The 55,851-nt window shown below is 72.9% G+C and carries 55 protein-coding genes (2 of these 55 running past the window's edge); 25 read left to right on the top strand and 30 right to left on the bottom strand.

Features of this window, described 5'->3' with window-relative positions; translation table 11 throughout:
* Positions 1-52: the final stretch of an LLM class flavin-dependent oxidoreductase gene (locus F6W97_RS26630; protein ID WP_155373253.1), read on the top strand. It extends 956 nt beyond the left edge of the window; the window shows 52 of its 1,008 coding nt (coding positions 957-1,008); its start codon lies off the left edge, out of view; its stop codon occupies positions 50-52.
* A 156-nt stretch (positions 53-208) separates the two neighbouring features.
* A complete protein-coding gene (locus tag F6W97_RS40935) occupies positions 209-1,882 on the top strand; it encodes an extracellular catalytic domain type 1 short-chain-length polyhydroxyalkanoate depolymerase (protein ID WP_230687009.1) in 1,674 nt (557 codons plus the stop codon).
* A gap of 123 nt (positions 1,883-2,005) precedes the next feature.
* Here F6W97_RS40935 and F6W97_RS26615 read toward each other — a convergent pair whose 3' ends face one another.
* The 6 genes from F6W97_RS26615 to lpdA form a co-directional block, all read right to left on the bottom strand.
* Complete coding sequence (locus F6W97_RS26615; protein ID WP_155373252.1) at positions 2,006-2,896, bottom strand: TIGR01777 family oxidoreductase; 891 nt, start codon at positions 2,894-2,896, stop codon at positions 2,006-2,008.
* A gap of 30 nt (positions 2,897-2,926) precedes the next feature.
* Positions 2,927-4,192: a M48 family metallopeptidase gene (locus tag F6W97_RS26610; protein WP_155373251.1), complete on the bottom strand. Its 1,266-nt coding sequence runs from the start codon at positions 4,190-4,192 to the stop codon at positions 2,927-2,929.
* A gap of 122 nt (positions 4,193-4,314) precedes the next feature.
* On the bottom strand, positions 4,315-5,901 hold the full coding sequence (locus F6W97_RS26605; protein ID WP_155373250.1) for a DUF6297 family protein: 1,587 nt from the start codon (positions 5,899-5,901) through the stop codon (positions 4,315-4,317).
* Complete coding sequence (locus F6W97_RS26600; RefSeq protein WP_230687008.1) at positions 5,898-6,530, bottom strand: ABC transporter ATP-binding protein; 633 nt, start codon at positions 6,528-6,530, stop codon at positions 5,898-5,900. Before F6W97_RS26600 ends, F6W97_RS26605 begins: the two co-directional genes overlap by 4 nt.
* A gap of 86 nt (positions 6,531-6,616) precedes the next feature.
* The gene (gene sucB, locus F6W97_RS26595; protein WP_155373248.1) at positions 6,617-8,386 is read right to left on the bottom strand and encodes a 2-oxoglutarate dehydrogenase, E2 component, dihydrolipoamide succinyltransferase; all 1,770 of its coding nucleotides are present in this window, start codon (positions 8,384-8,386) and stop codon (positions 6,617-6,619) included.
* A gap of 64 nt (positions 8,387-8,450) precedes the next feature.
* On the bottom strand, positions 8,451-9,827 hold the full coding sequence (gene lpdA, locus F6W97_RS26590; protein WP_155373247.1) for a dihydrolipoyl dehydrogenase: 1,377 nt from the start codon (positions 9,825-9,827) through the stop codon (positions 8,451-8,453).
* Between the two features lie 184 nt (positions 9,828-10,011).
* Here lpdA and F6W97_RS26585 point away from each other — a divergent pair, with 184 nt between their 5' ends.
* Positions 10,012-10,329, top strand: a complete 318-nt coding sequence (locus tag F6W97_RS26585; protein ID WP_155373246.1) for a hypothetical protein — start codon at positions 10,012-10,014, stop codon at positions 10,327-10,329.
* Positions 10,330-10,431: 102 nt separating this feature from the next.
* Here F6W97_RS26585 and F6W97_RS26580 read toward each other — a convergent pair whose 3' ends face one another.
* Entirely contained in the window at positions 10,432-12,000 is a 1,569-nt protein-coding gene (locus F6W97_RS26580; RefSeq protein WP_155373245.1) for a leucyl aminopeptidase, read from the bottom strand.
* Positions 12,001-12,072: 72 nt separating this feature from the next.
* Here F6W97_RS26580 and gcvT point away from each other — a divergent pair, with 72 nt between their 5' ends.
* The 3 genes from gcvT (at position 12,073) to F6W97_RS26565 (ending at position 14,408) form a co-directional block, all read left to right on the top strand.
* Positions 12,073-13,194, top strand: coding sequence for a glycine cleavage system aminomethyltransferase GcvT (gene gcvT, locus F6W97_RS26575; protein WP_155373244.1), 1,122 nt, complete (start codon positions 12,073-12,075; stop codon positions 13,192-13,194).
* Positions 13,195-13,313: 119 nt separating this feature from the next.
* Positions 13,314-14,039 (top strand): ArsR/SmtB family transcription factor, encoded by a 726-nt coding sequence (locus tag F6W97_RS26570; RefSeq protein ID WP_155373243.1) that lies wholly within the window; start codon positions 13,314-13,316, stop codon positions 14,037-14,039.
* Positions 14,040-14,057: 18 nt separating this feature from the next.
* Positions 14,058-14,408, top strand: a complete 351-nt coding sequence (locus F6W97_RS26565; protein WP_155373242.1) for an MmcQ/YjbR family DNA-binding protein — start codon at positions 14,058-14,060, stop codon at positions 14,406-14,408.
* Here the strand turns inward: F6W97_RS26565 and F6W97_RS26560 are convergent.
* From F6W97_RS26560 to F6W97_RS26550, 3 genes are read right to left on the bottom strand one after another with little or no spacing between them, the layout of a single operon-like run.
* Entirely contained in the window at positions 14,399-15,469 is a 1,071-nt protein-coding gene (locus F6W97_RS26560; protein ID WP_155373241.1) for a hypothetical protein, read from the bottom strand. The two genes, F6W97_RS26565 and F6W97_RS26560, sit on opposite strands and share 10 nt — an antisense overlap.
* Positions 15,470-15,493: 24 nt before the next feature.
* Positions 15,494-16,294, bottom strand: a complete 801-nt coding sequence (cobS, locus tag F6W97_RS26555) for an adenosylcobinamide-GDP ribazoletransferase (protein ID WP_155373240.1) — start codon at positions 16,292-16,294, stop codon at positions 15,494-15,496.
* Complete coding sequence (locus tag F6W97_RS26550) at positions 16,272-18,182, bottom strand: bifunctional adenosylcobinamide kinase/adenosylcobinamide-phosphate guanylyltransferase (protein WP_155373239.1); 1,911 nt, start codon at positions 18,180-18,182, stop codon at positions 16,272-16,274. Before F6W97_RS26550 ends, cobS begins: the two co-directional genes overlap by 23 nt.
* 90 nt (positions 18,183-18,272) lie before the next feature.
* On the opposite strand from F6W97_RS26550, the gene F6W97_RS26545 reads away from it, so the two are divergent.
* The gene (locus tag F6W97_RS26545) at positions 18,273-18,467 is read left to right on the top strand and encodes a hypothetical protein (RefSeq protein ID WP_120316212.1); all 195 of its coding nucleotides are present in this window, start codon (positions 18,273-18,275) and stop codon (positions 18,465-18,467) included.
* Positions 18,468-18,517: 50 nt separating this feature from the next.
* Here the strand turns inward: F6W97_RS26545 and F6W97_RS26540 are convergent, their stop codons facing one another.
* Positions 18,518-19,516 (bottom strand): aldo/keto reductase family protein, encoded by a 999-nt coding sequence (locus F6W97_RS26540; RefSeq protein WP_155373238.1) that lies wholly within the window; start codon positions 19,514-19,516, stop codon positions 18,518-18,520.
* A gap of 50 nt (positions 19,517-19,566) precedes the next feature.
* The gene (locus tag F6W97_RS40930) at positions 19,567-22,359 is read right to left on the bottom strand and encodes a WG repeat-containing protein (protein WP_230687007.1); all 2,793 of its coding nucleotides are present in this window, start codon (positions 22,357-22,359) and stop codon (positions 19,567-19,569) included.
* Positions 22,360-22,601: 242 nt separating this feature from the next.
* On the opposite strand from F6W97_RS40930, the gene F6W97_RS26530 reads away from it, so the two are divergent.
* The 6 genes from F6W97_RS26530 (at position 22,602) to F6W97_RS26505 (ending at position 28,287) form a co-directional block, all read left to right on the top strand.
* Positions 22,602-23,342 carry an ABC transporter permease gene (locus F6W97_RS26530; RefSeq protein ID WP_230687006.1) on the top strand — a complete coding sequence of 247 codons (741 nt, stop codon included), beginning with the start codon at positions 22,602-22,604 and terminating at the stop codon, positions 23,340-23,342.
* Entirely contained in the window at positions 23,335-24,144 is an 810-nt protein-coding gene (locus F6W97_RS26525) for an ABC transporter permease (RefSeq protein ID WP_155373237.1), read from the top strand. The genes F6W97_RS26530 and F6W97_RS26525 overlap by 8 nt, the downstream gene beginning before the upstream one ends.
* 22 nt (positions 24,145-24,166) lie before the next feature.
* Positions 24,167-25,135 carry an ABC transporter ATP-binding protein gene (locus tag F6W97_RS26520; RefSeq protein ID WP_155373236.1) on the top strand — a complete coding sequence of 323 codons (969 nt, stop codon included), beginning with the start codon at positions 24,167-24,169 and terminating at the stop codon, positions 25,133-25,135.
* Positions 25,136-25,311: 176 nt separating this feature from the next.
* On the top strand, positions 25,312-26,763 hold the full coding sequence (locus F6W97_RS26515; RefSeq protein WP_155373235.1) for an MFS transporter: 1,452 nt from the start codon (positions 25,312-25,314) through the stop codon (positions 26,761-26,763).
* Between the two features lie 292 nt (positions 26,764-27,055).
* The gene (locus F6W97_RS26510; RefSeq protein WP_155373234.1) at positions 27,056-27,976 is read left to right on the top strand and encodes an AzlC family ABC transporter permease; all 921 of its coding nucleotides are present in this window, start codon (positions 27,056-27,058) and stop codon (positions 27,974-27,976) included.
* A 2-nt stretch (positions 27,977-27,978) separates the two neighbouring features.
* Positions 27,979-28,287 (top strand): AzlD domain-containing protein, encoded by a 309-nt coding sequence (locus F6W97_RS26505; RefSeq protein WP_155373518.1) that lies wholly within the window; start codon positions 27,979-27,981, stop codon positions 28,285-28,287.
* A gap of 105 nt (positions 28,288-28,392) precedes the next feature.
* On the opposite strand, the gene F6W97_RS26500 is transcribed toward F6W97_RS26505, so the two are convergent.
* The 7 genes from F6W97_RS26500 to nadA form a co-directional block, all read right to left on the bottom strand.
* A complete protein-coding gene (locus F6W97_RS26500) occupies positions 28,393-28,998 on the bottom strand; it encodes a response regulator transcription factor (protein ID WP_155373233.1) in 606 nt (201 codons plus the stop codon).
* Between the two features lie 73 nt (positions 28,999-29,071).
* Entirely contained in the window at positions 29,072-30,289 is a 1,218-nt protein-coding gene (locus tag F6W97_RS26495; RefSeq protein WP_155373232.1) for a sensor histidine kinase, read from the bottom strand.
* On the bottom strand, positions 30,256-30,987 hold the full coding sequence (locus tag F6W97_RS26490; RefSeq protein ID WP_155373231.1) for an ABC transporter permease: 732 nt from the start codon (positions 30,985-30,987) through the stop codon (positions 30,256-30,258). The genes F6W97_RS26495 and F6W97_RS26490 overlap by 34 nt, the downstream gene beginning before the upstream one ends.
* Before the next feature lie 2 nt (positions 30,988-30,989).
* Positions 30,990-31,883 carry an ABC transporter ATP-binding protein gene (locus F6W97_RS26485; protein WP_155373230.1) on the bottom strand — a complete coding sequence of 298 codons (894 nt, stop codon included), beginning with the start codon at positions 31,881-31,883 and terminating at the stop codon, positions 30,990-30,992.
* A gap of 71 nt (positions 31,884-31,954) precedes the next feature.
* Positions 31,955-32,581: a DUF3043 domain-containing protein gene (locus F6W97_RS26480; protein WP_155373229.1), complete on the bottom strand. Its 627-nt coding sequence runs from the start codon at positions 32,579-32,581 to the stop codon at positions 31,955-31,957.
* 291 nt (positions 32,582-32,872) lie between these two features.
* Positions 32,873-34,201 carry a UDP-N-acetylglucosamine 1-carboxyvinyltransferase gene (gene murA, locus F6W97_RS26475; RefSeq protein ID WP_155373228.1) on the bottom strand — a complete coding sequence of 443 codons (1,329 nt, stop codon included), beginning with the start codon at positions 34,199-34,201 and terminating at the stop codon, positions 32,873-32,875.
* 142 nt (positions 34,202-34,343) lie between these two features.
* Positions 34,344-35,495, bottom strand: coding sequence for a quinolinate synthase NadA (gene nadA, locus F6W97_RS26470; RefSeq protein ID WP_155373227.1), 1,152 nt, complete (start codon positions 35,493-35,495; stop codon positions 34,344-34,346).
* A gap of 124 nt (positions 35,496-35,619) precedes the next feature.
* Here nadA and F6W97_RS26465 point away from each other — a divergent pair, with 124 nt between their 5' ends.
* On the top strand, positions 35,620-36,846 hold the full coding sequence (locus tag F6W97_RS26465) for a glycerate kinase family protein (protein ID WP_155373226.1): 1,227 nt from the start codon (positions 35,620-35,622) through the stop codon (positions 36,844-36,846).
* A gap of 65 nt (positions 36,847-36,911) precedes the next feature.
* Here F6W97_RS26465 and F6W97_RS26460 read toward each other — a convergent pair whose 3' ends face one another.
* Both F6W97_RS26460 and F6W97_RS26455 read right to left on the bottom strand, forming a co-directional pair.
* Positions 36,912-37,823, bottom strand: a complete 912-nt coding sequence (locus F6W97_RS26460; RefSeq protein WP_155373225.1) for a zinc-binding dehydrogenase — start codon at positions 37,821-37,823, stop codon at positions 36,912-36,914.
* Between the two features lie 30 nt (positions 37,824-37,853).
* The gene (locus tag F6W97_RS26455; protein ID WP_155373224.1) at positions 37,854-39,329 is read right to left on the bottom strand and encodes an MFS transporter; all 1,476 of its coding nucleotides are present in this window, start codon (positions 39,327-39,329) and stop codon (positions 37,854-37,856) included.
* Positions 39,330-39,414: 85 nt separating this feature from the next.
* Here F6W97_RS26455 and F6W97_RS26450 point away from each other — a divergent pair, with 85 nt between their 5' ends.
* The 3 genes from F6W97_RS26450 (at position 39,415) to F6W97_RS26440 (ending at position 41,409) form a co-directional block, all read left to right on the top strand.
* A complete protein-coding gene (locus F6W97_RS26450; protein WP_155373223.1) occupies positions 39,415-39,789 on the top strand; it encodes a MarR family winged helix-turn-helix transcriptional regulator in 375 nt (124 codons plus the stop codon).
* Positions 39,790-39,890: 101 nt separating this feature from the next.
* Entirely contained in the window at positions 39,891-40,247 is a 357-nt protein-coding gene (locus tag F6W97_RS26445; protein ID WP_155373517.1) for a HesB/IscA family protein, read from the top strand.
* Positions 40,248-40,434: 187 nt separating this feature from the next.
* On the top strand, positions 40,435-41,409 hold the full coding sequence (locus F6W97_RS26440) for a carbohydrate kinase family protein (RefSeq protein WP_155373222.1): 975 nt from the start codon (positions 40,435-40,437) through the stop codon (positions 41,407-41,409).
* Positions 41,410-41,564: 155 nt separating this feature from the next.
* On the opposite strand, the gene F6W97_RS26435 is transcribed toward F6W97_RS26440, so the two are convergent.
* Together F6W97_RS26435 and F6W97_RS26430 are read right to left on the bottom strand one after the other, a co-directional pair.
* Entirely contained in the window at positions 41,565-41,804 is a 240-nt protein-coding gene (locus F6W97_RS26435) for a sulfurtransferase TusA family protein (RefSeq protein WP_155373221.1), read from the bottom strand.
* Positions 41,801-42,982: a cysteine desulfurase family protein gene (locus F6W97_RS26430; RefSeq protein ID WP_230687005.1), complete on the bottom strand. Its 1,182-nt coding sequence runs from the start codon at positions 42,980-42,982 to the stop codon at positions 41,801-41,803. Before F6W97_RS26430 ends, F6W97_RS26435 begins: the two co-directional genes overlap by 4 nt.
* A 230-nt stretch (positions 42,983-43,212) precedes the next feature.
* Here F6W97_RS26430 and ctaC point away from each other — a divergent pair, with 230 nt between their 5' ends.
* Both ctaC and F6W97_RS26420 read left to right on the top strand, forming a co-directional pair.
* Positions 43,213-44,046, top strand: a complete 834-nt coding sequence (gene ctaC, locus F6W97_RS26425) for an aa3-type cytochrome oxidase subunit II (protein WP_155373515.1) — start codon at positions 43,213-43,215, stop codon at positions 44,044-44,046.
* 10 nt (positions 44,047-44,056) lie between these two features.
* Positions 44,057-44,482, top strand: coding sequence for a cytochrome c oxidase subunit 4 (locus F6W97_RS26420; protein WP_155373220.1), 426 nt, complete (start codon positions 44,057-44,059; stop codon positions 44,480-44,482).
* A 69-nt stretch (positions 44,483-44,551) separates the two neighbouring features.
* Here the strand turns inward: F6W97_RS26420 and trpD are convergent, their stop codons facing one another.
* The 3 genes from trpD to F6W97_RS26405 are packed head-to-tail and all read right to left on the bottom strand — an operon-like array spanning position 44,552 to position 47,098.
* The gene (gene trpD / locus F6W97_RS26415) at positions 44,552-45,649 is read right to left on the bottom strand and encodes an anthranilate phosphoribosyltransferase (RefSeq protein ID WP_155373219.1); all 1,098 of its coding nucleotides are present in this window, start codon (positions 45,647-45,649) and stop codon (positions 44,552-44,554) included.
* Positions 45,650-45,689: 40 nt separating this feature from the next.
* On the bottom strand, positions 45,690-46,085 hold the full coding sequence (locus F6W97_RS26410; protein WP_155373218.1) for a response regulator: 396 nt from the start codon (positions 46,083-46,085) through the stop codon (positions 45,690-45,692).
* Complete coding sequence (locus F6W97_RS26405; RefSeq protein ID WP_155373217.1) at positions 46,082-47,098, bottom strand: cytochrome c oxidase assembly protein; 1,017 nt, start codon at positions 47,096-47,098, stop codon at positions 46,082-46,084. Before F6W97_RS26405 ends, F6W97_RS26410 begins: the two co-directional genes overlap by 4 nt.
* Before the next feature lie 108 nt (positions 47,099-47,206).
* Between F6W97_RS26405 and ctaE the strand changes: the two genes are divergently transcribed.
* The 6 genes from ctaE (at position 47,207) to F6W97_RS26375 (ending at position 52,937) form a co-directional block, all read left to right on the top strand.
* Positions 47,207-47,812 (top strand): aa3-type cytochrome oxidase subunit III, encoded by a 606-nt coding sequence (ctaE, locus tag F6W97_RS26400; protein ID WP_155373216.1) that lies wholly within the window; start codon positions 47,207-47,209, stop codon positions 47,810-47,812.
* 8 nt (positions 47,813-47,820) lie between these two features.
* A complete protein-coding gene (gene qcrC / locus F6W97_RS26395; RefSeq protein ID WP_155373215.1) occupies positions 47,821-48,633 on the top strand; it encodes a cytochrome bc1 complex diheme cytochrome c subunit in 813 nt (270 codons plus the stop codon).
* Positions 48,630-49,706 (top strand): cytochrome bc1 complex Rieske iron-sulfur subunit, encoded by a 1,077-nt coding sequence (qcrA, locus tag F6W97_RS26390; RefSeq protein ID WP_155373214.1) that lies wholly within the window; start codon positions 48,630-48,632, stop codon positions 49,704-49,706. Before qcrC ends, qcrA begins: the two co-directional genes overlap by 4 nt.
* A 2-nt stretch (positions 49,707-49,708) precedes the next feature.
* Entirely contained in the window at positions 49,709-51,295 is a 1,587-nt protein-coding gene (gene qcrB, locus F6W97_RS26385) for a cytochrome bc1 complex cytochrome b subunit (protein WP_155373213.1), read from the top strand.
* A 168-nt stretch (positions 51,296-51,463) separates the two neighbouring features.
* A complete protein-coding gene (locus tag F6W97_RS26380; protein ID WP_155373212.1) occupies positions 51,464-51,643 on the top strand; it encodes a hypothetical protein in 180 nt (59 codons plus the stop codon).
* 91 nt (positions 51,644-51,734) lie between these two features.
* Entirely contained in the window at positions 51,735-52,937 is a 1,203-nt protein-coding gene (locus F6W97_RS26375; RefSeq protein ID WP_230687004.1) for a cytochrome P450, read from the top strand.
* 291 nt (positions 52,938-53,228) lie between these two features.
* Here F6W97_RS26375 and F6W97_RS26370 read toward each other — a convergent pair whose 3' ends face one another.
* The 4 genes from F6W97_RS26370 to F6W97_RS26355 form a co-directional block, all read right to left on the bottom strand.
* Positions 53,229-54,062: an alpha/beta hydrolase family protein gene (locus tag F6W97_RS26370; RefSeq protein ID WP_155373211.1), complete on the bottom strand. Its 834-nt coding sequence runs from the start codon at positions 54,060-54,062 to the stop codon at positions 53,229-53,231.
* An 84-nt stretch (positions 54,063-54,146) separates the two neighbouring features.
* The gene (locus tag F6W97_RS26365; RefSeq protein WP_144121539.1) at positions 54,147-54,422 is read right to left on the bottom strand and encodes an Lrp/AsnC family transcriptional regulator; all 276 of its coding nucleotides are present in this window, start codon (positions 54,420-54,422) and stop codon (positions 54,147-54,149) included.
* 108 nt (positions 54,423-54,530) lie between these two features.
* Complete coding sequence (locus F6W97_RS26360) at positions 54,531-55,358, bottom strand: nucleotidyltransferase family protein (protein WP_155373210.1); 828 nt, start codon at positions 55,356-55,358, stop codon at positions 54,531-54,533.
* Positions 55,355-55,851, bottom strand: partial view of an NUDIX hydrolase gene (locus F6W97_RS26355; RefSeq protein ID WP_155373209.1) — the 3' portion only. 49 nt of this gene lie beyond the right edge of the window; only the last 497 of its 546 coding nucleotides appear in the window; the start codon falls outside the window, past its right edge; the stop codon is at positions 55,355-55,357. The genes F6W97_RS26360 and F6W97_RS26355 overlap by 4 nt, the downstream gene beginning before the upstream one ends.

Raw genomic sequence — 55,851 nt, 5'->3', positions numbered from 1 at the left:
GTGGCGACGCGACCAGGCGCGCGACCGCGTCCCGGGTCTGGCGGTCGCCTGATCTGGAGTTCGGCGATCCTGCGGGCGGGCCGGTCCACAGTGACGCCATAGCGGGGCGCGGCAATGTGTGTTTCGTGGACATGTCGGGAGTGTTGCCGCAGACCGTAGCGTGCGGCTCCACAGGGGAGTGACACGGATCACTATCAAGGAGCCCGCCATGCCCAGACCCTCCGCCCCGCGGCTGCTCCGCGCGGCGCTCGCCGTCCTGACCGGACTCGCCGGGGTGGCCGTCGCCGCCGCCCCGGCCCAGGCCGCGACGCTGACCCAGGTCAGCTCGTTCGGCAGCAACCCCGGCAACCTCACCATGTACAGCTACCGCCCGGACAGCCTGCCCGCCGGGCGGCCGGTCGTGGTGCTGCTGCACGGCTGCACCCAGAACGGCACCGGCTACTTCACCAACTCCGGCTGGCGCAAATACGCCGACCTGTGGGGCTTCAGCCTGATCGTGGCCGAGCAGAAGTCCGCGAACAACTCGCTGAGCTGCTTCAACTGGTTCCAGGCCGCGGACATCGCGCGCGGGCAGGGCGAAGCGCTGTCGGTGCGGCAGATGGTCTCGCACGCGGTCGCGAACCTGGGCGCGGACGCCCACCGTGTCTACGTCTCCGGCCTGTCCGCGGGCGGCGCGATGAGCGCGGTGATGCTGGCGACCTACCCGGACGTGTTCAAGGCCGGCTCGGTCGTGGCGGGACTGCCGTACAACTGCGGCACCGTCTGCCAGGGCGCGGCCCAGAGCAAGACCCCGCAGCAGTGGGGCGACCTGGTCCGCAACGCCTACCCCGGCTACGGCGGCCCGTGGCCGAAGGTGGCGATCTGGCACGGCCAGTCCGACACCACCGTGGTGCCCGCCAACGGCACCGAACTGGTGGCCCAGTGGACCGACGTACGCGGCGCCACGCAGACCCCCACCGGCACGACCGGCCTGCCCGGCGGCACGACGCTGGAGACGTACGGCAGCGACGTGCGGCTGTACAAGGTCGCGGGTATGGGCCACGGCACCCCGGTCGACCCGGGCAGCGGCGTCGACCAGTGCGGCACCGCGACGTCGTACTTCCTGGACACCATCTGCTCGGCCTACCGCGATGCGGTGTACTTCGGCCTGGACGACACCGCCACCACGCCGCCGGGCGCGCCCACCGGCCTGGCCGTCACCGGGGTCACCAACGTCAGCGTCAGCCTGTCCTGGGCCGCGGTCTCCGGCGCGACCGGCTATAACGTCTACCGCGGCGGGACCAGGGTGACGGCGTCGCCGGTCACCGGCACGTCCTACACCGACGGCGGGCTGAGCGCGTCGACGACGTACAGCTACACCGTCCGCGCGGTCAACGCGGCCGGCGAGGGGGCCGCGTCCGGTGCGGTGTCGGCGACCACGTCGGCGACCCCGCCGCCCGGCCCCGCCGCGCCGACGGGGCTGACCGTCACGGCGGTCACCGAGAGCAGCGTGTCGCTGTCCTGGTCGGTGGTCTCCGGCGCGACCGGCTACCACGTGTACCGCGGCGGGGTGAAGGTCACCGCGTCACCGGTCACGGCCACGTCGTACACCAACACCGGCCTGGCCGCGTCCACGACCTACAGCTACACGGTCAGCGCGGTGAACTCGTCCGGCGTCGAGGGCGCACAGTCGGGCTCCGTCCCGGCCACCACGGCCGCGACCGCGGCCTGCTTCACGGCCAGCAACTACGCCCAGGTGGCGGCGGGACGCGCGTACCAGTCGCTCGGGTACACGTACGCCAACGGCTCGAACCAGAACATGGGTCTCTACAACACCTTCTACACCCACACCCTGAAGCAGACCGCCCCCAACTACTACGTCATAGCCGACGGCCAGTGCTGACGATCTGAAGGCCCCGCCGAAGGCCGCCCCGACACCGCCCACCATAGACGTTGGCCTATCTGATCGAGAATTTGTAGATCGAACTCGATCGGATAGGCCAACGTCGATTGAAAACGGGGCCCGCTAGGCGGGGATGGGGTCGGTGAGGGCGGCGTGGAGGGCCTGGGTGACGGTGCGGTGGCGGAAGGGGAAGCCGGCCGCGGTCAGGGCGCCGGGCATGACGCGCAGGCTGCGGTACGCCTCGTTGCCGAACTCGCCGTAGAGGATCTTGAGGGCGGCCTTGGGGATCGGCATCACCGTGGGACGGTGCAGCTCCGCGCCGAAGGCCTTGGTGAACTGGGCATTGGTGACCGGAGCCGGGCCGACCATGTTCACCGGACCCTCGACCTGGTCGCTGTCCAGGATGAACTGCGTCGCGGCCAGCCAGTCGAACAGCGAGATCCACGGCACCCACTGCCGCCCGTTGCCCAGCCGGCCGCCGATGCCCATCTTGAACGGCACCAGCTGCGCCTTGAGGAAGCCGCCGTCGCGGTGCAGCGGGTAGCCGGTGCGCAGCAGCGACACCCGCGCCCCCGCGGCCGCGGCGGGCGAGGTCGCCTGCTCCCAGTGCCGGGAGATCCCGGCCAGGAAGTCGTCGCCGGCCGGGGACAGCTCGGTCACCTCGCGGTCACCGGTGTCGCCGTAGTAACCCACCCCGGAGGCGTTGACCAGGATCGGGATGCGCTGCGCGGCGACCGCGCGGGACAGCGTCGCGGTCGGCACCACCCGGCTGGACAGGATCAGCGCCTGGTACTCCTCCGTCCACCGGCGGTCGCTCACGCCGACCCCGCACAGGTTCACCACCGCGTCGGTGCCGTCGGGCAACCGGATCGGCTCGGCGGGGTCCCACTGCCGCTCCGAGGCGTCCGCCGCGGGACGGCGTACCAGCTGGACGACCTCGTGACCCGAGGAGCGCAGGGTGGACACCAGGGGTTGGCCCAGGAAGCCCGAGGCTCCGGCCACGACGATCCGCATACGACAATCATGCCCGATCACGGCGCGAGCTCAGCGCGCCGACACCGCCTGGCGCAATTCCTCGAAGCGGCTCGCCAGCTCCGCGTCGATGCGGGCGTTCTGCTCCGCGGTCAGCTCGACCAGCGCGGCCCGGGGCGGGTCGGCCCGGTGCGATTCCAGCATCCGCGCCCGCAGACCGCTCGGCGGGTGCGAGGCGAACAGGGAGGCCTCCTCGCGCACCGACAGCTGGCGCAGCCGGTTGCGTCGCGGGGCGGCCTGCTCCCGCACGTGCTCGGCGCTCGACAGCCACACCGCCGGTCCGGCGCCCATCCGGGCCGACCGGCCCAGCGGCTCGAGCACCTCGCTCAGCACCACCATGCCGTCAGCCAGATCCTGCGCCGCCGTGTCGCCCGCCACCCGGGCGGCGATCCGGTCGGCGAGGTACTCCGCCTGGTGCCCGCCGCGGGCCGCGGCGACGTGCATGGCGAACTCCAGCAGCGACACCAGCCAGCTGGTCGCGCCGGTGCACGCCCGGATGATCAGGCCGCCGGGACCGGCCAGGGCCATCGACGCGTACGACGGCCGCAGCACCTCGATCAGCCGGGCCACCAGCGTCATCGCCGGGGCCACCAGGTACGCCCGCCGCTGGTCGCCGTTGACGAAGTGGCCCATCTCGTGGCCGAGCAGCGCCACCCGCTGCTGCGCCGGCAGTACCGCCCACAGCGGCAGGCCGAGCAGCATCACCCGGCGACGGCGGAACAGGCCGATCTCGGCCGTGCCCGCGTTCATGTCGTAGGTCAGCGCGATGACGTCCGGCGGCGCGGTGCCCACCGCCGCGGAGACCCGGTCGACCAGCTCGTGCAGCGCCGGGAGACGCTCGCGGGTGGCCACCGGCAGCTCGTCGTCGAGGTGGCCGAAGCGTGGGCGCAGCCCGTACGCCAGCACCAGGCACAGCACGCCGATCATCAGCCAACCGTCGACCTCGGTCAGCACCAGCCGGATGCCGGTGAACAGCAGCAGCGCCCAGCCCGCCAGCAGGACGGCCGACACCGCCTGCAATGCCAGCCAGGTCGTACGGCGCGGGCGATGCACGCCCGCACGCGCCCAGAGCGCGAAGTCGCGTGTCGACCTGCGCAGCGCCCAGCCGAAGGTGAGCCGGTCGATCCAGCGCCAACCCGGTGCGCGGCTGCGCCGGTCGAAAGCGTCGAGGTTCCACTCGCACGACTCGCACCACGGCAGGGCGTCGCGCTCGGACACCAGCGGCTGCCCGCACGCCCCGCAGGCCGCGCCCGGCATCACATTCGATCTTCTCGGCACCGGCGCATTCTGCCCTGCGCGACGGCGATCGCGCAGCCCTCGGTCACCGCCCGGGTCCGGCCGCGGTGACGCGAACCCGCCGACGGGAGGGTCGGGCACGTCCTCGGATCGCGGGCGCGGCTTCAGACCTGCCTGTGCCGCCGCCACAGGTACCCGGCGAGTACGAGTGCCGACAGCGCTGCCTGCGCGGCCACCGCCGGTCCGGGCGCGGCTGTTGCGCAGGCCAGGGCCAGCAGCAGCGGAAGCAGGCCCGGCACTGCCACGTCGAGCCCGGACAGGCTCCAGGTCAGCCAGCCGAGCGGGATCCGCGAACCGACCATCGGCATCACCACGGGAACGGACGCGTGGTCGATGTGACCGCGCCGGGCCATCCGCAGCGCGGCGACGGCGGGCACGCCGCACGCGGCCGGGCCCAGCCACGCCCAGCCGTCACCGGGCAGCGCCCCGGCCAGCTCCAGCAGGCCCAGCGCGGCGGTGAGCCAGCCCGCGGCCAGCAGCGCGGGCAGCACCAGCCGGGCCGCGTCGGCGGGCAGGGCGGCGACGCCGAACAGGCGGTGCAGGGCAGGGCTGTCGGTCTCCCGGCGTACGCCGCCCGCACCGGCGCTCGCCGCCGCCAGGCCGAGCCCGAACACCGCCGCGGTGAACAGCAGCGGGCGGTCCGGCCACACCGTCGCCAGCAGGACGGGCACCAGCGTGCTGAGGGCGAGCCCGGCGAACCGGGCCGGGCGGCGGCGCAGCCCGCGCCAGTCCAGCCAGGCCAGCACCAGCGGGCCCGGCCAGGCGGGCCACGGGCGCGACGGCGGCCGGCGCTCGCGCCAGTACGCGTTCTCGGCCACGCGGGACAGGAACGACGGCTCCAGTGCGACGACCGCGTCGCCCGCGGCGCTGAGCCGGGTCGCGGCGTCCAGCACCGGCCGGGCGGGGAAGGTCGCGAGGCTCCGCCCCACCGCCACAGCGACCACCAGGGCGCAGAGCACACCCGCACCGGCCGCGCCCAGCGCCGCGGGCAGCGGGACGGCCGGTAGCGGGCCTACCGCCGCACCGGCCGCGGCGACGATCGCGCCGGTGAGCAGCGCGAGCAGCGCCACGCCGCCCGTGATGCGGCGCAGCGGCGGCCCGGCCCGCTCCGACCGCTGTGCCAGTGCGGCCAGTCCCACGCCGGTCAGCGCGGACGAGACACCGCACCCGATTGCGGCGGCCAGCCGCAGCGCGCCGTGATCGGGTACGCCCAGCAGCGACAGCGTCACGCCGCCGAGCAGCGCACCGGCGACCACCGCCACCACGGCGGCGCGCAGCACCGCGGGCGTGAGCACGGCACGCCGGTCCAGCGGCGACAGCAGCAGCCAGCGGGCATCGGCGGGGGTGAGCAGCACCGGACCTGCGACCGAGGCGATCCGGACCAGCCCGGCCAGAGCCGCCACCGCGAGCGCGAGACCCACCAGGGCGGTCACCGGCGGGGCGGGCGGGACCGGCCGGGACAGGTCGCCGAGCAGGCCCTGGAACGGGCCGAGCAGCAGCGCGCCGCCGACGCCGACACCCGCGACGGGCAGGTAGCGGTCCGACCAGTGCGTGTCGGCGGCCCGCCGGCCGGGGGAGCGGGTCGCCGCCCGCGCCGCGCGGGCCGTGGCACGGGCGGTCCGCGGCGTGGCGGCGCGCGCGATGTCGCCTGCGGTGGGCGGTGCGGCGGGGGAGGCGGTGTGGTCGGTCATGCGGGCCGGGCGGGGCTTCCGTCGCGCAGGTGCAGGCTGGTCGCGTCCAGGGCGGCGACCAGGGCCGCGTCGTGGGTGGCCAGCAGGACCGTGCCGCCGGTGCCGGCGTACGCCCGCAGCATCGCCGCCAGGCGGTCGCGGAACGCGGCGTCGAGTTTCTGCTCGGGCTCGTCGAGCAGGAGCAGGCGGCTGGGCCGGGCCATCGTCGCGGCGAGCGCCAGCCGCTGCCGCTGCCCGGAGGAGAGGGCCAGCGGGCTCACGTCGGCGCGGGCGGCCAGCTCGAAGTCGTCCAGCGTCCGGTCCACCGGAACGGTCGCGCCGTGGGTCAGCGCGACCAGTGCGAGGTGTTCGCGCACGCTCAGGCCGGGATACCAGGCGGGCTCCTCGGCCAGCAGCCCGACGTCCCGCCAGAAGGCAGGGTAGGCGGACGGGGCCGCGCCGAGCACCTCGACCTCGCCGGAGCCGGGCCGCAGCAGGCCGCTCAGGCAGCGCAGCAGGGTGGACTTGCCGCAGCCGTTGACGCCCTGCACGGCCACGATCTCCCCGGGCTCGGCGGTGAGGCCGACCCGGTCCAGCACGGTGCGGCCACCGAGTTCCACGGACAGGTCACGGGTGACGACGACAGGCACCCCGACACAGTAACGACCGCGTCCAGCGTGCCCGCGCAAAGCGAAAGGGTGGCCGGCGTGCGCCGGCCACCCTTGTCAGCTTCGGCTCACAGACCCAGTTCGCCCTCGAAGGCGCCCGTCTCCAGGCGCTCCTTGACGGTGCCCAGGAAACGCGCGGCGTCGGAGCCGTCGACCAGGCGGTGGTCGTAGGACAGGGCCAGGTAGACCATGTACCGCGGCACGATCAGCTCGCCCAGGCTCGGGTCGTCGACGACCACGGCCCGCTTGACGACCGCGCCGGTGCCGAGGATGGCGACCTGCGGCTGGTTGATGATCGGCGTGTCGAACAGGGCGCCCCGGCTGCCGGTGTTGGTCAGCGTGAAGGTGCCGCCCGACAGCTCGTCCGGCAGGATCTTGTTGGAGCGGGTGCGCTCGGCCACGTCGGCGATCCGGCGGGCCAGGCCCGCCAGGTTGAGGTCGCCGGCGCTGCGGATCACCGGGACGATGAGGCCCTTGTCGGTGTCCACGGCCATGCCCAGGTGCTCGGCGTCGTGGTAGGTGACCGTGCCGGCCTCCAGGTCCATCGACGCGTTCACGTTCGGGTGCACGCGCAGCGCCTCGACCGCCGCCAGCGCGAAGAACGGCAGGAAGGACAGCTTCACGCCGTTCTTGGCGAGGAAGTCGGCCTTGGCCTGCGTACGCAGCTTCGCGATCTTGGTGACGTCGACCTCGACCACGGTGGTGAGCTGCGCCGACACCTGCAGCGACTCGACCATGCGCTTGGCGATGGTGGTACGCAGCCGGGACAGCTTCTCGGTGCGGCCGCGCAGCGGGCTCGGCGCGGCCTTGGCGGCCGGAGCCGGGGCGGCGGCGGGCGCGGCGGCCGCGGGAGCGGCAGCCGGCGCCTTGGCCTTCTCGGCCGCGTCCAGCACGTCCTGCTTGCGGATGCGACCGCCGACGCCGGTGCCGCTGACCTTGCCCAGGTCGACGCCGTGCTCGGCGGCGAGCTTGCGCACCAGCGGGGTGACGTAACCGTCCGAGCCGTTGACCGCCTCGGCGGCCGGGGCTGCGGCCTGCGCCGGGGCCGCGGCCTGCGCCGGAGCTGCGGCCTGCGCCGGAGCGGGAGCGGCCGGAGCCTGCGCCGGAGCGGGAGCAGTGGCGGCGGGAGCCGGCGCGGCGGGGGCCGGAGTCGCCGGGGCAGCGGGAGCCGGGGCAGCCGGAGCCGGGGCCGGGGCGGCCGGAGCGGCACCCGCCGCGCCGATCAGCGCGAGCTGCGCGCCGACGGCGGCGGTCTCGTCCTCGGGGACCGTGATCTCCAGCAGGGTGCCGGCGACCGGGGACGGGATCTCCGTGTCGACCTTGTCCGTGGAGACCTCCAGCAGCGGCTCGTCGACCTCGATCGCGTCGCCGACCTGCTTGAGCCAGCGGGTGACGGTGCCCTCGGTGACGCTCTCGCCCAGCGCGGGCATCTTCACCGGGGTGGCGTCCCCGGCGGGAGCCGCGGCCTGGGCCGGCGCGGCCTCGGCGGGAGCCGGCGCCGGTGCCGCCTCCTCGGCCGGGGCGGCCTCGGCGGGAGCCGCGGCCGCGGGGGCCTCGGCGGCGGGCGTGGCGGCCGGAGCGGCCGCGGCCGGGCTCTCGCCCTCGCCCGCGATGACGGCGAGCTCGGCGCCTACCTCAGCGGTCTCGTCCTCGCCGACGATGATCTTGCTGAGAATGCCGGCAGCCGGCGACGGGATCTCCGTGTCGACCTTGTCGGTGGAGACCTCGAGCAGCGGCTCGTCGACCTCGACCCGGTCACCCTCCTGCTTGAGCCACCGGGTGACGGTGCCCTCGGTGACACTCTCGCCGAGCCGCGGCATGGTTACCGATACCGGCATTGCTTCAGACTCCTCAGTTAAGTGCTGATCCGCAGTTACAAAAGGACGAGGTGAGCTTATTCGCTCAGTTGTGCGCGTGCAGCGGCTTGCCGGCCAGCGCCAGGTGCGCCTCGCCGAGCGCCTCGTTCTGCGTCGGGTGGGCGTGGATGAGCGCCGCGACCTCGGCCGGGAACGCCTCCCAGTTGACGATCAGCGAGGCCTCGCCGACCTGCTCGCCCATCCGGGCGCCGATCATGTGGATGCCCACGACCGGGCCGTCCTTCTGGCGGACCAGCTTGACGAAGCCCTGGGTGCCCAGGATCTTGCTCTTGCCGTTGCCGCCGAGGTTGTAGTTGTACGTCTCGATGTTGTCCGCGCCGAACTTCTCCTTGGCCTGGGCCTCGGTGACGCCGACCGACGCGATCTCGGGGTCGGTGTAGGTGACGCGCGGGATGCCCGACTCGACGATCGGGGCCGGGTTCTGCCCGGCGATGGTCTCCGCGACGAAGATGCCCTGCGCGAAGCCGCGGTGCGCCAGCTGCAGGCCGGGCACGATGTCGCCGACGGCGTACACGTTGGGCAGGTTGGTGCGCAGGCGCTCGTCGGTGATCACGAAGCCGCGCTCCATGGTGACGCCCTGGGCCTCGTAGCCGCAGTTGGCGGTGGCCGGGCCGCGGCCCACGGCGACCAGCAGCAGCTCGGCCTCCAGGGTCTCGCCGCCGGCGATGGTGACCTTCACGCCGCTCTCGGTCTTCTCGACCTTCTCGAACGGCTTGCCGACCTTGAAGCCGATGCCGCGCTTGCGGAAGGTGCGCTCCAGCTGCTTGGAGATGTCCGGGTCCTCGGCCGCGACCAGGCGCGGCAGGGCCTCGATGATGGTCACCTCGGCGCCCAGCGACTTCCAGGCGCTCGCGAACTCGACGCCGATGACGCCGCCGCCCAGCACGATCGCGGACGCGGGCACCCGGTCCATGGTCAGCGCGTGCTCGCTGGCGATGACCCGCTCGCCGTCCAGCTCCAGGCCGGGCAGGCTCTTCGAGTACGAACCGGTGGCCAGCACGATGTTGCGGCCGGTGTAGCGCTTGCCGTCCACCTCGACGGCGTCCGGCGCGACGAGCGTGCCCTTGCCCTCGACGTAGGTGACCTTCGAGGCCTTGATCAGGCCCTGCAGGCCCTTGTACAGGCCGGCGACCACGCCGTCCTTGTACGAGTTCACGCCCGCCATGTCGATCTCGATCAGCTCGGCCTTGATGCCGATGTGCGACGCCTCGCGCGTCTGGTCGGCGACCTCGCCGGCGTGCAGCAGCGCCTTGGTCGGGACACAGCCCCGGTGCAGGCAGGTGCCGCCCAGCTTGTCCTTCTCGATCAGCGCGACGGACAGACCCAACTGCGCCGCACGCAGCGCGGTGGCGTAACCACCGCTGCCGCCGCCGAGGATGACTACGTCAAAGGTCTCGCTCACGATCGCTCCAAGGTCGCGTCATTGCCACTTCGCGTCACTGTGAGCCGGCGTGTGCTCAGCCCACACTCGGCCATCTTGTCACTGCCGGGGTCCGACCGCGCACCGAGGTGCTGAAGGACACGTCTGGCTACTCTTGCCAGTACCATGCGCACCGGAGTGGCACACCTTCAACAGAGGAGCAGGCGTGGGTTGGTTCCGCCGCCGGGGCGGGTCCCCGGCCGACCGTCCGGCCGACCCGGCCGCTGTCACGCATCTTGAGCAGTTCGTGCAGTCCCGCCGCGGCGTGGAGGCGTTCATCGAGCCGCGTACCACGGTGACCGGGACCACGGTCATCCTGATCGCCCACGACGGTGAGTGGACCCGTCGCCGCATGCCCAACCCCACGGCGGTGCGCCAGTTCGCCCAGCGCCTGTCCATGCCCGTCTACGACGTCCAACTGGTCGGCTATCCGCAACGCATGCGCGACTTCAACGCCCGCCAGAAACTCCGCCCCGCGGAGTAACCCGCCCTCTGAAACGCGAAGATCGCTGTTTCGTGCCAAAACCTGAGGTTCAACCGCAGATTTTGACACGAAACAGCGATCTTGGATGCCTGCGGCAGCGGGTCAGCCGTTGGCGGCGAGGTCGTCGATCAGGGCCAGGAGGGTGCGGACGGGGACACCGGTGCCGCCCTTGCTCCAGTGGCCGGTGGCCTCGCCGGAGTGGAACGACGGGCCCGCGATGTCGATGTGCGCCCACTCGATGCCCTCGGTGACGAACTCGCGCAGGAACACGCCGCCCTGCAGCATGTGGCCGGCGCGCTCCATACCCGCGCTGACCTGCAGGATGTCGGCGACGTCCGACTCCATCGACTTGCGGATCTCGTCGGGCAGCGGCATCGGCCAGGTCGGCTCGCCGACCAGGTCGCCCGCGGCCTTGGTGCGCTGGGCCAGCTTCTCCGAGCCCATCACGCCGGCGATCTTCTTGCCGAGCGCGATGACCTGGCCGCCGGTCAGCGTCGAGGTCTCGATCAGGTAGTCGGGCTGGGACTCGCAGGCCAGCGCGATGGCGTCGGCCAGGATCATGCGGCCCTCGGCGTCGGTGTTGAGCACCTCGACCTTCTTGCCGCTGCGCATGGTGATCACGTCACCGGGCCGGTACGCCTCGCCGGACAGCATGTTCTCCGCGATCGGGATGTACGCGGTCACCGCCACGGCGGGCTTGAGCTCGGCGATCGCGGCCATGGTGCTGGCCACGGCGGCCGCACCGGCCATGTCGGACTTCATCTCCCACATACCCTGCGCGGGCTTGATCGAGACGCCGCCGGTGTCGAAGGTGATGCCCTTGCCGATCAGCGCCACGGTGGTGGTCGCCTGCGCCGGCTTGTACGTGATCTTGACCAGGCGCGGCTTGGCGGCCGAGCCCATGCCGACGGCGAGGATGCCGCCGAAGCCGCCCTCGATGAGCGCCTTCTCGTCGAGCACCTCGACGTCGAGGCCGGCCTTGCCGGCCAGGGCGGCGATCTCGTCGGCGAAGTTCGGCGGGCGCAGCAGGTTGGCCGGGGCGTTCACCCAGTCGCGGGTGCGCGCGACCGCGGTGGTGACCACGGCGGCCCGCTTGACCTCGGCGTTGGCGCCGGCCTCCTTGGCGTCGGGCACCAGCACCGACACGGCGGTGACCGGGTCCTTGCGGCCGGTGGACGGCTTGGCCTTGTAGCCGGTGAACCGGTATGCGCCCAGCGCCGCGCCCTCCGCGACCGCGCGCAGGGTCAGCGCGCCGCTGTCGTCGGCGTCGTCGGACAGGGGCAGCGCCAGCACGACCTTCTTCGCGCCGGCCAGGGCACGGACCGCGGCGGCGGTGGCGCGCCGCAGGGTGTCGGGAGCGGGCGCCGGGCCGGTGGGCTCGCCGCCCAGGCCTACGGCGACCAGCACCGGGGCGGTGATGGTGCCGAGCGTGGCGAGCTTGGTGACCTCGCCCGCGCCGCCGGTGGCGCCCAGCAGGGCCAGGGTGGCGGTCAGCTTGCCGTCGAACGCGGCGGCGATGCTCTCGGCCCCGGACGCCAGCAGCAGCTCCCCGGCCGCGCCCTCGGCGCCTTCCTGACTGTGTACGCCGATGACCACGGCATCCACGGTGAGGTCGGCGGGGTCGGTGTCGGCGAGGCTCAGCGTGGGCAGAGCCGTGGTGGGCGTGGTCACAAAGTACTCCTGGTGGACGTGGGTTGCTGCGCCGATGCTAACGAACCCCAAACGTCAGGGTAAGTTGCGCTCATGACCGACATGGGTTCAAAAGACTCTGCCGACCTGCTCACATCGCCTCTGCACGATCGTCATACGGCGCTGGGAGCGAAGTTCGCCGCCTTCGGCGGCTGGGACATGCCGCTGGAGTATGCCGGGGGCGGGGTGCTCAAGGAGCACGCCGCGGTGCGCGAGGGCGTGGGCGTGTTCGACGTCAGCCACCTGGGCAAGGCGCGGATCACGGGGCCGGGCGCGGCGGACTTCGTCAACGCCTGCCTCACCAACGACCTGGGCCGCATCAAGCCTGGTAAAGCGCAGTACACGCTGTGCTGCGACGAGGCGACCGGCGGCGTGGTCGACGACATCATCGCCTACCTCTACGGCGACGACCACGTCTTCCTGATCCCGAACGCGGCCAACACCACCGAGGTCGTCCGGCGGCTGACCGCCGCCGCGCCCGCCGAGCTGACCGTCACCAACGAGCACGCGGACTTCGCGGTGCTGGCGGTGCAGGGTCCGCGCTCGGCGGAGCTGCTGGCCGAGCTGGGCCTGCCCACCGACCACGAGTACATGAGCTTCGCCACAGCGGAGCTGAACGGGGTCACCCTGACCGTGTGCCGCACCGGTTACACCGGCGAGCACGGCTACGAGCTGGTCGTCCCGTCGGGCGACGCGACGACGGTGTGGGACGCGCTGTTCGGCGCGAGCGTGCCCGCCCGCGCCTGCGGCCTGGCCTCGCGCGACACGCTGCGCACCGAGATGGGCTACCCGCTGCACGGGCAGGACCTGTCCCTGGACATCACCCCGGTGCAGGCCCGTTCCGGCTGGGCCGTCGGCTGGAGCAAGCCCGAGTTCTGGGGCCGCGACGTGCTGACCGCGGAGAAGGCGGCCGGCGCCCGGCGCACCCTGTGGGGCCTGGTCGCCAACGACCGGGGCATCCCGCGGGCGCATATGAGCGTGCTGTCCGGCGACCGGACCGTCGGCGAGATCACCAGCGGCACCTTCTCGCCCACCCGCAAGATCGGCATCGCGCTGGCCCTGCTCGACACCGCCGCGGGCCTGACCGAGGGCGACACCGTCGAGGTCGACGTGCGCGGCCGCCGCAGCTCGATGACGGTGACCAAGCCGCCGTTCGTCCAGCCCTCGGTGAAGTAGCCCGGCGGCGTCGTTCGGTCCGGACCGGAAGCAGCCCGGCACGATCGTCAGGTCCGGGCCGGAGTGTGCCAGGGCATCGTTCGGTCGGGGCCGAAGTGTGGCGGGGGCAGACTGGGGACATGCCTGCTCCTGCCCCGTCTGACGCCGCCGGTGTCCCGCTGGCCCGGCTCGCCGCGCTCTTCGCCGACAGCACCCGGGCCACGTTCCTGCTCGCCCTGCTCGACGGGCGGGCGTGGACGCTCGGCGAGCTGGCCCGCCAGGCCGGGGTGGCCCCGTCCACGGCCAGCGAACACGTCGACCAGCTGGTCACGGGCGGGCTGCTCGCGCAGGAGCGCCAGGGCAGGCACCGCTACCTGCGGCTGGCCGACGCGCATACCGCGCAGCTGGTGGAGGACCTCGCCGGGTACGGTGGCAGGCCCACTCCACCCGCCACGACCCTGCGCGCGTCGGCCGCCGCGGCGGCGCTGGTCCGGGGCCGCACCTGCTACGACCACCTGGCCGGACGGCTCGGCGTCGGGCTCACCGAGGCGATGATCGGGCGGGGTCTGCTGCAGCGCGACACCGGGTTCGCCCTCACCGCCGACGGGGTGCGCTGGTTCGCCGAGTCCCTGGACGCCGCCGACGAGCTGCACGGCTCCCGCCGCCCGGTGGCCCGGCCGTGTCTGGACTGGACCGAGCGCCGCCACCACCTCGCCGGGGCCGGTGGGGCCGTGCTGTGCGACCGGCTGCTGGCGCGCCGCTGGATCGAGCGGATCGGCACCGGCCGGGCGGTGCGCGCGACCCCCGAGGGCGTACGGGCGCTGCGCGGGCTGCTCGGCGTCGACGTGTCCGGCGAGCCCGGCTGATGGCCTAGGGTGTTCGCCATGGCTGTCACGTACGAGCAGGTGAGGGACTGGGTGCTGGCGCTGCCGGGCGGGGCCGAGGTGATGGTCGAGCAGTGGGGGCACCCGACGCTGCGGGTCGGCGACAAGATGTTCGCCGGCGGCGCGCCCGGCAGCCCCACCATGTCGGTGAAGGCCACCAAGGAGGAGCAGGCGGCGCTGCTGGCCGCCGCGCCCGACGTCTACTCGTCCGCCGCGTACGTCGGGCGGTTCGGCTGGGTCGAGGTCGTGCTCGCCAAGGCCGACCCGGACGAGCTGCGCGAGCTGGTCGTCGACGCCTGGCGGCGCACCGCCCCGAAGAAGCTGGTCAAGCAGTACGACGCTCAGGCCTGACCGAAGCCCTTGGCCTCGCCGACCCGGCCCAGCCACGTCGCCGCCTCGTCGGCGGAAAGCACCTCGTCAAGCGTGATCGACGCGGTCATCATCGGGTAGCGGCGGACGTTGTCCCAGCTCCGCGCGTAGGGCGGCGGGTCGAGCACGACCACGCGTACCCCGTCCAGCGCCGGGATGTCGGCGGGCACCCCCTCGTTCCAGATCCACGCGCCGTACGCGTCGGCCAGGTTGAACGAGCCGGTCACGTGCCCGCCGAACGACGACTGCGGCGCGTCCAGGGCCACCGCCGCCCACGCCGGATCGACCGTCAGGCCCTCCAGCAGCCCGTCGGCGGCCGGCCCGGACAGGGTCGCGGCCAGCAGGGTGTGCAGCTGGAAGTTGTCGCCGATCCCGCCGATCGTCACCCGCCAGCCGCGCCCGGTGGCCCGGTGCAGCACCAGCAGCCGCTCCCCGTCGAGCACCGACAGCAGCATGGACAGCCAGGTCATGTCCTCGCGCTCGGGCTCCAGCGCGGCGACGGCCGCCCGCAGCGCCGGCTCGTCATGGAACGCCTGCCGGGCCGTGGTCGAGTTCTGCAGCAGCGTGGTGGCGCAGCGCATCCAGGACTGCAGCCCGAACCAGCTCTCCGCGAGGCGTACCGCCTGGTCGGGCGGGATGGCCGCGTCGAGGCGCTCCAGGGTGGGCTCGAACTCCGCCGGGTCGGGCTCGGGCGTGCCCTCGCCGGGGAACTCGCGCGCCCACACCGCGGCGAACTCCGCGGACAGGCCGGCGACCTCGGTGAGCCTGTCGCGCAGCACCGGGACCAGCGGCTCGGGCGAGGCGCCCAGCTCGATCAGCGCGCCGCAGAGCACCGCGAACTCGCCGCCGAAGCCGGGCCCCAGCTCGCCGAGCAGTTCGGCGCAGGTGGTCAGCGCGGTGGTCAGCTCGTCCGCCGGGGCCGTCTGGGCGGCCTCCCACAGCTGCGCCGTGGCCGACTCGAACGCCTCGATGTCGCGCTCGCGGCGGGCGCGCGCCAGCGCGTCGCAGGCGCGGGCGAGCGGAGTGGCGGATTCGAAGATCATTCGCGAATGCTAGCGGGCCGCGCGTCAGAAGAGAATCAGTCCGATGGCGATCACCGTGGTCCCCGTTTCGGACAGGAAACCGAGCACGTCGCCGGTGACGCCACCGAACCGGCGTACCAGATGGACGCGCAGACCGGCCACGACGAGCAGCGAGCCGAACACGGCGGCCGGGCCCTGCCAGGGCCGGTCCGGCACCGCGGGCACCGCGAGGGCTGCGACGAACAACGCGGCGAGCGCCACCGCGGCCGGGTGCACCGTGCCCGCGACCAGGGCGCCCATCCCGCCGGGCCGCGCCGCGGGCACGCCCCGGCGGCACGCCTCGGTGATCGCCAGCCGTCCACCCGCGACGGCGGCGGCCACCGCCGCCAGCAGTGCGGGCAGCGGCCGCGCCGACAGCGACGCCAGCGCCGCGATCTGCAGCAGCAGCACCAGGATCAGGGCGACCACGCCGAACGGGCCGACCTCCGGCGACTTCATGATCTCCAGGGCGCGCTCGCGCGAGCGGTACGACCCCAGCGCGTCCACCGTGTCCGCGAGCCCGTCCAGGTGCAGCCCGCGCGTCAGCAGCGCGGCCAGGCCCACCGCCAGCGTCGCGGCGACCAGGGCGGGCAGTCCCGTCGCCAGGGCCGCCAGCACCCCGCCGAGCAGCGCCCCGAGCAGCGCGCCGACCGCCGGGGCCAGCGTCATGGCCCGGCCGGCGACGGCACGGTCCAGACTTCGCGGTCCGGCGACCGGCGCGACCGTCAGTGTGGTCAGCGCCAGCCGCAGGCCGTCGAGACGGCCGGTCCGCGGCTGCGGACCGTCACTCCACGACGGAGGTGTCATCGGCGCGGGACACGGCCGGGTCGGTGGCGTCGTCCGGCTCGTCCTCGGGCTCCTGCAGGTGGGCCGGCGGCTCGTCGAGCAGCGGCGGCAGCGCGGGCAGCGACGAGGCCAGGGTCAGCGCCGACCGCAGCAGCGGCAGCGCCAGCAGCGCGCCCGCCCCCTCGCCGAGCCCGGTGTTCAGGTCGGTCAGCGCGGTCAGGCCGAGCACGTCGGCGGCGAGCACGGTGGTCGGGTGCCGGCCGTTGTCGGCCAGCGCGCACCACAGCCGCGACTGGCTGCCCAGGTCCCGGGCGACCAGCCCGGCGGCGACGCCGACCGGCCCGTCCAGCAGCACCGGCGTACGCCGCGCCGTCGCGCCCAGGATGACGCCGGCCGCCACCGCCAGGTCCGGCCCGCCCAGCTCGGTGAGCAGCTCCTTGGCCGGCAGCACCCGCCCGCGGACCCGGTGCAGCGCGTCGCGCACCGCGGCACAGCGCCGCATCCAGGCGGCGTCGTCCACGGTGCCGTCGGCGCTGACGATCCGGCTCAGCAGGCCGGGCACCTCAGCGCCGGTCACCGCGGACACCACCGCGGCCGCGGCCGCCTCCGCGCCGGCCCCGCACGAACCCAGCAGCAGCAGGTCGACCCCGCTGTCGACGGCCTCGTCGGCAAGCTGCCAGCCGTAGCGCAGCAGGCCCTCGACGGTGTTCGGGTCGGTGGCCTGGGTGTGCTCGACGGCCTCGGCCGCGGCCGTGTCGACGATCTGCAGGCTGACGCCGTTCTCGGCGGCCAGCAGACCGATCGGGCCCTCGCCGCGGCGGGCCTGCGCTGCGATCAGCGCCGCCCCGTGCGTGGTCTGGCCCGCGGCGAGGTCGCCCTCGTGGTCGCCGTGCAGCAGCAGCATCCGCGGCTGCTGCCACGGCAGCGGCACGGCGCGGCCCTGCGCGCCCGCGGCGAACAGCACGATCTCGGCCAGCCGGCCCAGGCCGGAGCCGGGGATGTCGAGCAGGTGCAGGTGGTCGCGGGCGGCGTCGCGGGCGTCGCTGTCCGGGATGGGCAGGTCCATGTTCGGCCCGATGACCAGGCCGGTGGCCACGATAGGCAGGGCCTGGGTGCTCTCGGTCAGCGCGGTGGAGAGCTTCGGCGCGGCGGCGGCCGGGGTGAGCACCTCGGGGCTGGGGATCGCGGGAGTGGCGGGCAGCGGCACGGTGACCGGCGAACCGGCCGCGGCGGTCGGTCCTGCGGCCACGGCCGCACCCGCTGCCGTCGCACCCGCAGCGGGCGCGCCTGCCGCCGGGCTGACCGGCGCGGCGGTGACTGCCGTCGTGGCCAGGCCCGTGGCGTCCGCTCCGTCGGCGGCGTCCGCGCCGCGCAGCCACAGGGGCTGCCCGGCGACGACGAGGGCGACAGAGTCGCAGGCCGCGGCGACGGCCTGGTTGGTCAGTCCCATCAGGTCGGCGAAACGCACGCCCAGCTCGGACGGCGGCACCACGGACAGGCCGACCTCGGGGCTGACCAGCACCACCCGCGCCACGCACCCGGCGACGGCGGCGGCCAGCCGGGTGACGTGCACGTTCGCGTCCTCGCGGTCCAGCAGGTTCACCACCCAGCCGCCGAGGTCGTCGACGATCAGCATGTCGTCGGCGGCCGCCTGGCCGAGCGCGGTGACCAGGTCTTCCGGCTCACCGTACGTCTCGACGGTGATCCAGGACTGCGGCCTGCGCTCGCGGTGCGCGGCCACCCGGTCGGCGAACGCCGGGTCACCGCCGTCCGCCAGGGCGGTGGCGAGGTAGCGCACCGACCGCGCGCCCGACAGCAGTGATTCGGCGTACTCGCTCTTGCCCGAGCGGATACCACCGAGCACCAGCACCCGTGCCCCGAAGTGTGGGGGCCAACCGTCATGCGACATGCCCGTACCTTATGACCTTCGGCGGCGGGGCGGGTCAGCGGATGCGCCGCCTGCTCGGCCGGACCGGCGGTGGCGGATAAGCTGATCGTCATGACGTGGAGCTGGCGGTACGAGGATGCGGCGGGCAAGCCCGTCGAAGGCCCGAACGAGACGTTCAGCAACCAGGCCGACGCCGAGTCGTGGCTCGGCCAGACCTGGCGTGACCTGGTCGCCGCCGGTGCCGTGGAGGTGATCCTCGTCGAGGGCGACCGCGACGAGTACCGGATGAGCCTGCAGGGGGCCTGATCCCCGGACCGTCAGGGGCCGCCCGCGCGGGCGGCCCCTGACGGCTTCTGTCAGGGACGCGCGGCGGGGGACTCGGTCTTGGCCGGGTCCCGCTCCGTGACCGGCTCGACGATCTCGTCGATCGCCTTCATCAGGTCGGCGTCGAGCTTCACACCCGAGGCCTTGACGTTGTCGTAGACCTGCTCCGGGCGCGTCGCGCCGACGATCGCCGACGAGACGTTCGGGTTCTGCAGCACCCACGCGATCGCCAGCTGGGCCATGGTCAGGCCCGCCTGCTCGGCCAGCGGCTTGAGCAGCTGCACCCGGGTCAGCACGTCCTCGTCGAGCCAGCGCGCGATGAAGTTCGCGCCCGACTTCTCGTCGGTGGCCCGCGAACCGGCCGGCGGCGGCTGGCCCGGCAGGTACTTGCCGCTGAGCACGCCCTGCGCCATCGGCGACCAGACGATCTGGCCGAGGCCCAGCTCCTCGCAGGTCGGCACGACCTCGGCCTCGATGACCCGCCACAGCATCGAGTACTGCGGCTGGCTCGACACCAGCGAGATCTTCAGCTCGGTGGCCAGCGCGTGGGCGGCGCGGATCTCCGACGCCTTCCACTCCGAGACGCCGATGTAGTGCGCCTTGCCCGAGTGCACGATGTCGGCGAACGCGACCATCGTCTCTTCCAGCGGCGTCGCGTAGTCGTAGCGGTGCGCCTGGTAGAGGTCGACGTAGTCGGTCTGCAGGCGCTGCAGCGAACCGTTGATCGACTCCATGATGTGCTTGCGGGACAGGCCCCGGTCGTTGCGTCCCGCACCGGTCGGCCAGAAGACCTTGGTGAAGATCTCGAGGCCCTCGCGGCGCTCGCCCTTCAGCGCGCGGCCGAGGACGGCCTCGGCGCGGGTGCCGGCGTACACGTCCGCGGTGTCGAAGGTGGTGATCCCGCTGTCGAGGGCGGCACGCACACACGCGTCGGCGGCGTCCTCCTCGACCTGCGAGCCGTGGGTGATCCAGTTTCCGTACGAGATCTCGCTGACGAGCATCCCGGAACGTCCCAAATGCCGAAACTCCATACGGAGACCCTATGCCGACCGCTTTCCGGCCCACCAGAGGGGTAATTGCTCTACAGAACCGGCTTCGTGTCTGCTAGCAGCCGGTCCAGCTCCTCCATCACGACCTGGCGGCTGGGCAGCTCCGGGTCGATGAAGGGGCGGCCCTTGCGGTCCAGCGCGCCCCAGCGGCCGGACGGGCCCGCGATCAGGAACGCCACCGGGTGGATGACCAGCGCGGGGTGCACGGGCGGCACCACCACGGCGCCGGTGCGGTCCACCACGCCCTTGCGGCCGCCCGCGTCCACGATGGCCAGGCCCTCGTCGGAGAAGCCGTCGACGTAGCGGCCGTCGGTGAGCGCGGTGGCGAACCCGGTGAACTGGAACGGCACCACGGCCCGGCCCTGCTTGTCGACCGCGCCCCAGCCGCCCCGGCGCACCGCGGCCAGGCCGCGGCGGAACGGGCGCACGTCCTCGAAGCCGGTGGAGATGACGACCCGGCCCTGCTTGTCGATGGCGAGCCAGTTGCCCGCGCCGTCGCGCGACACCCAGGCCAGCCCGTCGGAGAACGAGCCCACGCCGAGCCAGCCGGCCCGGCCGTCGATGAGCCGGGTGCCCGCCTCGTCGATCAGCTCCCAGGTCTCCATCTCCGGCCGGCGCACCCAGGCCGCGCCGTCGCGGAACGGCTGCACGTCGGCGAACGCGGGGGAGATCACCGTGCGGCCGTCGGCCCCGGCGAAGCCCCAGCACTGCACGCGCTCGTCGAAGCGCGGCACCGGCGGCTTGCTGACCTGCAGGATCTCGTCCATGCTGCGCGGGTACGGCCCCATGCCGTTCTCGGCGATCTTCATGGAGACGGCGTCGAGCGCCATCTCGGTGCGCGTGATCAGCTCCGGGTCCTCGACCTTGCGCAGTTCGAGCGCCTTCTCGAAGTGGTTGAACGCCTCCATGTAGCGGCCCTGGTCCAGGCAGGACCTTCCGGCGTGCTCGTGCATGGTGGCGCGCAGCCGGTCGGGCAGCTCGGTGGAGTTGGCCTCGGCGAACAGCTTGTCGGCCTCGGTGAAGTCGCCACGCCACTGCAGCACGTGCGCCAGCCGGGCCTTGGCCAGCGCGATGCGGCGCAGCTCGCCGGTCGCCTCGGCGTGCACGAGGGCCATCTTGCCGTCCGACAGCGCCTTGGTCAGGTCGCCGAGGATGCGCGAGACCACGGCCCGCAGGCTGAGCAGCCGGGCGCGGGTCGGGTTGTCGGTGGCGGGGGTGAGCTTCTCGGTGAGCCGGTCGCGGATCTCGCGCAGCTCGTCCGGGTTGTCGACCAGCTCGCGCAGGGTCTCGTGGTGGAAGCGCCACTCGTACGCCGCCAGCACCTGCTCCGGGTCGGGCCCCGACTCCGGGGTGGCCTCCGGCTCCGGCTCGGCCGCCGCGGCAGCGGCTGCCGCCGCGTCGCCGGTGACCGTCGCGGTCGTCGGCGCGGGCTCGGCGGCGGGTGCGGGTGCGCCACCCGGCCGGACCAGCGGGTGCAGCATCGTCGGCGCGGACAGCGCGGTGGCCGCGCCGGCCGCGCTCGCGGCGACGGGCAGCACCGTGTCCGGGGTGGCCACGACCGGCATCTGCGGCACGGCCGGCGAGACCGGGTTGACCGAGACCGGAGTCGCCGACACGGGGGCCGAGGAGACCGGAGCGGCGCTGGCCGCGGTCTCGGCGGAGGCCGGTGCAGCCGCGGGTGCGGCCGACGCGGCGGGGGCCGGAGTGTCGTCGGTGATGGCGGCCATCATGCCGGTGTCGGCGCTGGCGTGGCGTCCCCGGCGGGCCGCGGCGGCAGCCTGCGCCTGGTCGCCGGCGGCCGTGGCGGCAGGCGTGGCGGCGGCCGTCGCCGGCGCGGCGGGCGCTGCCACGGACTGCGCGGGAGACGTCGGGGCGCTCTGCTGGGCGGCCGGCGCGGCCTGCTGGGCGGGCGGGGCCGTCGTCGGCGCGGCGGCCGCGGCCTGCGGAGCCTGCTGCGGCACCGGCTGGCCGGGCACCTGCTGGTGGGGAGCCTGCTGGCCGGGTGCCTGCTGGTTCGGCGCCTGCTGGCCCGGGGCGGGGGCATAGCCCTGCTGGCCGCCGGGCGCCTGGCCCGGAGCCTGCTGGCCCTGGCCGGGCATACCGGGGTTGCCCTGCGCGGGCTGGCCCGGCTGGCCGTAGACCTGGCCCTGCTGCGGCTGGCCGGGGCGGCCCTGCGGCTGGCCGTACTGCGGCTGGCCCTGCGGGTTGCCGTACGGCTGGCCCTGCTGGCCCTGGCCGTACTGCGGCTGGCCGTACTGGGGGCCGTTCGGGTGCTGGCCGTAGACCTGGCCCTGCTGCGGCGGGCGCTGACCCTGCGGGCCGGGGCCCTGCTGCGGGTGGCGTCCCTGCTGGGGCGGGCCGTACTGACCCTGCGGGCCGGGGCCCTGCTGCGGGTGCGGCTGGTTGGGGCCGCCGTAGACCTGGCCCTGCTGCGGGCCGGGGCCGTTCGGGCGGTACTGCGGGCCGGGCTGCGGCGGCATGGGGCCGGGACGCCCGCCACGCTGCGCGTTGGGGTCCCAGTTGCCCTGGCCCTGCTGCGGCTGGCGCTGGCCGTTGGCCGGCGGGAACGGTCCGGGCGGCGGGCCCTGACCGGCCTGCGGCTGGCCGTACTGCTGGGGGCCGTTCGGGTGCTGGCCGGGGCCGTACTGGCCGGGCTGCGGCGGGCCCTGCTGCTGGGGCGCCTGCGCGTTGGCGGGCTGCTGCGCGGCGGGTTCGGCCGAGTCTGACGGCGGGCGCTGTCCGGGCACGCGCGACCAGGGCGACGTTGGCGTGCCGGCCCAGGCCGGCGTGCCGCGGTGCCGCTCGTCGGTGCGCTCGTCGGTCACGCCCCACCTCGCCTGGTTCTGAGTCTTGTATGGCACAAATGCATCGCGAACCGGGTTGCCACAAAGGTATGGTCGCGCCCGGCCGAAAAAAGAATGCGGTTGCGAGTGGAGGGTACGGGGTGGGCTTCGTCACCGCCACTGCGGATCGGCTCACAATCCGAAACTTCACCGAAGCGGCAGGGCTTTTCCGGACATTAGGTGCATCCGGATTCCGGAGGTTCTCCACATATCGCCAGGCGACCGTGGCGGCCACCATCACCAACACCATGTTCGGCTTCGTGCGCACCTACGTCATGCTGGCCGTGGCCGGCTCCGCGGTGGCGCTCGGCGGGCAGGCCGCGGGCTACGACGCCCCGCAACTGGTCACCTACGTGTGGGCCGGGCAGGGCCTGATCGGCGTGGTGGCGATGTGGGGCTGGACCGACCTGGCCGACCGGATCCGCTCCGGCGACGTGGTCACCGACCTGCTGCGCCCGGTGCACCCGGTGCTCGGCTACCTGCTGCCCGACCTGGGCCGGGCGGCGTACGCCATGCTCACCCGGTTCGTCGTGCCGGTCGTGGTCGGCGCGCTCGCGTTCGACATGTACCTGCCGCAGCGGGCCGCCACCTACCCCATGTTCGCGGTGTCGGTGCTGCTCGCCGTGCTGGTCTGCTTCGCCGGGCGCTACCTGGTCAACGCGGCCGGCTACTGGCTGCTGGACACCCGTGGTGTGCTGATGGGCTGGGCCGTCTGCGCGGGCATGCTCGGCGGCCTGTACTTCCCGATCCGATTCCTGCCCGACGGGCTCGCCACCGCCGTCTACCTGGGCACGCCGTTCCCGTCGCTGCTGCAGGTCCCGCTCGACGTGCTGGTCGAACGGGACCCGCCGACCGGGCAGCTGGCCCTGCTCGGGCTCCAGGCGCTGTGGGCCGGGCTGCTGTTCACAGCCTGCGTGCTCGTGCAGCGACGGGCCGAGCGGCGGCTGGTGGTGCAGGGTGGCTGAGCCGTCGACCGCGGCGATCTACCGGCGGCTGGTCGCCGCGCAGGTGCGCTCGCAGGCGTCGTACCGGGTGAGCTTCGCCCTCGATCTGTTCTCCAACGTCGTCTTCCTCGGCGCCGACCTGCTCACCGTGCTGGTCGTCTTCCACCGGGTGCCGGTGCTGGCCGGGTTCTCGCTGACCGACGCGCTGCTCGTGTTCGCCCTGTCGTCGCTGGGCTTCTCGCTGGCCGACCTGGCCGTCGGCAACATCGACAAGATGCAGCGCCACGTGCGCACCGGGCTGCTCGACGCGGTCCTGATCCGCCCGCTGGGCGTGCTGTGGCAGCTGCTGGTGCTCGACGTCGGCGTGCGGCGGCTGGGCCGAGTGGTCTCCGGCGTGGCGGTGCTGGTGGTCGCGGTGCGCCTGGCCGGGGTGCCGGCCACCCCCGCCAACCTCCTGCTCCTCGTGCTCACACCGGTGGCCGGGGCGGTGTTCTTCAGCGCGTTCTTCGTGGCCACCGCCACCGTGGCGTTCTGGTGGGTGGACTCCGGCGAGCTGAGCGCGGCGCTGACCTACGGCGGGCGCGACTTCACCTCGTACCCGATGACGGTCTACGGCGGCTGGTTCCGCCACCTGCTCGCCTTCGGGCTGGGCTTCGGCTTCGTGGCGTACTACCCGGCGCTGATCCTGCTGGACCGAACCGACCCCTTGGGCAGCCCGGCCTGGCTGGGCTGGTGCAGCCCGGTGCTGGCCGCCGTCGCCGCCGCCCTGGCCGCCCTGGTCTGGCGCACCGGCGTACGCCACTACCGCAGCACCGGCTCATGAACGCGAACGGGAGGCAGGCGGCGTGAACGTGATCGAGGCGCACGGGTTGCGCAAGGACTTCACCGTGCGGGTGCGCAAGAGCCTGCTGCGGCGCGAACGCCGGGAGGTCGCCGCGGTCGACGGCGTCGACCTGATCGTGCAGCGCGGCGAGCTGCTCGGCTACCTCGGGCCCAACGGCGCGGGCAAGTCCACGACGCTGAAGATGCTCACCGGGGTGCTGAACCCGTCCGGCGGCGCGGTCTCCGTGTGCGGGCTGACCCCGGTGCCGCAGCGCATCCTGCTGGCCCGGCGCATCGGCGTGGTGTTCGGGCAGCGCTCGCAGCTGTGGTGGGACCTGCCGCTGCGCGACTCGTACGAGCTGCTGCGCCACATCTACCGGGTGCCCGCCGCCGAGCACGCCGTCCGCCTGCGCCGCTGCCGCGGCCTGCTCGAACTCGATCCGTTCCTGGACACCCCGGTGCGCCAGCTCTCGCTGGGCCAGCGCATGCGCGGCGAGCTGACCGCGGCCCTGCTGCACGGCCCAGAGGTGCTGTTCCTCGACGAGCCGACCATCGGCCTCGACGTGGTGAGCAAGCAGGCGGTCCGCGGCTTCCTGGCCGAGCTGGGCGAGTCCGGCGACACGACGATCGTGCTGACCACGCACGACCTGGCCGACATCGAGCGGCTGTGCCGGCGCATCGTCGTCATCGACCACGGCCGCGTGGTGCACGACGGCGGCATCGACGCCCTGCACGCCCGCTACGGCTCGCAGCGCCGGGTGACCGTGGAATTCGACGCGCCACCGGCCACCCTGCCCGCCCTGCCCGGCGTATACCTCGCCGCCGCCACCGGCCCGCGGCTGACCTTCACCCTCGACGGCACCGCCTCCGTCGGCACCCTGGTCTCCGCGCTGTCCGCCCTCGGCGGCCTCCGCGACCTCTCCGTAACCGAACCCGAAATCGAAGAAGTCATCGCCCGCCTCTACCGCTCCGAAGGAAGGGCACCTTCTTAACGGTTTTCGTAGAGCAAGGGCACCTTCTTAACAGGCCGCCGGCTGTGCTGCTGGTGACATCCGCTACCGGAAGCGGATCTTGGCTGGTTACACTGGGCGACGCACAGGGCCGCAAGGGGCACGCTGGTTGGGTGGGACGGCGCGCATCAACCGCGTCGTACCCGGAGTGCCGAATCATGCCCGCCCGTGCCACCTATCGTGACCTCGTCCGGATCACCGGACCCTGGTTCCTCGTGCTCGCCTTCCTCGCCCGCCTGCCCGCCGCCATGGGCCCGCTCGGCGTGATCACCCTCGTCGTCGCGGCCACCGGCAGCTACGGCACCGCAGGACTGGCCGCCGCCGCGTTCGGCATCGGGGCTGCGCTCGGCGGCCCCGTCGCCGGGACGCTCGCCGACCGTTTCGGCCAGCGCGCCGTCGGCCTCGCCACGGCCGCCGTCGACGCCGCCGCGTACGCCGCCCTCGTGCTCGCCGTCACCGGCGGCCGGTCCGGCGCGGTGCTGCCGCTAGCGGCGCTCGCCGGATTCGCCATGCCCCAGGTCGGCCCGCTCGTACGGGTGCGCTGGGCGGTGCTGCTCGGCGACCGCGGACAGCAACGGCAACTGCCCACCGCGATGGCGTACGAGGGCGCCGTCGACGAGGCCTCGTTCCTGGCCGGCCCGGCGCTGGTCGGCATCCTGGTGCTGTCCGGCTGGGCGGGCGCGCCGCTGCTGGTGGCGTCCGTGCTGACGGTCCTGGCCGCGGTGCCGTTCGCGCTGCACCGCACCGTGCCGCCCGTGCTGCGCGCTCCGCGCGTCGTGCTGCGCGCTCCGCGGGTCGTGCTGCGCGCTCCGCGGGTCGTGCTGCGCGCTCCGCGCGTCGAGTCCGCGTCGGGCGCTCGCCCCACCGGTGGAGTTCGACCGGTCGGCGGAGCTCGCCGAGCCGGCGCCGAGGCCGGTTCCGCGCCGCGTGTGGACGCCGCCGGGCGGGCCGAAGCCGTCGAGCGGGCCGACGCCGCCGGGCGGATGCCGTTCGCGCGGGTGGCGGCGCTGGTCGCGGCCATGTCGGTGATCGGCGTCGTGTTCGGGGCGACGCAGACCGGCGTGACCGCCTTCGCCGACTCGATCGGCTCGCCCGGCTCGGCCGGTCTGATCTATGCCGTGCTGGGTGTCGGCAGCGCCGTCGCCGGGCTCGCCGTGGCCTGGCTGCCGGAGTCGCTCGGCCCGGTCACCCGGTACCTCTGGTCGGCCGCGGCGCTGGTCGCGGGCACCGCCGCACTACTGCTCGCGCACTCCACGGTCACCGCCCTGGCCGCCGTGGTCGTGCTCGGCGTGACCGCCGCGCCGTACCTGATCTCCGGATACGCCCTGGCAGGCCGGCTGTGCCCGCCGCGCCGCGCGGGCATGGTGATGACGCTGCTGGCCAGTGGCGTGGTCGCGGGGGTGTCGCTGGGCGCGGCCGTCGCGGGCCGCCTCGCCGACGCGTACGGCTACCGCGGTGCGTTCGCGGTTCCCCTGGCCGCCGCGGTGCTGGGCCTGCTGCTGGCCGCGCTGGTCGCACCGGGCCTGCGCCGTGCGGTACGCGCCGCGGACCGCGCCGACGCCGCGCCCACCGCAGTGCCGTCCCGCCCCGCCGCCCTCACCTCCGCCTGAGGCCCGCGGACACGCGCTGCCCTCACCCTCACCCCCACCCTCGCCGCCGTCAAGATCGCTGTTTCGTGTCAAAACCTGCGGCCTGACCTCACTTTCCGACCCGAAACAGCGATCTTGCGCCGGACCGGCCCGGCCCGGCCGCCCGGGTCGGCGGTGGGAAGCGGGCGGGTGGGGGACGGGGCTGGTCAGCGGGCGTCCACAGGATGGGCGGCGCGCGGGCGGTCGTCCGGGGTGCCGCCCGGCGGCGTTACCGTGGTGGTAACTGACGGAACGTCTTGAGGTGATTACCAGCATGCGGCAGGCGGACGGGCGCGAAGCCCGGCTGTGGCGCGACGCGGCCGCGATCGGCGCGGCGGTCGGCGTCATCGGCCTGTCGTTCGGCGCGATCGCGGTGGCCTCGGGCCTGCCCGCCTGGGTGCCCGCGGCCATGTCGGTGCTGGTCTTCGCCGGTGGCTCGCAGTTCCTCGCGGTCGCGTTGATGACCGGCAGCCCGATCGCGGCGGTGGTCGGCGGCATGCTGATCAACGCGCGCCATCTGCCGTTCGGGCTGGCGGTCGGGCCGGCGATCGGCCGGAGCAGGCTGGCCCGGTTCACCGGGGCGCACCTGGTGATCGACGAGAGCACGGCCTTCGCGCTGGCCGAGCGCCACCCCGAGCGCCGCGGCCGGGCGTTCTGGACCGTCGGCGTGACCATCTTCGTGACCTGGAACATCGGCACGCTGATCGGCGTCCTGCTGGGCAGTGCGGTCGGCGACCCCGCCGTGTACGGGCTCGACGCCGCGTTCCCGGCGGGCCTGCTGGCCCTGCTGCTGCCGTCGTTGCGCGACCGGGCCACCCGCGCCGCCGCGATCGCCGGTTCACTGCTCGCCGTGGCCGCGACGCCGCTGCTTCCGGCGGGCCTGCCGGTGCTGGCCGCGCTGCTCGGCGTCGGTGCCGCCGTGCTGCTGCCCACCCCGCCCGCGCGCCCCGCCGAGGTACCGGGCGACGCGGGGACGGCTGGTGTCCCGGCCGCAGTGGGGTCGGCGGGTAGCCCGAGCGAAGCGGGGACGGCTGGTATCCCGGACGCAGCGGGGTCGGCGGGTAACCCGAGCGAAGCGGGGCCGACCGGCGTCCCGGTCGACGCGGAGTCCGGCGATCAGGGCGCGCCGCCTGTCCCCGTGATCGAGGCCGCGTCTACGGCAGTGGAGACTCGGGCGCAGCGGGGGTCGCGGTGACGATGCTGCTGGTGGTGCTCGCGCTGGCCGTGGGCACCTACGCGACCCGGATCGCCGGGGTGCTGCTGCACGACCGCCTGGTGCTGCCCGAACGGCTGCGCCATCTGCTGCCGATCGCCGCCACGACACTGCTCGCCGCACTGGTCGCCACCGCGGTGTTCACGGAGGCGGGACGGCTGTCCGTCGGTGTCGCCCGCCCGCTGGGCGTGCTGGTCGGCGCGGTCCTCGCCTGGCGCAAGGCCCCGTTCGTGGTGGTCGTGGTCGCGGCCGCCGTCACCGCCGCCCTGCTCCGCCTCGCCGGTCTACCCTGACCGCGCTCTACGGCCGCCGACCCGGTTCCGGATCGAGCACGGTGGCAGGGTTGCGACACGCCGTCGAACACGCCCGCAAGTCATGATCGACCCATCGCGCCGGGGTCAGAGCCAGCCCTGGGTGCGGGCGGTTTGGATGGCTTCCATGCGGTTGCGGGTGCCGGTTTTGCCGATGGCGGCGGAGAGGTAGTTGCGGACGGTGCTTTCGGACAGGTGCAGGCGGACGGCCAGGTCGGCGATGGTCGCTCCGTCGGCGGCGCTGGCCAGCACCTCGCGCTCGCGTTCGGTGAGCGGGTTGGGGCCGGCGGCCAGGGCGGCGGCCGCCAGCGCGGGGTCGATGACGGTCTGCCCGGCGAGCACCCGGCGGACCGCCTCGGCCAGCTCCTCGACGGGGCCGTCCTTGACCAGGAAGCCGCGCGCTCCGGCGTCCATGGCCCGGCGCAGGTAACCCGGCCGGCCGAAGGTGGTCAGGATCAGCACCTTGCACTCCGGCGCGGCGGCCCGCAGCTGCGCGGCGGCGTCCAGGCCGGACAGGCCGGGCATCTCGATGTCGAGCAGCGCCACGTCGGGCGACGCCGCGGCAGCGGCAGCGGCCACCTCGTCGCCCCGGCCGACCTGGGCCACCACCTCGATGTCGGGTTCCAGGCCGAGCAGCAGCGCCAGCGCGCCACGCATCATGCCCTGATCCTCGGCGAGCAGCACCCGGATCACGCGCCGCCTCCGATCGGCACGGGCGCACCCGCCGCCCGCGGCACAGCAGACCCGCGGCGAGCACGGCGGCGGATCATGCGGGGCCGCCCGCGGGCGCGGTGGCGCGCAGCACGAAGCCGCCGCCGGACAGGTCCACGGTCGACAGCGTGCCGCCGACCAGGGCCAGCCGTTCAGCCAGGCCGCGTAGGCCGTTGCCGGGGGCGGCCTCCGCCGGGATGCCGCGGCCGTCGTCGCGTACCTCCAGCTGCCAGTGGTCGGTGCGGCTGAGCGCGATCACGCACGAGCCCGCTCCGCTGTGCCGGATCACGTTGGTGGCGGCCTCGCGGACCGCCCAGGCGAAGGCGTCGTCGACGGCGGACGGCAGTGGTTCGGCCGTGGTCCGCACGGTGGGCTCGATGCCCGCGTCGGACAGCGCCGCCCCGGCGGTGGCCAGTTCGGCGGCGAAGGCGCGGGCGCGGTATCCGCTGACGGCCTGGCGTACCTCGGCCAGCGCGGTGCGCCCGATCTGCTCGATCTCGCCCGCCTCCCGGGCGGCGGCGGCCGCGTCGCGCTCGGCGGTGCGGCGTACCACCTCGGCCTTGACGACGATCAGGGACAGGCTGTGGCCGAGCAGGTCGTGCAGGTCGCGGGCGAAACGCAGGCGCTCGCCCTCGACGGCGGCGCGGGCCAGCTCCTCCCGGGTCGCGCTCAGCTCGCGGATGAGGCGCATCATCCGGCGTACCACCATGATCAGTGCGCCCGCCATGATCGTGTTGAAGACCGATTCGCCGATCTCCCGGCCCGGCTCGCCGTGCAGCAGACCCAGCCCGACCTGCACCGCGACCATCGCGGCCAGCCAGAGGTAGGCCACGGGCAGGGGGTAGAGCGCCACCCCGGCGGCGGCCAGGTACAGCACCAGTCCCAGCCATCCGCCCGGCTGCCCGCCGTACGCCGCCGCGAGCGCCACCCCGAGGACGGTGACCAGCGCGAGCAGGGCCTGGTTGCGCAGGCCCGGCTGGTTCGTGGTGCTGAAGCCCTGCACCACGACGTACAGGTAGAGCGTGATGAAGGCGGCCAGCCCGAGACCGGCCGCCACCGGCGCGAAAACCTGGCCGACCAGCACGGCATGGATCGCGGGGGCCATCGGCCACAGCCACAGCGCGGCGAACACCGCGCCGCGGCGCTGCCCTCGGCGCTTGGCCTCGCGGGAGGCGGCCGACCCGGGCGGGTGCGACGAGGTCGCGCCCGCCCGGCTCAGGCCGTCCAGGAACCGCGACATCACCGCAGCGCCGCCGAGCGCCGGTACGCCCACGCCGCGAGCCCGCCGAAGATCAGTGCCCAGGCGGCCAGGATGGCGACCCCGCCGGCGGGCGGGGCCTGCCCGGCGACCACGGACCAGCCCAGCTCGGCGAAGCGGTTGCTGGGCAGCCAGACGGCGATCGACGCGAGCAGGTGCGGCATCACGGCGACCGGCACGAACAGCCCGCCGAGGAACGCCAGGCCGAACACGCCCAGCATGCTCACCGGCTGGGTCAGCTGCGGCGGCAGGGTGAAGCCCAGCGCCAGCCCGAACGCGGCGAAGGGCAGGCTGCCCAGCCACATCAGCACGACCAGTGCGGCCCACTGCCCGGCGCTGAACGACACGCCGTGCGCGAACGCGGCGACCGCGCCGACCGAGACCACCGGCGGGATCGCCAGCAGCGAGGCCAGCAGCGCCTTCACGGCGACCACCTGGGCGGGGGACAGCGGCGTGATCCGCAGCTGGCGCAGCCAGCCGGAGGCACGTTCCTGGGACACCGAGATGCCGACCGACAGCGCGCCGACCAGCGCGCCGTACGCGGCCATGCTGACCATGAGGTACGCGGCGACGTCAACGCCGCCGACCTGACCGGCTTCCTCGTTGCTGCCGCTGCTGATGGTGTAGATCAGCACCGGCAGCACGACGGTGAAGACGGCCATGCGCGGCTCGCGGATCAGGCGGCGCAGTTCGAAGACGAGATAGGCGCGCACGGTCACTCCTTGCCTGCGGTCGCGGTCAGGGACAGGAAGGCCTCTTCGAGGCCTGCGCCGGTGATCTCCAGGTTGCGCCAGGGCTGCCCGTCGGACAGCAGGGCCTGCACGGTGCGGTCGGAGTCGTCGCAGCGCAGCAGGGCGCGCTCGCCGCGCAGCTCCACCTCGACGACGCCGGGCAGGCCGCGCAGCCGGTCCGGGTCGGCCCCTGCGCGGTCGAAGCTGACCGTACGCCCGCCGGTGAGCTGCTTGATGTCGGCTCCGCTGCCGTCGGCGACGACCCGGCCCCGCGCGATCACGATCACCCGGTCGGCGAAGTCGTCGGCCTCCTCGAGGTAGTGCGTCGCGAACAGCACCGTGCGGCCGGTGGCGGCGTAGCGGCGCATGGCCGCCCAGAACGCCTGGCGGCTCTCCACGTCCAGGGCGGCGGTCGGCTCGTCCAGCACGAGCAGTTCAGGGTTGCCGGCCAGGGCGAACGCGAAGCGCACCCGCTGCGTCTGGCCGCCGGAGAGCTTGTCGAGGCGGCGTCCGGCCAGCTCGGCGAGGTCGGCCGTGGCCAGGATCTCCGCGGTGGGCAGCGGGTCGCGGTACAGCGCGCGGGCGAGCTCGACCAGCTCCCGTACGGTGGCGTTGGCGGCGAAGCCCGACTCCTGCAGCATCGCGCCGACCTTGCCGGCCCGCACCGCCTCGGCGGGGCTGCCGCCGAACACCTGCACCGTGCCGTCCGTCGGCTCCAGCAGGCCGAGCAGCATGTTGATGGTGGTGGACTTGCCTGCTCCGTTGGGGCCGAGCAGCGCCACCGTCTGGCCGCGGGCGATGGACAGGTCGATGCCGTCCACCGCCCTCACGGGGCCGTAGTTCTTCGCGACCGCTTGCAGCCGCACCGCTTCCGTCATGCGTCCGACGCTAGGCGGAGCCGGGACGGCCGGGCAGATCCGGCGATCCCGACTCCGGCAGGACAGATGTCCTAGGCCTTGGTGGGGACGACCGGGTCACCGATCTTGACCTGCGGGTTCGGCATCCGCATGCGGCGGAAGGTGATCCCGCGCATGACCGCGTACATGTAAAGCGAGCCCATGCGCTGGGTGGTCTTGGGGTAGTTCTCCTTGATCAGCTTCTTGATCTTCCGGCAGATGAAGAAGCTGTCCACGACCACGGCCAGCGCCAGCAGCAGCCAGATGATGTTCGCGGCCGCCGCGATGCGCGGATCGCGGACCTGGATCAGGAAGAAGATCAGGAAGGCGCCGCCGAAGAACCAGGTGCCGACGGTACGCCGGGAGTCGACGTAGTCGCGCACCAGCCGCCGCTCCGGTCCCTTGTCCCGGGGCAGCAGGAAGCGCTCGTCGCCCGCCTTCATGCCGGCCATGGACTCGGCCCGGTCGGCCCGCGACTTCTCGCGGGCGCGCTTGAGCGCCTCGCGGCGGTTCGCCGGCGGCGGCTCGGCCTTGCGGCGCTGGGCCTCGGTGCGCTTCGGCGTCGCCTTGCCCTTGGCGGGCGTGTACGAGCGCGACGCGCGCACGATCTCCGAGCCCTCGGGCTCGGAGGCCGAGGCCTCGGCGGGAACGTCAGTGGTCTTGCGGGAGAACAACGGCACGCAGCAAGGGTAGCCGACCCGCGGCCGCACCCGACGTCCACCGCGTGGCGACCTGTGAGCAACCGCTCGCACCCGTCCCCACCAGCCCCGCCCGCCCCAACCTCACCCACCGCGCCCGGCGCGACTCCCACACCCACGCCGCGCCGCGCCGCCGCGCCGCGCTGCCGCGCTACAAAATAGACGTTGGCCTATCTGGATGAGAAAACTGAGATCATTCTCAACCAGATAGGCCAACGTCTATGAAACGGGGTTGCCGAGCGGCGCGGGCCGCGTGGCGGGTGGGGCAGCGGGTCAGCGGGAGACGGTGGCGCCGAGGTTGGCGAGCTTGGCCTCGAAGTCCTCGTAGCCGCGGTTGATCAGGTCGACGCCGTGCACCCGGGAGGTGCCCTCGGCGGCCAGCGCCGCGATGAGGTGGCTGAAGCCCGCCCGCAGGTCCGGGATGATCAGGTCGGTGGCGTGCAGCTTGGCCGGGCCGGCGATGACGGCGCTGTGGCGGAAGCCCATCCGGCCGAACCGGCACGGGGTGCCGCCGAGGCAGTCCTGGAAGACCTGGATGTGCGCGCCCATCTGGTTGAGGGCGCTGGTGTAGCCGAAGCGCTTCTCGTACACCGTCTCGTGCACCACGGACAGGCCGTTGGCCTGGGTCAGCGCCACGACCAGCGGCTGCTGCCAGTCGGTCATGAAGCCGGGGTGCACGTCGGTCTCCAGCGCGACGGGGCGCAGGTCGCCGCCGGGGTGCCAGAAGCGGATGCCGCCGTCGACCGGGTTGTCGTCGATCTCGAACTCGCCGCCGATGGACCGGAACACGTTGAGGTACGTGGTCATGTCGGCCTGGCGGGCGCCCTTGACGGTGATGTCGCCGCGGGTGGCCAGCGCGGCCGAGGCCCAGCTGGCGGCCTCGATGCGGTCCGGGATGGGGCGGTGTGAGAACCCGCCGAGGCGGGGCACGCCCTGGATCTCGATCACCCGGTTGGTGTGCACCTTGATGATCGCGCCCATCTTCTGCAGGATGCAGATGAGGTCGATGATCTCGGGCTCGACCGCGGCGTTGCTCAGCTCGGTGACGCCCTCGGCGCGCACGGCGGTGAGCAGGATCTGCTCGGTCGCGCCGACCGACGGGTAGTCCAGCTCGTACTTGATGCCGTGCAGGCCGTCCGGGGCGGACAGGTGCAGGCCTTCCGGGGTCTTCTCGACGTGCGCACCGAAGCGCCGCAGCGCCTCCAGGTGGTAGTCGATGGGGCGCGGGCCGATGTGGCAGCCGCCCAGGTCGGGGATGAACGCGTGGCCGAGCCGGTGCAGCAGCGGGCCGCACAGCAGGATCGGGATGCGGCTGGAGCCGGCGTGCACGTTGATCTCGTCGACACCGGCGCGTTCGACGTTGGACGGGTCGAAGCGCAGCTCGCCGTCGAGGTCGCCGTTGGTCACCTTGACGCCGTGCAGCTCCAGCAGGCCGCGCACGATCTCCACGTCGCGGATGCGCGGGACGTCGTACATGCGGCTCGGACTCTCACCCAGCACGGTGGCGACCATGGCTTTGGAGACCAGATTCTTGGCCCCGCGAACCCGCACCTCGCCCTTGAGCGGGCTACCTCCGCTGACGATGAGCACGTCGTCCGACAAGGCGACCTCCTGGGTGTGGCGCGAGTGAAAAGCAAACCCCGGCAGCATAGCGCTGCGTGATGTGTGACGAAACACGGGAAGCTTAAATGAGTACGAGCACCGCGATTCGGACGCGGTGCTCGTACTCAGCGTAGCCAACCGCCTACGGCAGTGCCAGCATCTGGTCCAAGGCCACCCGCGCGTGGTGGGCGGTGTCGGGATCGACCGTGATCTGGTTGGGCACCCGCCCGGCGACCAGCTCCTCCAGCGCCCAGACCAGGTGCGGCAGATCGATGCGGTTCATCGTGGAGCAGTAGCAGACCGTCTTCTCCAGGAACATGACCTGCTTGTCCGGGTGGGCTGCGGCCAGCCGCCGGACCAGGTTCAGCTCGGTGCCGACGGCCCACGCGGAGCCGGGCTCGGCCGCCTCCAGCTTCTTGATGATGTACTCCGTCGAGCCCACGTAGTCGGCCTCGGTGACCACCTCGTGGCGGCACTCCGGGTGCACCAGGATGTTGACGCCCGGCACCTGCTCGCGCATGGCCAGCACGTTCTCCAGGGTGAACCGGCCGTGCACCGAGCAGTGCCCGCGCCACAGGATCATCTTGGCGTCGCGCAGCTGCTGGTCGGTCAGGCCGCCGTTCGGCTTGTGCGGGTCGTAGAGCACGCAGTCGTCGAGCGAGTAGCCCATCTCCAGCACCGCCGTGTTGCGGCCCAGGTGCTGGTCCGGCAGGAACAGGACCTTCTCACCCTGGGCGTACGCCCAGTCCAGCGCGCGCTTGGCGTTGGAGGAGGTGCAGACGACGCCGCCGTTGCGGCCGACGAAGCCCTTGATGTCGGCGGAGGAGTTCATGTAGGTGACGGGCACCACGGAATCCGCGATGCCGAGGTCGCTCAGCAGGTCCCAGCACTGCTCGACCTGCTCCAGCACGGCCATGTCGGCCATGGAGCAGCCCGCGGCCAGGTCCGGCAGGACCACGCGCTGGGACTCGGTGGTGAGGATGTCGGCCGACTCGGCCATGAAGTGCACGCCGCAGAACACGATGAACTCGGCGTCGGGCCGGGCCGCGGCCTCGCGGGCCAGCTTGAACGAGTCGCCGGTCACGTCGGCGAACTGGATGACCTCGTCGCGCTGGTAGTGGTGGCCGAGGACGAAGACCCGGTCACCGAGCGCGGCCTTGGCGGCGGCGGCACGCTCGACCAGCCCGGGGTCGCTGGGCGCGGGCAGGTCGCCCGGACAGTCGACGCCGCGTTCGGAGTTCGAGTCCTTGCCGCGGCCGAGCAGCAGCAGTACGGGAGCAGTCACGTGTCCCATAGTCGCACCAACCCGGCACGGCAGGCTCGCCTGCGCGGCTGTGGCCTGCCCCACGCGGCGCCGGGCGTGGGACGCGCCCCGCCGGTCGTCCACGCGTGCGGGGCGGGTCACTATCGTGCAGCCCATGCGAGTGTTGATCTGTCCCGACAAGTTCGCCGGCACGCTCACCGCGGTGGAGGCGGCGCAGGCCGTCGCCGCCGGCTGGCACCAGACCGCCCCGGCGGACGAGCTGATCTCCCGCCCCATCGCCGACGGCGGTCCGGGCTTCGTCGAGGTGCTGCACGCCTCGATCGGCGGGGAACTGGTCGAGGTCGACACGACCGACCCGCTGGGCCGCCCGGTCCTCGGCACGCTGCTGCTGGGCGGCGACGGGGCGCGCACCGCGTACGTGGAGAGCGCCCAGGCCTGCGGCCTGCACCTGGTCGAGCCGGGGGAGCGGGACCCGAGGACCACCTCCTCGTACGGCCTGGGCGCGCTGATCGAGGCCGCGGTGTCGCACGGCGCCCGGCGCGTGGTGATCGGGCTGGGCGGCTCCGCCACCAACGACGGCGGCGCGGGGCTGCTCGCCGCGCTGGGCGCGGTCGGCCTGGACGCCGCGGGCGAGCCGCTGGCCCCCGGCGGCGCGGCCCTGACCGCCTGCGCCTCGCTCGCCCTCAGCCGTTCTGCCGAACGCGGCGCGGATGCCGCCGACGGCACACCCGGTGCGGGCGGATCCAGTGGCGTGCACGGCGCGGGCAACGGGCCGACCGGGGCCGGACTGCTCCCGGCCGGCGTCGAGCTGATCGCCGCCACGGACGTCGACAACCCGCTGACCGGCCTGCACGGCGCGTCCGCGGTGTACGGCCCGCAGAAGGGGGCCACCCCGCAGGACGTGACGCTGCTCGACGCCGCGCTGGCGAACTGGGCCGCGGTGCTGGAGCGGGAGCTGCCCGGGTGCCCGGCGAAGCTGTCGGAGCTGCCCGGCGGCGGCGCCGCGGGCGGGCTCGGCGCGGCGATCCTGGCGCTGGGCGGCACGGTGGCCTCCGGCATCGACCTGGTCCGCGAGCTGACGGGCCTGGACGAGGTGCTGGAGAACGTGGACCTGGTGATCACCGGGGAGGGCTCGTTCGACCACCAGTCCCTACGCGGCAAGGCCATCTCCGGCCTGGCCGGCGCGGCCCGTGACCTGGGCGTGCCCTGCGTGGTCCTGGCGGGCCGGGTCACCACCGGCCGGCGCGAGCAGGGCGCGGCGGGGGTCACCGAGGCGTACGCCCTGGTGGACCACTTCGGGAGTGTGGAGCTGGCGCTCGGCGAGGCCGCGCGGGGCCTGCGCGAGATCGCCGCCCGCCTCGCCGGCCAGTGGTCCCGCTAGCCCGAGGCGAAGGAAGGGCGCCTTCTTCACGGACGTCCGTGTAGAAGGCGCCCTTCCCATCTTCGTCAGGCGACGTCGAGGACGGCCTTGCCGTTGACGTTGCGGGACAGGAGGGCTTCGGCTGCTTCGGCGGCCCGGTCCCAGCCGCCGCGCCAGCCGATCTGCGGGTCCAGACGGCCGGCGGCGATCAGGCCGACCAGGTACGCCAGGTCCGGGCCGTTGCCGCCGGCGACACTGCCGATGAACGACTCCAGCCGCCGACGCCGCCCGATGGTGGAGTACGCCGGGAACACCGTCGGCTCGCCGGACGCCGCCCCGATCGAGATCACCGCCCCGTCGACGGCCAGCAGCTCCCACAGTGCGGCCAGGTCCGGGCCGCCCACGTTGTCAAGCGCCCCGTGCACCGGCTCAGTGATCTCGTCGAGCGAGAAGACGACCTCGGCAGCCCCCAGCTCGCGCAGGCCCTTGGCTCGCTCGGGCCGGCCGGCCACCGCGATGACGTGCGCCCCGGCCAGCGCCCCGAGCTGGACGGCGAACCGCCCGACACCGCCCGCCGCGCCGGTGATCACGACTCGCCGGTCGAGCAGCGGGCCGAGCCGCCGCAGCGCGCTCAGCGCGGTGATCCCCGCCACGGGCAGAGCGGCGGCTGCGCCGAAGTCGACCTCGTCGGGCAGCACCGCGAGTTCCCCGGTGGGCACGGCGCGCAGGGTGGCCCAGGCGGGGCCGGGGCCGAACGTCACCACCCGGGTGCCGACCGGCGGGCCGGAGCCGTCAGCCGCGGCGGCGGCCACCACGCCGGCCGCGTCCCAGCCGCTGACCGCCCCGTCGGACAGGTCGCGGACGTGGGACACGTCGCCGTAGTTGAACGCGATCGCCTTGACCTCGACCAGCGCCTCCTGCGCCGTCGGCACAGGGTCCGGGGCGTCGCCGATCCGCAGCCCGGCGGGTGCCGAGCGGTCGGCCAGCAGTGCGCGCATACGCGGTTCCTCTCTGAGTGGGGACGTGGTTCAGGCCGCGCTCTCCGTCGCGAGGAGGCGATCCTCGGCGTCGGGCGCGGACGTGCGGTCGGCCCGGCCCACCACGGCGGCGAGCAGGCCGAGCAGGGAGATGGCAGTGACCACGGCGATGGCGAGCAGGAACGTGTCCGGCAGGCGGCCCGGCACGATCGCCCCGCCGCCGACCACCGCCGACGTGACGGCCAGCGCGACCGCCCCGCCGACCTGGAACGAGCTCTGCACCAGCCCGGAGGCCAGCCCCTGCTCGTCGTCGGCGACGCCGTTGGTCGCCTGCACGTTCAGGGCGGAGAAGGACAGCGCGAAGCCCAGGCCCAGCAGCAGCGCGGTCGGCAGGATCACGGTGAGGAACTCCGGCTCCGGCCCGGCCCGCAGGAACAGGGCGTACGCGGCGACGAACGCCACCATGCCCAGCGCGATCAGCCGCCGGGTGCCGTATCGCGTGATCAGCCGGCCGACCACCGGGCCGGAACTCGCCACGATGATCCCGGCGGGCAGCAGCGACAGCGCCATCTGCAGCGGCGACCACTCCAGCACGTTCTGCAGGTACAGCGCGACGATGAACTGGAAGCTCAGGTAGCCGCCGGAGACGGCCATCGCGGTGAGGTCGGCCCGCACCAGGCTGCGGTTGGCGAAGATGCCCAGCCGCACCAGCGGATGCGCCACGGTGCGCTCGGCCACGACGAAGGCGGCGGCGAGCGCCGCGACCACGGCCAGCGAGCCGAGGGTGCGCAGCGAGGTCCAGCCCGCCTCGGGGGCGTTGACGACCGTGAACACCAGCAGCAGCAGTGCGCCGGTGGAGGTGACCGCGCCGAGCACGTCGTAGCCGCCGGGGTTGCGCACGCCGTCGCGCGGCAGCAGCCGCATCCCGGCGACCAGGGCGATCAGTGCCAGCGGGGCGGGCAGCAGGAAGGTCACCCGCCAGTCGATCTCGGTGAGCAGCCCGCCCAGGATCAGGCCGGAGGAGAAGCCGCTGGCCCCGAAGACGGTGTAGATGCCCAGCGCCCGGTTGCGCACCGGCCCCTCGGGGAAGGTCGTGGTCAGGATGGACAGCCCGGCCGGCGCGGTGAACGCCGCGGCCAGGCCCTTGACGAACCGCGTCGCGATGAGCAGCGTGCCGTCCTCGACCAGGCCGCCGAGCACGGACGCGGCCGCGAAGACGGCCAGGGCGATCAGCAGCACCCGGCGGCGGCCGAGCAGGTCGGCGGTGCGCCCGCCGAGCAGGAGCAGTCCGCCGTAGCCGAGCACGTAGCCGCTGACGATCCACTGCAGCGTCGCGGTGGACAGGCCGAGGTCGTTCTGGATGGCGGGCAGGGTGACGCCGACCATCGAGATGTCGAGGCCGTCGAGGAAGAGCACCGCGCACAGCACCAGCAGCGTGCCCCACAGCCGCGGGGTCCAGCGCTGGTCCGCGGGGGTCGGTGAGGAGGGGGCAGGTGAAGGGGGCGACAGCGTCGCGGTGGAAGACATGCCGGGTACGTTAGTTGCATGTGCATTGAATGCGCAAGCATAAAATGCGTTCACATTTACTGCACCTGCATGTTAGGCTCCGGTCATGCCCGACGAGGTGGCCGTGAAGGCGTGGCGAGAGCTGTCCCGGCAGTACGCGGCGCTCTCCTGCGCGCTGGAGAGCGCACTGCAGGACCGGCATCAGCTCGGCATGAGCGAGTTCGAGGTGCTGGACCGGCTGGTCGGCGCCCAAGACTGCACCGGCCTGCGGATGCAGGAGCTCGGCGAGCAGATCCACCTCAGCCAGAGCGCGCTGTCGCGCACGGTCGCCCGCCTGGAGAAGGACGGGCTGGTCGAGCGCAAGCTGTGCGCGTCCGACCGGCGCGGGGTGTTCGTGCACCCCACCGAGGCCGGGCGGGAACGGCACGCCGCGGCGCGGCCCACGCACCGCGAAGTCATCAACACCACACTGGGCGGATAGCCCGTGAGGCGCTCTGGGGAATCAAACCCCGGCGCGCTAGCGTTACGTCGAAGGATAATCAGCACTTCACCGCTTGGGAGCACCTCGTGACGACGCCCGACATCTCGACGCCCGACATCAAGACGGACGACGCCACCGGCATCAACCTCACCGAGGTAGCGGCCGGCAAGGTCAAGGCTCTGCTGGAGCAGGAGGGTCGCGACGACCTCCGGCTGCGGGTCGCCGTTCAGCCCGGTGGCTGCTCCGGCCTGCGCTACCAGCTCTTCTTCGACGAGCGCGAGCTCGACGGTGACATCGTCAAGGACTTCGGCGGTGTCGAGGTCGTCGTCGACCGGATGAGCGCGCCGTACCTCGCGGGCGCCACCGTCGACTTCGCCGACCGCATCGACGCCCAGGGCTTCACCATCGACAACCCGAACGCGGGCGGCTCGTGCGCCTGCGGCGACAGCTTCCACTGACGCGCAGCGGCAGTGGAAGCCGGTAGGCACAGTCACTGACCGGTGACCGACCCACCTGAGCTTCACCCGCCGCCCCGGTGTGGGCGACGACACAAGCGGCACTCCGGCCACGCCGGAGTGCCGCTGTCGTATGTGCGTCAACCGGTACGCTTTCCGCGCCCATCTTTCGCCGACCTGAAGGTCAACCATGAAGATCTGCGTTACCGGATCGATCGCCACGGATCACCTGATGCACTTCCCGGGCCGCTTCGCGGACCAGCTCATCGCCGACCAGCTGGACAAGGTCTCACTGTCGTTCCTGGTCGACGACCTCGTGATCCGGCGTGGCGGCGTGGCGGCGAACATGGCCTTCGGCATGGCCAAGCTCGGCCTGCGGCCGGTGCTGGTCGGCGCGGTCGGCGCGGACTTCGCCGACTACCGCTCGTGGCTGGAGCGCCACGGCGTCGACTGTGACTCGGTGCACGTCAGTGAGGTGGCGCACACCGCCCGTTTCGTCTGCACGACCGACGAGGACCTGTGCCAGGTCGCCTCGTTCTACGCCGGCGCCATGAGCGAGGCCCGCAACATCGAGCTGTCCCCGGTGCACCACCGCCTCGACGGCCTCGACCTGGTCATCGTCGGCGCGAACGACCCGGTGGCGATGGTGCGCCACTCCCAGGAGTGCCGCGACCGCGGGTACGCGTTCGCCGCGGACCCGTCGCAGCAGCTGGCCCGGATGGGCGGCGACGACGTGCTCAAGCTGATCGACGGCGCGGAGTACCTGCTCACCAACGAGTACGAGAACTCGCTGCTGGAGCAGAAGACCGGCCTGACCTCGGACGAGGTGCTGGACCGGGTCAAGGTGCGGGTCACCACGCTGGGCAAGAACGGCGTCCGGATCACCGGCCGCGGCTTCGCGCCGATCCACGTGCCGGTCGCCCGCGAGATCCAGGTGTACGACCCGACGGGTGTCGGCGACGGCTTCCGGGGCGGGTTCTTCGCCGCGCTGTCGTGGGGGCTTGGCCTGGAGCGGGCGGCGCAGGTCGGGTCGCTGCTGGCCACGCTGGTGCTGGAGACCGTCGGCACCCAGGAGTACGACGTCGAGCCGGACAATTTCCTCAAGCGCCTGGCCGAGTCCTACGGCGACGAGGCCGCCGCCGACATCCGCCCCCACCTGAACTGACCCGCCGGGCGTCGCTCCCGGTTTTACATAGACGTTGGCCTATCTGGATGAGTCTGATCGCAGATTTTTCATCCAGATAGGCCAACGTCTATTTTAGTCGCGGCGCGGCGCGGCGCGGCGCGGCGCGGGTGGGGCGGGGCGGCGCGGGCGGGGGGTCAGGTGAGGCGGCGGACGTCGAAGGCGGGGGAGCCGTCGGCGGAGGCCGCGCCGAGGTACTGCTGGGCGCGCATGCGGCACCAGGCCGGGATGTCCACGGCGGCGGCGGGGTCGTCGGCGAGCACCCGGACGACCGCGCCGACGGGCACCGTCGGCAGGTGCTTCGCGAGGGCGATGACCGGCAGGGGGCAGCGCTGGCCCAGGCAGTTCAACACGTCGACCGGGGTGTCCGGGTTCACATGCCCACCTCCGCCCGCAGCGCCGCGACGATGCCGGGCAGCTCGGCCAGGAACCGGTCCACCTGCTCGGCGGTGCTGTCGTGGTGCAGCGACAGCCGGATGTTGCCGTGCGTCAGCACGCCCATGGCGGCCAGCACATGGCTGGGCCGCAGCGTCGAGGACGTGCAGGCCGAGCCGGACGACACCGCGAAGCCGCGCCGGTCCAGGGCGGTGAGCAGCGCCTCGCCGTCGACGTACAGGCAGGAGAAGGTGACGATGTGCGGCAGCCGGTCGGCCGGGTCGCCCACGATCTCGACGTCGGGCACGGTCGCCGCGACGGTGGCGCGTACGTGGTCTACCAGGGCGGACAGTCGATTTGATTCCTGTGCCGCGGTCTCGTGCACGGCGTGCAGCGACGCCGCCGCGGCGAGGATCGCGGGCAGGTCGGGCGCGCCGGGGAAGCGGCCGGACTCCCGGTCGTCGGCGGGATAGGGCGACACCCAGCGGGTGCCCTTGCGCAGCACCAGCAGGCCCACCCCGGGCGGGCCGCCCCATTTGCGGGCCGAGCCGGTCAGCAGCGACCAGCCGTCCGGCACCGGCGCGCGGCCCAGTGACTGCGCCGCGTCGACGTAAAGCGGCACGCCGGCCTCGCGGCACGCCGCTGCGGCCGCGGCCACGGGCTGCACCGTGCCGACCTCGTGACTCGCGCTGATCAGTGCGGCGAGCGCCACGCCGGGCGCGGACACCTCCCGCGCCCAGGCGTCGAGGTCGATCCGGCCGACCAGGTCCACCGGCACCTCGGCCTCGGCGCCGCCGTCGCGCACGTGCCGTTCGCCGGCGTGCAGCACGGCCGAGTGCTCGATCGCCGAGCGGACCAGCGTCGACCCGGCGCGGCGGCGGCCGGCCAGTCCACCCAGGACGGCGGCGTGCGCCGCGGTGCTGCCGCTGCTGGTGAAGGCCACTTCGTCCGGGCGTACGCCCAGGACCTGCGCGAACGTGGCGCGCGCCGCGTCGAGCAGCAGTCGCGCCCGGCGGGCCTGGGTGTAGAGCTTGCCGGGGTCGGCCCAGCCGTCTTCGAGCGCGCCGAGCAGCGCCTCGCGGGCGGCCGGGTGCAGCGGCGTCGCGGTCGCCGCATCGAAATACGCGCCGCGGACGTTCTCGCCCTGATCGATTGGACCGGCCTGCCGGGGATCTCCCACCCCTCGACGGTATCGTGATCTAGCGGTGACGCACTCGTCGCCGTCTCCACGTTCCCGCGGACACGCCGGATCACCGGGCCGACCCCAGGCCCGGCCGGGGCCCCGGGGTGAAGTACTCTGCGACCGTCGGTCACGCCCCTCACCGGTGCGTCCGAAGGTGGCGCTGCTAAGGGAGGCAGGAGCAGGTGGTCGCAACACGAGCCCGCAGGCGAGCCGTCGGCTTGAGCGCGATGTCGGTGGTCCTGGTGACGCTGCTCGCCGGATGCAGCATCAACAACATCGGTGCTGCATTCGACGGATTCGGCTGGCCCGAGGGCGGCATCACCGAGCAGTCCGAGCGGATGTACGACCTGTGGGTCGGCTCGGTCGTCGCGGCGCTCGCGGTCGGCGTCTTCGTGTGGGGTCTGATCTTCTGGTGCGTGGCGGCCTACCGCCGCAAGCGCGGTGACGCGGACCTGCCCACGCAGACGCGGTTCAACCTGCCGATCGAGATCCTCTACACGGTGCTGCCGTTCCTGGTGATCGCGGTGCTGTTCTACTACACCGCCGTCGTGCAGACCGATGTGAACAAGCTGACCAAGAACCCGGACGCCACCGTCGAGGTCGTCGCGTTCAAGTGGAACTGGCAGTTCAACTACCTCTCCGGCCCTGGCGTCGACGCCGCGAAGGTGGAGAGCACGCCCGGTGACAGCAACTACATCCCGGTCGTGGTCATCCCCACCGGCAAGACGGTGCGTTTCATCGAGCACAGCAACGACGTCATCCACTCGTTCTGGGTGCCGGAGCTGCTGTTCAAGCGGGACGTGTTCCCCGGCAACGTGATCAACCAGTTCGAAGTGAACGTCATCGAGACGGGCAGCTACGTCGGCCGGTGCGCCGAGCTGTGCGGCACGTACCACTCGATGATGAACTTCGAGCTGCGGGCCGTGACGCCGGAGAAGTACGACCAGTTCGTGGCGGCACTGAAGTCGGGCAAGAGCACTCCCGAGGCGCTGACGGCGATCGGTGAGAACCCCTACGCCACGACGACGACGCCGTTCCCGACCCTGCGCACCGCGAACTGAGGCTGGAGACATGAAGACCGAATACCGCCTTTTCATCGGCGTCGCGGGATTCCTGATCGTCGCCGCGATCGTCTACGGCTGGTGGACGAACCTGTCCCTGGGCGGCATCGAGTGGATCGGCACCGTCGCACTGGTGCTGTCGTTCCTGCTGTGCTCGATGTGCGGCGGCTACTTCTGGTTCGTCTCGCGCCGCATCGACCCGCGCCCGGAGGACCGGCTCGACGCGGAGATCGCCGACGGTGCCGGTGAGCTGGGCTTCTTCAGCCCGGGCAGCTACTGGCCGTTCGGCATCGCGCTGTCGGCGCTGATCGCCTCGCTCGGCCTGGTGTTCTGGATGTGGTGGCTGATCGCCCTCGGCATCCTGTGCGTGCTGCTGTCCACCTCGGCGATGCTGTTCGAGTACTACACCGGCACCCGGCGCACCGCGGAGCACTGATTCCCTGAAGCAAATGAAACCGGCCCCCTCCGCATCGGAGGGGGCCGGTTTCATTCGTATGTCGTCGCGCTACTCGGCGTACTTCGCGGCGGCCGCGGCGGTGATCCAGCGCTCCAGGACGGCAGACGCCGCGCCGGAGTCGATCGCTTCGGCGGCGCGGCGCATGTTCGCGTGCAGCGCGTCGGTCAGCTCCTCGACGAGGGCGTCCGGGTCGGCGGGGCCCGCGCCCTTGGCCGCCCAGTCGTGGGCGGTCAGCCCGGCGGCGGTGTTGACCAGCACGGCGTCGCGCACCGCGCCGGTCTCCCCGCCGAGCAGGCGGCGCACCACCTCGGCGTTGAGCGACACGTCCCCGCCGCGCAGGTCGCCGGCGGCGGAACGGGCCACGCCGAGATCGGCGGAGTCGATGCGCAGCGGGGTCACCTGCCCGCCACGAGCCACCCAGACGCGTGTGGGGGCGGCGGTGGTGAACTCGTCCAGGCCGTCCTCGCCGCACAGCACCAGGACCGTGTCACCGCGGTCGGCGAACACCTGCGCCATGACGCCGGCCATCCGGGTGTCGGCGCAGCCGATCGCGCCGGCCCGGGGCCGGGCGGGATTGGTCAGCGGGCCGAGGAAGTTGAAAGCGGTGGGCACGCCCAGCTCGCGGCGTACCCCGCCGGCGTGGCGCAGGCCCTGGTGGAACGTCGCGGCGAAGCAGAACGTGATACCGGCTTCCTCGGCGACCGCGGCCACCTGCGCCGGGCTCAGGTCCAGCGGGATGCCGAGGAACTCCAGCACGTCGGCGGTGCCGCAGGACGAGGAGGCGGCGCGGTTGCCGTGCTTGACCACCCGGGCTCCGGCCCCGGCGGCCACGATGGCGGACATCGTCGAGATGTTGACGGTGTGCGCCTGGTCGCCGCCGGTGCCGACCACGTCCAGGGTGGCCGCGCGCTGCTCGTCGGTCTGCGGCAGCGGGGCCGCGTTGGACAGCATCGTCGCGACCAGGCCGGACACCTCACCGGCGGTCTCGCCCTTGGCCCGCAGCAGCAGCGCGAAGCCGGCGATCTGCGCCGGTGTCGCCACGCCCGACATGATCTCGCCCATGGCCCAGGCCGTGTCGTCCGGCGTGAGCTCCTCCCGGCGCAGCAGCGCGCCGAGCAGGTGGGGCCAGGTGTTCCGGTCGCCCATCGGGCCTCCAGGGGTGAAGGGCGTGGCGGCTGTGCTCGGGTCAGGCGGCCACGGGGGAGTCGTCGCGGAGCAGGGTGGAGATGACCTTCGCGGTCTCGAACGGGTCGAGCGGGTGCACCAGCGTCGCGTCGACGCGGGCGTACGCCGCCAGCCAGCGGTCGGCCGAGCGGGCGATGACGACGCAGCAGGGCGGGCACTCGTCGATCTCGTCCTTGAGCTGACGCGCCACGCCCAGGCCACCGCCCGGGGTCGCCTCGCCGTCCAGCACCAGCAGGTCGATCTCGTAGTCGTCCACCAGCTTGACGCACTCGCCGTAGGTGGACGCCTCGACGAACTCGACCTCGAGGTCGGGTGCCGGGTGCTCGCCGATGGCCAGTCGCATCCGGTCGCGGACCTGCGGGTCGTCGCTGTAGAGCAGGACGGTCTTGGTACTCATGCGCTCATCCTAAGCGGTGAAGTGATCTCGTGGTCGTGCGGTGCGCCGTCCGCGTCCACCTGCGCCGACCCGGCCGCTGCGGCGGCGTCGACGGCGGCCTGCGCGGCCTCCTCGCGGTCGAGCTGGCGGTCGATGCGGGCGGCCTCCTGGCGGGACTGCTTGATCCACTGGACGACGAGGACCGCGAGCATGGTGACCGAGACGAGCTCGCCGCCCGCCCACAGCACCCCGCCCGCGGTGACCTGGTCGGCCCAGGGGTCCATCCAGGACAGGTTCAGCGACGGATACCAGTCGCCGCCGAGGAGGGTCTTCTGCTGCATGATGGTGAGCCCGAGCACGGTGTGAAACGGGACACTCAACAGCATCAGCAGCGCGCGGGCCGGATACGGCCAGCGTCCCGGCAGCGGGTCGCGGCCCAGCAGGGGCCAGAAGAACAGGCAGCCGGTGGCGATGAAGTGCGCGTGCATGACTTCGTGCAGCCACTCGTGCCGCAGCGTCTGCTCGTACAGGCTGGTGAAATACAGCGCGAACGGGTTGGCCACGAAGATGCCGAACGCGACCAGCGGGAAGGCGAGCACCGCCGCGACCTTGCTGTGCAGCGCCGCCAGCAGCGTGCGGCGCGGACGGCCGGGCAGGGTGCGCAGGGCCAGCGTGACCGGCGCGCCGAGCGCCAGGAAGATCGGCGCGACCATGGACAGCGCCATGTGCTGCAGCATGTGCACCGACAGCAGCGTGGTGTCGTAGCCGCCGACGCCGCTCACCGTGACCAGGGCCAGCGTGCCCAGGCCGGGGCCGAGGAAGGCGATGGTGCGCCCGATCGGCCACCGGTCGCCGCGCACCCGCAGCCGGTGGGTGCCGTAGAGATAAAGCGCACCCGCCAGCAGCAGTCCGACCGCGAGCCACGAGTCGAGCCGCGCCCCGGTCACGAGCGTCTCCACCGTGAACGGGGGAGTCTCGGCGGTCAAGGTCGCAACGTTCGAGGTCAGCGCGGTGAAATGATCGACAGGCGGCACCACCCGAGGCTAGACCGTGCTCGGCGAACGCGGTCCGCCGGGTCACGACACGCCGCCAACCAGGCACCCCGACGCTCGCCGATGCAGGTAGGGGGCAATAATGACCGCGTGACTGCCGCCTCAGCCATCGACAAGAGCAGGATCCACTCCCTGACCAGGCCCAACATGGTCAGCGTCGGGACGATCGTGTGGCTCTCCAGCGAACTCATGTTCTTCGCCGCGCTTTTCGCGATGTTCTTCGCGATCCGCGCCGCGGACTACGACCAGTGGATCCAGCACTCCCACGTGCTCAATCTCCCGTACGCGCTGTTCTTCACGACGATCCTGGTGCTGTCTTCCATCACCTGCCAGATCGGCGTGCTGCGCGCGGAGCGGGGTGATGTGTACGGGCTGCGGCTCTGGTTCACCATCACGTTCCTGATGGGCCTGACGTTCGTGCTCGGCCAGGTGAACGAGTACATCACGCTGGTCGGCGAGGGTGTGAAGATCAACGCTGACGGCTACGGGTCGATGTTCTACCTGACCACCGGCTTCCACGGCCTGCACGTGACAGGCGGCCTGATCGCCTTCATCATCTACATGATCCGCACCACCATGGGCCGGTTCACGCCGGCGCAGGCAACCTCGGCGATCGTCGTGTCGTACTACTGGCACTTCGTCGACGTGGTCTGGATCGGCCTGTTCATCATGATCTACCTGCTGGAGCGGATGTGAGCTCGGCTATGACACCAGACACCCCACGCCTGGCGGCGGGCGCGCCCAAGCAGCGCAGCCGAGTACGCCGGCGACTGAACTCGGCGCTGCGCATGTTCGCCGCGCTGGTCTTCGCGGGCGGCATCTACGCGATCGTCGCGCCCGGCGGAGCCCAGGGCGCCGCCCCGCTCACCCCGGCCGCCGAGGCCGGCAAGGCGCTGTACGACGTGAGCTGCATCTCCTGCCACGGCGCGAACGCGCAGGGCGTGCCCGGCCGCGGTCCGAGCCTGATCGGCGTCGGCTCGGCGGCCGTGGAGTTCCAGGTGGAGACGGGCCGCATGCCGGCCGCCCGCCAGGAGGCCCAGGCGGAGCGCAAGGACCCGATGTTCACCAACGACCAGGCGCGCCAGCTCGGCGCCTTCATCCAGGAGCTGGGCGGCGGCCCGCAGCTCCCGGAGGGCGAGGACTTCGCGTCGAAGGGCAACATCGCCCGCGGTGGCCAGCTGTACCGGATCAACTGCTCGTCCTGCCATGCCTTCTCCGGCGGCGGCGGCGCGCTCTCCAGCGGCAAGTACGCGCCGAGCCTGGACCTGGCGACGGACCGGCAAATCTACGCAGCGATGCTGACCGGCCCGCAGAACATGCCCGTCTTCGGCGACAATGAGCTGGACCCGCAGGACAAGTTCGACATCATCGCCTACGTGCAGAGCCTGCAGACCGACAGCGACCCGGGTGGCTGGGGTCTCGGTCGGTTCGGCCCGGTCACCGAGGGCCTGGCGATCTTCCTGGTGGGTGTGGTGGCACTGGTTTTCGCAGCGCTGTGGATTGCAGGTAAGTCATGAGTGAGACGAACACCCAGGTGCGCGACGCCGCGGGCGTCGACGTGGCGAACCCGAACCTGACCCGGTTCGACATCGTGCGCGAGGGCGCGCGGCGGGACGGCGTGGAGATCGTCCACTACGAGCCGCAGTACCCCCCGGGTTCTGCGGGCGAGCGGCGGATGACCCGCATCGTCGCCTTCTTCTTCCTGCTCACCGGCATCATGTCGACCCTGTTCGTGGTCGCCTTCATCTGGTGGCCGTGGGAGTACGAGCTCGGCCCGCACGCCAGCAAGTACTACACCCCGATCCTCGGCCTGACCCTCGGCCTGGCCCTGGTCGGCGTCGGTCTGGGCGTGCTGACCTGGGGCAAGAAGCTGCTTCCGCACGAGATCGCGATCCAGGAGCGGCACGACGGCCCGTCCTCGCCGGAGGAGCAGAAGCTCACCGGCACCACGCTGCAGTTCATCGGCGACGAGATGGGCCTGGGCCGGCGTCCGATCCTGAAGTGGTCGCTGCTGGGCCTGGCCCCGCTGGGCCTGGCCGCCGCGGCCATCCCGATCGGCGCCCTGATCAAGGACCCGCACCACCCGGACATCCTGTTCAAGACCGGTTGGGCGGGCGCCACGCCGACCAACCCCATCCGCCTGCAGCACGACGACGGCACGCTGGTGCGGCCGGAGATGGTCAGCACCGGCGGTCAGATCACGGTGTTCCCGAACATCCCGGGCGGCTCCAGCAACCACTACGCCGACTCGCCGACGCTGCTGATCCACCTTCGGGAGGACGACGCGGCGAAGCTGAACGGCCAGCTCTACACGATCAACCAGGGCAGCACCTGGAGCAGCTTCGTGGCCTACTCGAAGATCTGCACCCACGCGGGTTGCCCGGCGAGCCTGTACGAGCAGCAGACCAACCGCCTGCTCTGCCCCTGCCACCAGTCCCAGTTCCTCATCACCGACAACGCCCGGCCGATCTTCGGCCCGGCGACGCGGTCCCTGCCCATGCTGCCCATCAGCGTGGACAAGGAGGGCTTCCTCGTGGCGACCGGCGACTACAAGGTGCCGGTCGGGCCGGCGTTCTGGGAGAAGGACTGACCATGAAGCGTCGCAAGGTTGACCTGAAAGCCCTCCCGGGCAAGTCCGCGCAGGAGGTGGACACCCGGCTGCCCGTGGCGACCCCGCTGCGCGGCGTGCTGAACAAGGTGTTCCCCGACCACTGGTCGTTCCTGCTCGGCGAGATCGCGCTGTTCTCGTTCATCATCCTGCTGCTGACCGGCACGTTCCTCGCGCTGTTCTTCGAGCCCTCGCTGCAGGAGGTGCACTACGACGGCTCGTACCTGCCGTTGCAGGGCGTGGAGATGTCGCGGGCGTACGAGACGGCGCTGGACCTGTCGTTCGACGTGCGCGGCGGCCTGATCATGCGGCAGATGCACCACTGGGCGGCGCTGCTGTTCATGGCCGCGATCGTGGTGCACATGTTCCGGATCTTCATGACCGGCGCGTTCCGCAAGCCGCGTGAGATCAACTGGATCATCGGCCTGAGCATGTTCTGGCTGGGCTTCACCGAGGGCTTCGCCGGCTACTCGCTGCCCGACGACGCGCTGTCCGGCACCGGCCTGCGCATCGCCTCGGCGATCATGCTGTCCATCCCGGTGATCGGCTCCTGGGTGACCACGTCGCTGTTCGGCGGCGAGTTCCCCGGCGAGATCATCCTGTCCCGCCTGTACATCCTGCACGTGTTCCTGCTGCCGCTGATCCTGCTCGCGCTGGTCTCCATCCACGTGGGCCTGGTCTTCGTGCAGAAGCACACGCAGTGGCCGGGTCCGGGCCGCACCAACAAGAACGTCGTCGGCGAGCGCATGTTCCCGCGGTACGCGATCAAGCAGGGCGGCTTCTTCATGCTCGTCTTCGCGATCATCGCGCTGATGGGCGGCCTGTTCCAGATCAACCCGATCTGGCTGTTCGGCCCGTACGAGGCCGCGGTGGTCTCCGCGGGCAGCCAGCCCGACTGGTACGTCATGTTCCTCGACGGCTCGACCCGTCTGATGCCCGCCTGGGACATCAGGTTCCTCGGTTACAACATCCCGCCGCTGTTCTGGCCGACCGTGGTGCTCCCGGGCATCCTGTCGGTGCTGCCGATGGCGTATCCGTGGATCGAGGCGCGCTGGAAGAAGGACTACGCGTCGCACAACCTGCTGCAGCGCCCGCGTGACGTGCCGGACCGCACCGGTCTGGCCGCCATGGCCGGCGCGTTCTACCTGGTGCTGACGATCTCCGGCGGCAACGACATCGTCGCCGACAAGTTCCACATCAGCCTGAACGCGATGACCTGGGCGGGCCGCATCGGCCTGCTGGTCCTGCCGCCGCTGGCGTACTACTTCGCGCGCCGTCTTGCGCTGGGCCTCCAGCAGCACGACCGCGAGGTGCTCGCCCACGGCGTCGAGACCGGCATCATCAAGCGGCTGCCGGACGGCCGGTTCGTCGAGGTGCACCAGCCGCTGGTCGCCCCCGACGAGCACGGCCACACCGACCTGCCGTACGTGGGCTGGACGGTGCCGAAGAAGATGAACCGCCTCGGCGCGCTGGGGCCGGCCATCCGCGGCTTCTTCCGGCCGATCGAGCAGTCGGCGCCGCCGAAGCAGGAGGAGCAGCCGCGCGAGGAAGTCACGAGCGGCAAGCCCTGACCTGGCAACGGTTCGCCTGACGAAGGGCGCTCACCCGAGGGTGGGCGCCCTTCGCCGTGTCCGTATCCCGGTAAGCACTGTCACACAGGCCCCGACGACGCACGCGACAGATCTTGGAGCACGGCCATGGCATAGTCGTGGCGCATTCGACGTTCCAGGAGGCAGTACATGATCACGGCAGAGCACGCGGGCAAGCGCGACCCCAGGACCGCCCCGGCCGCACGCCGGCCCGCCGCCACCGGCCTCGCCCGGCACGCCGTCTTCAACGGCGCATGGACCACGGCCTGCTGCGCTTCGGTCCACACCGGGCCGGGCTGCACGCCGATGTCGCTGACGCCCAACGACTAGCAGGTCGGGCCGTCCGCGGCCGCTGCTCGGCGGTCTGGTCGCCCCCGCGTCGTAGTCTTCCCCCATACGGCGGCGGCGCAGGGGAGCGGCGATGCAGAACGCACTGGCGGCGATGCAGGCACTGGCCACGGCCGAGGGCCGGGCTGATCCGTACCCGCACTACGAGCGGCTGCGGTCGGCGGGCCCGGTGGTGCCGCTGGGCGAAGGGTTCGCCGTCGTCACCGGCCATGCCGAGGCCGACCAGGTGCTGCGGGACGCCTCGTTCCGGGTCACCGACGCCGTCGCGCTGGACCGGGCGATGCCCGGCTGGCGCACCGTCGGCTCCTGGCAGTGGCTGAGCCGCACCATGCTGTGGCGCAACGCGCCCGACCACACCCGGCTGCGGCGCCTGGCGGGCTCGGCGTTCACCGCCCGGCGCGTCGCGGCGCTGCGCGCCGACGTCACCACGCTCGCCGACGAGCTGATCGAGCCCATCGCGGCGGCCGCCGGGCCGGTGGACTTCATGGACACGCTGGCGTACCCGCTGCCGGTGTCGGTGATCTGCGCCCTGCTCGGCGTGCCCGCCGCCGACCGGGACTGGTTCCGGCCGCGGGCGCAGGACCTGACCCTGGCCCTGGAGGTGTTCGCCGGCGACCCGCAGGAGCTGGCCCGCGCCGACGCCGCGAGCGAGGAGCTGTCGGAGTACTTCGTCGACCTGCTAGCGCGGCGGCAGCGCGAACCCGGCGACGACATGATCAGCGACCTGCTCGCGGCGGGCGCGGCCGGGCGGATCGGCGGGGCGGAGCTCGTCGCGCACCTGGTGCTGCTGCTGGTGGCGGGCTTCGAGACGACCACCAACCTGCTCGGCAACGGTCTGGCCATGCTGCTCGACCGGCCCGAGCACCTGGCCCGGCTGCGCGACGACCCGGCGCTCACCGAGGCGTACGTCGAGGAGATGCTGCGCCTCGACCCGCCGGTGCAGGTGACCTCGCGGTACGCCGGGCAGGACACCGAGCTGGCCGGGGTGGCGCTGCCCGCGGGCACGGAGGTGCTGGTGGTGCTCGCCGCGACGAGCCGGGACCCGCGCCGCTTCGCCGCCCCGGCAGACTTCCTGCCGGACCGGCCGCCTGTGCCGTCACTGTCCTTCGGCGCGGGCGCGCACTACTGCCTCGGCGCACCGCTGGCCCGGCTGGAGGCGCAGGTCGCGTTCCCGCTGCTCCTGGAACGGCTGCCGCACCTGCGCTCCGCAGGCGTCCCGACCCGCCGCGACCGCCTCGGCTTCCGTGGCTACGCAACCCTGCCGATCACGGCCTGACGGCCCGCCGTCCACCCCCGGCATGGCCTGACGGTCCGCCGTCCGCCCCAGCATGGCCTGACGGTCCGCCGACCGGCCCCGGCATGGCCTGACGGTCCGCCCGGTGGCGGTCCCGCGCATCAGCCGGCCATCCAGACCCCGGCCGCCCGAGGGCCCGCCCCATGATCGTCAGACTTGCCGGGCACCTGTGCGTATCTTGAGCCCGCATTCGCCCAGGTGCCTGGCAAGTCGAAAGACCTTGGTGCGGATCCCGCCCGGCTCGGTCGCGCCCAGCGAGGGCCGCGGGGGCGGTCAGTGGCGGATCGGCAGCCAGCCGGTGATACGGGGCGCGAGCGCGGTGCCGGCCTTGACCCACTTGAAGTGATCCAGGGGAGCGGCCGCGTCGGCGGTCGTGAGGTGGTCGCGCTGGACCTTCGCCCCGGTCAGGGCTGCGACGAGGTGGTCGGTGGTCTCCGGCGGGGTGTACTGGTCGTCGTCGACGCTGATCGCGAGCACCGGCAGGTCCACCTGCGACAGACCGGGCTCGGCGCCCAGGTGGGCGGGGAACCGGCCGTGGCGGGCCGTGTAAGCCCAGTCCTTGATGAGGCCGCGGGCCTGGCGGCCGCCGAAGCCCCAGCCGGGCCAGACCCGCAGCACGGCGGAGACGGCGTTGACGAACTGCGTCATGGCGAGCACGCCCAGCCGCTGCCGCGGGTAGGTGCGCCAGTACGGCAGCCCGACCGCGATCAGGACCAGCCCGTCCACGCTGTGCCCGGCCCCGCGGGCGGCCTCGCGGGCCAGGTGCAGCACGCAGGCCTGCCCGCCGAGGGAGTGTCCGAGCAGGACCGTGCGCCGTCCGGCGCGGTGTTCGGCCAGCGCGTCGAGCACCGCGGCGACGTCGTCGGCGAGCTCGGGGTAGCCGTACCGGCTGCGCCGGCTGGGCGCCGGCGTGCTGGCGCCGGTGCCGCGCAGGTCGGCCACCGCGACGCCGAGGCCCGCCTCGTTGAGGGAGTGCGCGAAGCGGGTGTAGTAGCCGGCCGGCACGCCCATCGCGGGGAAGATGACGACCAGGGGCGCGTCGGGGGCCTGCGCCGGGTGGAGCTGTACGCCGAGCCGGTCGCTGCCGCGGTCCACGGTGAGCTGCATGGCAGCAGCCTAGACCGCGACGTTACTCGCAAGTAAGAACCGCGGAGTGTGACGCAGGCCGCTCGACCGGGTCACCCTCGCCGCTCAGAAGCCGATGGCGAACGCCTGCTCCAGGTCGTGGCGCGAGTACGAGCGGAACGCGATGTGCGTGTCGGTGTTCAGCACTCCCGGCACCTTCGAGATGCCGCCCGCGATGACCTCCGCGATGTGGTCGAACTCGCGTACCCGGATGATGGCGATCAGGTCGACGCCGCCCGCGACGGAGTACACCTCGCTGACGCCCTCCAGGTTGGCCAGCTCCTCGGCGACCTCCGGGATCGCGTCGGTCGCGCAGTCGATGAGAACGATCGCTGTGATCACCGGAGACTCCTCGCGTCGAGCATCTGTCGATCATGAAGTTGTGGCCACGACACGCCGTCGACCCGTGCCATAAGTTCATGATCGTTGTATCGGGGTTACGGGGTCATGTTATGCCGCGGGGACGGTGAGGTCGCGGCCTACCCGGATGACCTGGTGCAGGGTTTCGTGGGGGGCGACGTAGGCGCCGGGCCACAGGACGCAGTCGTGGACGGCGCCCTCGACGCGGGAGCCGTCGCCGAGGACGCTGCCGTGGGCCTCGCCGGTGACGAGCACGTCGTCGCCGAACAGGTTGGCGCCGCCGGCGGCGTCCAGGTTCGCGGCGAGGTAGTCGGCGGGCGTGCCGCAGTCCAGGTAGCGGCCCGGCAGCGCGACCACGTCCAGCCTTCCGGACAGCTCGGCCGGCCGCCAGGTGGTGCGGACCAGCTCGCCCGGCTTGTCGGGCAGCACCGCCACGTCGGCGGCGGGCAGCAGCGAAGCCCCCGCGAAGTTGTGGCCGCCGAACGGGTCGGGCAGCCCTGCCTTGACGCCGTGCATGCGTACCCGCGTGCCGTCCCAGCCGCGCAGCAGCGCCGCCAGGTCCTCGGGGGCGTCCGCGACGACGTACGCGTCGGCGTTGAGCACCAGCACCGAGCGCCCGTCGATCCAGGCGTTCAGGTTGGCCAGCGCCCCGGCGGTGCCCAGCGGCTCGGGCTCGAAGGACAGCCTGGCCCGGCCGTCGACGTGCTCGTCGATCTGCCCGGCCAGCCAGTGCGTGTTGACCGCGACCCGGTCCGGACCGGTCAGCCCGACCTCGGCCAGCCGGTCGAAGGTCCGGTCCAGCAGGGTCTGGTTGCCGACCGGCACCAGGGCCTTGGGTCGCAGCATGGTCAGCGGCCGCAGCCGGGTGCCCAGGCCGGCCGCCAGCACCACGGCGCAGACGTCGTCGGGGGCTCTCACCGCGCCACGTCCACGGTGTCGCGCAGGTGCGCCTCCGGGCCGATGCCGTAGTGGCCGAGCAGCCGGGCCGTCGCCGGGGTCACCACGGGCAGCTCGTCGACGGAGTGCCAGCGGGCCTCCCACACCTCGGCCCCGTCGACGCTGAGCGGGGTGTGGGCGGCGGGCACCCGAGCGGTGAAGACCATGTCGACCCAGTGCCCGCGGTGGTGCACCACCGCGTTCGGCACCGCCGGGCTGACCTGGTCCAGGGTGAGCTGGATGCCGGTCTCCTCGGCCGCCTCACGGCACGCGCCGGAGATCGGCGCCTCCCGCCGTTGCAGCAGCCCGGCGGGCAGCGTCCAGCCGCGTCCGGGCGGCTGGCGCAGCAGCAGGATGCGCTCGGGTCCGGCGGCCTCGCTGTCGAAGATGAGCACCACCGAGCCGACCGAGTAACGGGCCGTCACCAGCTTGACCATCCGGTTACGCCAGCGTGGCGGGATCCGGTAGAAGACGC

It is taken from the genome of Catellatospora vulcania (assembly GCF_009720385.1).
Taxonomy (GTDB): domain Bacteria; phylum Actinomycetota; class Actinomycetes; order Mycobacteriales; family Micromonosporaceae; genus Catellatospora; species Catellatospora vulcania.
This window is presented reverse-complemented; position numbering and strand designations above follow the sequence as displayed.

Coding starts and splice junctions, on each gene's coding strand:
- F6W97_RS26380 (WP_155373212.1), top strand. CDS start 51,464: ATGATCACGGCAGAGCACGCGGGCAAGCGCGACCCCAGGACCGCCCCG.
- F6W97_RS26375 (WP_230687004.1), top strand. CDS start 51,735: ATGCAGAACGCACTGGCGGCGATGCAGGCACTGGCCACGGCCGAGGGC.
- ctaC (WP_155373515.1), top strand. CDS start 43,213: ATGTCGGTGGTCCTGGTGACGCTGCTCGCCGGATGCAGCATCAACAAC.
- F6W97_RS26515 (WP_155373235.1), top strand. CDS start 25,312: ATGCCCGCCCGTGCCACCTATCGTGACCTCGTCCGGATCACCGGACCC.
- F6W97_RS26420 (WP_155373220.1), top strand. CDS start 44,057: ATGAAGACCGAATACCGCCTTTTCATCGGCGTCGCGGGATTCCTGATC.
- trpD (WP_155373219.1), bottom strand. CDS start 45,649: ATGGGCGACCGGAACACCTGGCCCCACCTGCTCGGCGCGCTGCTGCGC.
- gcvT (WP_155373244.1), top strand. CDS start 12,073: ATGACCGACATGGGTTCAAAAGACTCTGCCGACCTGCTCACATCGCCT.
- qcrC (WP_155373215.1), top strand. CDS start 47,821: ATGACACCAGACACCCCACGCCTGGCGGCGGGCGCGCCCAAGCAGCGC.
- F6W97_RS26540 (WP_155373238.1), bottom strand. CDS start 19,516: ATGGAGTTTCGGCATTTGGGACGTTCCGGGATGCTCGTCAGCGAGATC.
- F6W97_RS26570 (WP_155373243.1), top strand. CDS start 13,314: ATGCCTGCTCCTGCCCCGTCTGACGCCGCCGGTGTCCCGCTGGCCCGG.
- F6W97_RS26455 (WP_155373224.1), bottom strand. CDS start 39,329: ATGTCTTCCACCGCGACGCTGTCGCCCCCTTCACCTGCCCCCTCCTCA.
- F6W97_RS26450 (WP_155373223.1), top strand. CDS start 39,415: ATGCCCGACGAGGTGGCCGTGAAGGCGTGGCGAGAGCTGTCCCGGCAG.
- F6W97_RS26465 (WP_155373226.1), top strand. CDS start 35,620: ATGCGAGTGTTGATCTGTCCCGACAAGTTCGCCGGCACGCTCACCGCG.
- F6W97_RS40935 (WP_230687009.1), top strand. CDS start 209: ATGCCCAGACCCTCCGCCCCGCGGCTGCTCCGCGCGGCGCTCGCCGTC.
- F6W97_RS26460 (WP_155373225.1), bottom strand. CDS start 37,823: ATGCGCGCACTGCTGGCCGACCGCTCGGCACCCGCCGGGCTGCGGATC.
- F6W97_RS26510 (WP_155373234.1), top strand. CDS start 27,056: ATGCGGCAGGCGGACGGGCGCGAAGCCCGGCTGTGGCGCGACGCGGCC.
- F6W97_RS26410 (WP_155373218.1), bottom strand. CDS start 46,085: ATGAGTACCAAGACCGTCCTGCTCTACAGCGACGACCCGCAGGTCCGC.
- F6W97_RS26505 (WP_155373518.1), top strand. CDS start 27,979: ATGCTGCTGGTGGTGCTCGCGCTGGCCGTGGGCACCTACGCGACCCGG.
- sucB (WP_155373248.1), bottom strand. CDS start 8,386: ATGCCGGTATCGGTAACCATGCCGCGGCTCGGCGAGAGTGTCACCGAG.
- F6W97_RS26605 (WP_155373250.1), bottom strand. CDS start 5,901: ATGACCGACCACACCGCCTCCCCCGCCGCACCGCCCACCGCAGGCGAC.
- F6W97_RS26370 (WP_155373211.1), bottom strand. CDS start 54,062: ATGCAGCTCACCGTGGACCGCGGCAGCGACCGGCTCGGCGTACAGCTC.
- F6W97_RS26615 (WP_155373252.1), bottom strand. CDS start 2,896: ATGCGGATCGTCGTGGCCGGAGCCTCGGGCTTCCTGGGCCAACCCCTG.
- F6W97_RS26560 (WP_155373241.1), bottom strand. CDS start 15,469: ATGATCTTCGAATCCGCCACTCCGCTCGCCCGCGCCTGCGACGCGCTG.
- qcrA (WP_155373214.1), top strand. CDS start 48,630: ATGAGTGAGACGAACACCCAGGTGCGCGACGCCGCGGGCGTCGACGTG.
- qcrB (WP_155373213.1), top strand. CDS start 49,709: ATGAAGCGTCGCAAGGTTGACCTGAAAGCCCTCCCGGGCAAGTCCGCG.
- nadA (WP_155373227.1), bottom strand. CDS start 35,495: ATGGGACACGTGACTGCTCCCGTACTGCTGCTGCTCGGCCGCGGCAAG.
- F6W97_RS26440 (WP_155373222.1), top strand. CDS start 40,435: ATGAAGATCTGCGTTACCGGATCGATCGCCACGGATCACCTGATGCAC.
- F6W97_RS26545 (WP_120316212.1), top strand. CDS start 18,273: ATGACGTGGAGCTGGCGGTACGAGGATGCGGCGGGCAAGCCCGTCGAA.
- F6W97_RS26550 (WP_155373239.1), bottom strand. CDS start 18,182: ATGTCGCATGACGGTTGGCCCCCACACTTCGGGGCACGGGTGCTGGTG.
- F6W97_RS26565 (WP_155373242.1), top strand. CDS start 14,058: ATGGCTGTCACGTACGAGCAGGTGAGGGACTGGGTGCTGGCGCTGCCG.
- cobS (WP_155373240.1), bottom strand. CDS start 16,294: ATGACACCTCCGTCGTGGAGTGACGGTCCGCAGCCGCGGACCGGCCGT.
- F6W97_RS26485 (WP_155373230.1), bottom strand. CDS start 31,883: ATGACGGAAGCGGTGCGGCTGCAAGCGGTCGCGAAGAACTACGGCCCC.